General features: G+C 62.5%; 54 protein-coding genes and 1 riboswitch (2 of these 55 cut by a window edge). Of the genes, 13 read left to right on the forward strand and 41 right to left on the reverse strand.

What is annotated here, in order from left to right; genetic code table 11:
* On the forward strand, positions 1 to 44 hold the 3' portion of the coding sequence (hrpB, locus tag CFB17_RS03585) for an ATP-dependent helicase HrpB (protein ID WP_088560027.1). 2392 nt of this gene lie to the left of the window's left edge; the window shows 44 of its 2436 coding nt (coding positions 2393-2436); its start codon lies beyond the left edge, outside the window; it ends in the stop codon at positions 42 to 44.
* A gap of 20 nt (positions 45 to 64) precedes the next feature.
* Here the strand turns inward: hrpB and phoB are convergent, their stop codons facing one another.
* The 19 genes from phoB to rpoZ form a co-directional block, all read right to left on the reverse strand.
* Positions 65 to 772 (reverse strand): phosphate regulon transcriptional regulator PhoB, encoded by a 708-nt coding sequence (phoB, locus tag CFB17_RS03590; RefSeq protein WP_088560028.1) that lies wholly within the window; start codon positions 770 to 772, stop codon positions 65 to 67.
* A gap of 2 nt (positions 773 to 774) precedes the next feature.
* A complete protein-coding gene (gene phoU, locus CFB17_RS03595; RefSeq protein ID WP_088560029.1) occupies positions 775 to 1473 on the reverse strand; it encodes a phosphate signaling complex protein PhoU in 699 nt (232 codons plus the stop codon).
* A gap of 19 nt (positions 1474 to 1492) precedes the next feature.
* Positions 1493 to 2305 (reverse strand): phosphate ABC transporter ATP-binding protein PstB, encoded by an 813-nt coding sequence (gene pstB / locus CFB17_RS03600; RefSeq protein WP_088560030.1) that lies wholly within the window; start codon positions 2303 to 2305, stop codon positions 1493 to 1495.
* 5 nt (positions 2306 to 2310) lie between these two features.
* The gene (pstA, locus tag CFB17_RS03605) at positions 2311 to 3198 is read right to left on the reverse strand and encodes a phosphate ABC transporter permease PstA (RefSeq protein ID WP_088560031.1); all 888 of its coding nucleotides are present in this window, start codon (positions 3196 to 3198) and stop codon (positions 2311 to 2313) included.
* 2 nt (positions 3199 to 3200) lie between these two features.
* Positions 3201 to 4205 carry a phosphate ABC transporter permease subunit PstC gene (gene pstC / locus CFB17_RS03610; protein WP_088560237.1) on the reverse strand — a complete coding sequence of 335 codons (1005 nt, stop codon included), beginning with the start codon at positions 4203 to 4205 and terminating at the stop codon, positions 3201 to 3203.
* 93 nt (positions 4206 to 4298) lie between these two features.
* Positions 4299 to 5315, reverse strand: a complete 1017-nt coding sequence (gene pstS, locus CFB17_RS03615; RefSeq protein ID WP_088560032.1) for a phosphate ABC transporter substrate-binding protein PstS — start codon at positions 5313 to 5315, stop codon at positions 4299 to 4301.
* Positions 5316 to 5407: 92 nt separating this feature from the next.
* Positions 5408 to 6874 (reverse strand): ATP-binding protein, encoded by a 1467-nt coding sequence (locus CFB17_RS03620; RefSeq protein ID WP_088560033.1) that lies wholly within the window; start codon positions 6872 to 6874, stop codon positions 5408 to 5410.
* Positions 6875 to 6893: 19 nt separating this feature from the next.
* Positions 6894 to 8837, reverse strand: coding sequence for an acetoacetate--CoA ligase (locus CFB17_RS03625; RefSeq protein WP_243389713.1), 1944 nt, complete (start codon positions 8835 to 8837; stop codon positions 6894 to 6896).
* Positions 8838 to 8960: 123 nt separating this feature from the next.
* Positions 8961 to 9356, reverse strand: a complete 396-nt coding sequence (locus CFB17_RS03630) for a lysozyme inhibitor LprI family protein (RefSeq protein WP_088560035.1) — start codon at positions 9354 to 9356, stop codon at positions 8961 to 8963.
* An 11-nt stretch (positions 9357 to 9367) separates the two neighbouring features.
* The gene (parC, locus tag CFB17_RS03635) at positions 9368 to 11617 is read right to left on the reverse strand and encodes a DNA topoisomerase IV subunit A (RefSeq protein ID WP_088560036.1); all 2250 of its coding nucleotides are present in this window, start codon (positions 11615 to 11617) and stop codon (positions 9368 to 9370) included.
* Entirely contained in the window at positions 11614 to 12372 is a 759-nt protein-coding gene (recO, locus tag CFB17_RS03640) for a DNA repair protein RecO (protein ID WP_088560037.1), read from the reverse strand. The genes parC and recO overlap by 4 nt, the downstream gene beginning before the upstream one ends.
* Positions 12373 to 12384: 12 nt before the next feature.
* The gene (gene era / locus CFB17_RS03645) at positions 12385 to 13323 is read right to left on the reverse strand and encodes a GTPase Era (protein ID WP_088560038.1); all 939 of its coding nucleotides are present in this window, start codon (positions 13321 to 13323) and stop codon (positions 12385 to 12387) included.
* A complete protein-coding gene (rnc, locus tag CFB17_RS03650) occupies positions 13320 to 14045 on the reverse strand; it encodes a ribonuclease III (RefSeq protein WP_088560039.1) in 726 nt (241 codons plus the stop codon). The genes era and rnc overlap by 4 nt, the downstream gene beginning before the upstream one ends.
* Positions 14046 to 14129: 84 nt before the next feature.
* Positions 14130 to 14882 carry a signal peptidase I gene (gene lepB / locus CFB17_RS03655; RefSeq protein WP_088560040.1) on the reverse strand — a complete coding sequence of 251 codons (753 nt, stop codon included), beginning with the start codon at positions 14880 to 14882 and terminating at the stop codon, positions 14130 to 14132.
* Between the two features lie 260 nt (positions 14883 to 15142).
* The gene (acpS, locus tag CFB17_RS03660; protein WP_088560041.1) at positions 15143 to 15541 is read right to left on the reverse strand and encodes a holo-ACP synthase; all 399 of its coding nucleotides are present in this window, start codon (positions 15539 to 15541) and stop codon (positions 15143 to 15145) included.
* A gap of 18 nt (positions 15542 to 15559) precedes the next feature.
* Complete coding sequence (locus CFB17_RS03665) at positions 15560 to 17116, reverse strand: YifB family Mg chelatase-like AAA ATPase (protein WP_088560042.1); 1557 nt, start codon at positions 17114 to 17116, stop codon at positions 15560 to 15562.
* 75 nt (positions 17117 to 17191) lie between these two features.
* On the reverse strand, positions 17192 to 17764 hold the full coding sequence (locus CFB17_RS03670) for a DUF2062 domain-containing protein (protein ID WP_088560043.1): 573 nt from the start codon (positions 17762 to 17764) through the stop codon (positions 17192 to 17194).
* A gap of 63 nt (positions 17765 to 17827) precedes the next feature.
* Complete coding sequence (locus CFB17_RS03675) at positions 17828 to 19981, reverse strand: RelA/SpoT family protein (RefSeq protein WP_088560238.1); 2154 nt, start codon at positions 19979 to 19981, stop codon at positions 17828 to 17830.
* Between the two features lie 164 nt (positions 19982 to 20145).
* A complete protein-coding gene (rpoZ, locus tag CFB17_RS03680) occupies positions 20146 to 20505 on the reverse strand; it encodes a DNA-directed RNA polymerase subunit omega (protein WP_088560239.1) in 360 nt (119 codons plus the stop codon).
* A gap of 262 nt (positions 20506 to 20767) precedes the next feature.
* Here rpoZ and CFB17_RS03685 point away from each other — a divergent pair, with 262 nt between their 5' ends.
* Both CFB17_RS03685 and CFB17_RS03690 read left to right on the forward strand, forming a co-directional pair.
* Positions 20768 to 21400 carry a LabA-like NYN domain-containing protein gene (locus CFB17_RS03685; protein WP_322112120.1) on the forward strand — a complete coding sequence of 211 codons (633 nt, stop codon included), beginning with the start codon at positions 20768 to 20770 and terminating at the stop codon, positions 21398 to 21400.
* Between the two features lie 100 nt (positions 21401 to 21500).
* Positions 21501 to 22112 carry a uracil-DNA glycosylase gene (locus CFB17_RS03690; RefSeq protein WP_322112121.1) on the forward strand — a complete coding sequence of 204 codons (612 nt, stop codon included), beginning with the start codon at positions 21501 to 21503 and terminating at the stop codon, positions 22110 to 22112.
* Positions 22113 to 22114: 2 nt separating this feature from the next.
* Here the strand turns inward: CFB17_RS03690 and CFB17_RS03695 are convergent, their stop codons facing one another.
* From CFB17_RS03695 to CFB17_RS03720, 6 genes are all read right to left on the reverse strand, one after another.
* Complete coding sequence (locus CFB17_RS03695) at positions 22115 to 23083, reverse strand: alpha/beta fold hydrolase (RefSeq protein ID WP_165769405.1); 969 nt, start codon at positions 23081 to 23083, stop codon at positions 22115 to 22117.
* 438 nt (positions 23084 to 23521) lie between these two features.
* Positions 23522 to 24724 carry an O-succinylhomoserine sulfhydrylase gene (metZ, locus tag CFB17_RS03700; protein WP_207761923.1) on the reverse strand — a complete coding sequence of 401 codons (1203 nt, stop codon included), beginning with the start codon at positions 24722 to 24724 and terminating at the stop codon, positions 23522 to 23524.
* Between the two features lie 68 nt (positions 24725 to 24792).
* Positions 24793 to 24872: riboswitch (SAM riboswitch) on the reverse strand.
* A 28-nt stretch (positions 24873 to 24900) separates the two neighbouring features.
* Positions 24901 to 25944 carry a quinone-dependent dihydroorotate dehydrogenase gene (locus tag CFB17_RS03705; protein ID WP_088560046.1) on the reverse strand — a complete coding sequence of 348 codons (1044 nt, stop codon included), beginning with the start codon at positions 25942 to 25944 and terminating at the stop codon, positions 24901 to 24903.
* Between the two features lie 8 nt (positions 25945 to 25952).
* Positions 25953 to 26714, reverse strand: a complete 762-nt coding sequence (gene cysQ, locus CFB17_RS03710; protein WP_088560047.1) for a 3'(2'),5'-bisphosphate nucleotidase CysQ — start codon at positions 26712 to 26714, stop codon at positions 25953 to 25955.
* A 31-nt stretch (positions 26715 to 26745) separates the two neighbouring features.
* Positions 26746 to 27729, reverse strand: coding sequence for a threonine/serine dehydratase (locus tag CFB17_RS03715; RefSeq protein ID WP_088560048.1), 984 nt, complete (start codon positions 27727 to 27729; stop codon positions 26746 to 26748).
* Positions 27713 to 29398, reverse strand: a complete 1686-nt coding sequence (locus CFB17_RS03720; protein WP_165769406.1) for a lytic transglycosylase domain-containing protein — start codon at positions 29396 to 29398, stop codon at positions 27713 to 27715. The genes CFB17_RS03715 and CFB17_RS03720 overlap by 17 nt, the downstream gene beginning before the upstream one ends.
* Positions 29399 to 29633: 235 nt before the next feature.
* Here CFB17_RS03720 and dapA point away from each other — a divergent pair, with 235 nt between their 5' ends.
* From dapA to CFB17_RS03745, 5 genes are all read left to right on the forward strand, one after another.
* A complete protein-coding gene (dapA, locus tag CFB17_RS03725; protein WP_088560050.1) occupies positions 29634 to 30515 on the forward strand; it encodes a 4-hydroxy-tetrahydrodipicolinate synthase in 882 nt (293 codons plus the stop codon).
* 149 nt (positions 30516 to 30664) lie between these two features.
* Complete coding sequence (gene smpB, locus CFB17_RS03730; RefSeq protein WP_088560051.1) at positions 30665 to 31141, forward strand: SsrA-binding protein SmpB; 477 nt, start codon at positions 30665 to 30667, stop codon at positions 31139 to 31141.
* A 97-nt stretch (positions 31142 to 31238) separates the two neighbouring features.
* Positions 31239 to 32126 (forward strand): flagellar motor stator protein MotA, encoded by an 888-nt coding sequence (motA, locus tag CFB17_RS03735; protein WP_088560052.1) that lies wholly within the window; start codon positions 31239 to 31241, stop codon positions 32124 to 32126.
* A gap of 14 nt (positions 32127 to 32140) precedes the next feature.
* Positions 32141 to 33040: a flagellar motor protein MotB gene (locus CFB17_RS03740; RefSeq protein WP_088560053.1), complete on the forward strand. Its 900-nt coding sequence runs from the start codon at positions 32141 to 32143 to the stop codon at positions 33038 to 33040.
* Between the two features lie 798 nt (positions 33041 to 33838).
* Positions 33839 to 34273, forward strand: coding sequence for a helix-turn-helix domain-containing protein (locus CFB17_RS03745; RefSeq protein ID WP_088560054.1), 435 nt, complete (start codon positions 33839 to 33841; stop codon positions 34271 to 34273).
* A 591-nt stretch (positions 34274 to 34864) separates the two neighbouring features.
* On the opposite strand, the gene CFB17_RS03750 is transcribed toward CFB17_RS03745, so the two are convergent.
* The 3 genes from CFB17_RS03750 to CFB17_RS03760 all read right to left on the reverse strand — a co-directional run bounded on the left by CFB17_RS03750 (position 34865) and on the right by CFB17_RS03760 (position 37645).
* The gene (locus CFB17_RS03750) at positions 34865 to 35968 is read right to left on the reverse strand and encodes an FIST domain-containing protein (RefSeq protein WP_088560055.1); all 1104 of its coding nucleotides are present in this window, start codon (positions 35966 to 35968) and stop codon (positions 34865 to 34867) included.
* Between the two features lie 29 nt (positions 35969 to 35997).
* A complete protein-coding gene (locus CFB17_RS03755) occupies positions 35998 to 37104 on the reverse strand; it encodes a putative bifunctional lysylphosphatidylglycerol flippase/synthetase (protein ID WP_088560056.1) in 1107 nt (368 codons plus the stop codon).
* A gap of 145 nt (positions 37105 to 37249) precedes the next feature.
* Positions 37250 to 37645: a hypothetical protein gene (locus CFB17_RS03760; RefSeq protein WP_088560057.1), complete on the reverse strand. Its 396-nt coding sequence runs from the start codon at positions 37643 to 37645 to the stop codon at positions 37250 to 37252.
* On the opposite strand from CFB17_RS03760, the gene dacB reads away from it, so the two are divergent.
* On the forward strand, positions 37645 to 39195 hold the full coding sequence (gene dacB, locus CFB17_RS03765; protein ID WP_165769407.1) for a D-alanyl-D-alanine carboxypeptidase/D-alanyl-D-alanine endopeptidase: 1551 nt from the start codon (positions 37645 to 37647) through the stop codon (positions 39193 to 39195). The two genes, CFB17_RS03760 and dacB, sit on opposite strands and share 1 nt — an antisense overlap.
* A 9-nt stretch (positions 39196 to 39204) precedes the next feature.
* Here dacB and CFB17_RS03770 read toward each other — a convergent pair whose 3' ends face one another.
* The 5 genes from CFB17_RS03770 to CFB17_RS03790 form a co-directional block, all read right to left on the reverse strand.
* Entirely contained in the window at positions 39205 to 39618 is a 414-nt protein-coding gene (locus CFB17_RS03770) for a GFA family protein (protein ID WP_088560059.1), read from the reverse strand.
* Positions 39615 to 40388: an exodeoxyribonuclease III gene (locus CFB17_RS03775; RefSeq protein WP_088560060.1), complete on the reverse strand. Its 774-nt coding sequence runs from the start codon at positions 40386 to 40388 to the stop codon at positions 39615 to 39617. The genes CFB17_RS03770 and CFB17_RS03775 overlap by 4 nt, the downstream gene beginning before the upstream one ends.
* 63 nt (positions 40389 to 40451) lie before the next feature.
* A complete protein-coding gene (locus CFB17_RS03780; protein ID WP_088560061.1) occupies positions 40452 to 42431 on the reverse strand; it encodes an acetyl-CoA carboxylase biotin carboxylase subunit in 1980 nt (659 codons plus the stop codon).
* 7 nt (positions 42432 to 42438) lie between these two features.
* Complete coding sequence (locus CFB17_RS03785; protein ID WP_088560062.1) at positions 42439 to 43971, reverse strand: acyl-CoA carboxylase subunit beta; 1533 nt, start codon at positions 43969 to 43971, stop codon at positions 42439 to 42441.
* A 76-nt stretch (positions 43972 to 44047) separates the two neighbouring features.
* Positions 44048 to 44743: an ATP12 family chaperone protein gene (locus CFB17_RS03790; protein ID WP_088560063.1), complete on the reverse strand. Its 696-nt coding sequence runs from the start codon at positions 44741 to 44743 to the stop codon at positions 44048 to 44050.
* A gap of 131 nt (positions 44744 to 44874) precedes the next feature.
* Between CFB17_RS03790 and CFB17_RS03795 the strand changes: the two genes are divergently transcribed.
* Positions 44875 to 45489, forward strand: coding sequence for a glycoside hydrolase family 19 protein (locus CFB17_RS03795; protein WP_165769408.1), 615 nt, complete (start codon positions 44875 to 44877; stop codon positions 45487 to 45489).
* On the opposite strand, the gene CFB17_RS03800 is transcribed toward CFB17_RS03795, so the two are convergent.
* Positions 45486 to 46151, reverse strand: coding sequence for an HAD-IA family hydrolase (locus tag CFB17_RS03800; RefSeq protein WP_088560065.1), 666 nt, complete (start codon positions 46149 to 46151; stop codon positions 45486 to 45488). The two genes, CFB17_RS03795 and CFB17_RS03800, sit on opposite strands and share 4 nt — an antisense overlap.
* A 120-nt stretch (positions 46152 to 46271) precedes the next feature.
* Between CFB17_RS03800 and CFB17_RS03805 the strand changes: the two genes are divergently transcribed.
* On the forward strand, positions 46272 to 47387 hold the full coding sequence (locus tag CFB17_RS03805; protein ID WP_088560066.1) for an AI-2E family transporter: 1116 nt from the start codon (positions 46272 to 46274) through the stop codon (positions 47385 to 47387).
* A gap of 19 nt (positions 47388 to 47406) precedes the next feature.
* Here CFB17_RS03805 and CFB17_RS03810 read toward each other — a convergent pair whose 3' ends face one another.
* The 5 genes from CFB17_RS03810 to CFB17_RS03830 are packed head-to-tail and all read right to left on the reverse strand — an operon-like array spanning position 47407 to position 51665.
* On the reverse strand, positions 47407 to 48408 hold the full coding sequence (locus CFB17_RS03810) for an RluA family pseudouridine synthase (protein ID WP_088560067.1): 1002 nt from the start codon (positions 48406 to 48408) through the stop codon (positions 47407 to 47409).
* 6 nt (positions 48409 to 48414) lie between these two features.
* Entirely contained in the window at positions 48415 to 49260 is an 846-nt protein-coding gene (locus CFB17_RS03815; protein ID WP_165769409.1) for an inositol monophosphatase family protein, read from the reverse strand.
* A gap of 3 nt (positions 49261 to 49263) precedes the next feature.
* The gene (locus CFB17_RS03820; RefSeq protein ID WP_088560069.1) at positions 49264 to 50757 is read right to left on the reverse strand and encodes a UbiD family decarboxylase; all 1494 of its coding nucleotides are present in this window, start codon (positions 50755 to 50757) and stop codon (positions 49264 to 49266) included.
* Between the two features lie 3 nt (positions 50758 to 50760).
* Positions 50761 to 51090 (reverse strand): DMT family transporter, encoded by a 330-nt coding sequence (locus CFB17_RS03825; protein WP_088560070.1) that lies wholly within the window; start codon positions 51088 to 51090, stop codon positions 50761 to 50763.
* Positions 51091 to 51110: 20 nt separating this feature from the next.
* A complete protein-coding gene (locus tag CFB17_RS03830) occupies positions 51111 to 51665 on the reverse strand; it encodes a thioredoxin family protein (protein ID WP_088560071.1) in 555 nt (184 codons plus the stop codon).
* Between the two features lie 107 nt (positions 51666 to 51772).
* On the opposite strand from CFB17_RS03830, the gene CFB17_RS03835 reads away from it, so the two are divergent.
* The gene (locus CFB17_RS03835) at positions 51773 to 53083 is read left to right on the forward strand and encodes an MFS transporter (RefSeq protein WP_243389714.1); all 1311 of its coding nucleotides are present in this window, start codon (positions 51773 to 51775) and stop codon (positions 53081 to 53083) included.
* A gap of 226 nt (positions 53084 to 53309) precedes the next feature.
* Positions 53310 to 54308 carry a diacylglycerol/lipid kinase family protein gene (locus tag CFB17_RS03840; protein WP_088560073.1) on the forward strand — a complete coding sequence of 333 codons (999 nt, stop codon included), beginning with the start codon at positions 53310 to 53312 and terminating at the stop codon, positions 54306 to 54308.
* Here the strand turns inward: CFB17_RS03840 and sthA are convergent.
* Both sthA and guaB read right to left on the reverse strand, forming a co-directional pair.
* Positions 54305 to 55699, reverse strand: coding sequence for a Si-specific NAD(P)(+) transhydrogenase (sthA, locus tag CFB17_RS03845; RefSeq protein ID WP_088560242.1), 1395 nt, complete (start codon positions 55697 to 55699; stop codon positions 54305 to 54307). The two genes, CFB17_RS03840 and sthA, sit on opposite strands and share 4 nt — an antisense overlap.
* 109 nt (positions 55700 to 55808) lie before the next feature.
* Positions 55809 to 56990 carry the 3' portion of an IMP dehydrogenase gene (gene guaB, locus CFB17_RS03850; RefSeq protein WP_088560243.1) on the reverse strand. The gene runs 288 nt beyond the window's last position, so only the last 1182 of its 1470 coding nucleotides appear in the window; its start codon lies beyond the right edge, outside the window; it ends in the stop codon at positions 55809 to 55811.

Genomic DNA, 56990 nt, shown 5'->3' on the forward strand with positions numbered 1-56990 from the left:
ACGACTGGCCCGAGGACCCGCTGGCGTCCGTGCGGGACAGATGAGGCGAAGCGAGCAGGCCGTCCTAATGGGCCGATTCGGCGAATTTATGGTCGAGCGAATAACCCTCGGCGCGAACGGTGCGCAGAAGGTCGGCTTCGTCGTCGCCGTTCAGCGCTCGACGCAACCGGCGCACGGTCGCATCGACCGTGCGCAGCTCAATGTCGAGCTCACCGCCCCAGACCCTGTCCAACAGGGCCGAGCGGCTGAAGACGCGGCCAGGATTCTCGAGAAGATGCCGCAACAGCCGGAACTCGGTCGGCGAGAGATGGATCTCGCGATCGCGCCTGAACACGCGATGTGCCGTCAGGTCCATGCGCAGGTCATGGAATGACAGGATCTGGTCCGTGAAGGCCGGCCGCACGCGGCGCAGCACGGCACGGATGCGGGCGATGAGCTCGGCCGGCGAGAACGGCTTGGTGATATAGTCGTCAGCCCCGGTATCGAGGCCACGCAGCCTGTCAGGCTCCTCGCCGCGGGCCGTCAGCATGATGATCGGCATGCTCGCCGTCTCGCTGCGGCGGCGAAGCTGGCGACAGATCTCGATACCGGAAAGCTGGGGCAGCATCCAATCGAGCAGGACGAGGTCTGGTTCACGCTCGGCTATGAGGGTCAGAGCCTCCTCGCCGTCATAAGCCTGCATGGTCTCGAAGTCGGCCGCTCGCAGATTATAGGCCAGGAGCTTCTGCAATGCCGCTTCGTCCTCGACGATCAGGATCAAGGGCCTGCTCATCGTCAATCGCGCCTTGGCTGATTGATAGAGGAACCAAGCATCATGTAGTTGATCTTCTCAGCTATATTGGTCGCGTGGTCGCCGATGCGCTCGAGGTTCTTGGCGATGAAAAGAAGATCGATGCACTGGCTGATCCTGCGGGGATCCTCCAGCATGTAGGTGATGAGCTCGCGGAACAGGCTGGTATAGTTGCGGTCCAGTTCCTGATCGCGGTTCCAGACGTCCGTTGCCTTCTCGACATCGCGATCGACAAAGGCGTCCAGCACGTCCTTGACCATGCCAATGGCCTGCTCGCTGATGCGACGGACCTGGTTCATCGCCGCAAACTCGGGATGATCCGCAAGGCGCTGCGCCCGCTTGGCGATCGAGACGGCATAATCGCTGGTGCGCTCGAGATCGTTGCTGATCTTGAGCGCCATAGTGATGATCCGCAGATCTACCGCCATGGGCTGGCGCATCGCCAGGATGCGGATGACGTCCTGATCGATCTCCTCCTCGAAATGATCGACCTCCTTGTCGCGCTCAATGACCCGCGAGGCGCTGACGATATCGCGATTGACCAGCGCTTCGACGGCATCGGCCACCTGTCGCTCGGCAAAGCCGCCCATCTGGATGATCTTGGACGTCAGGCCGTTCATGTCGTCGTCGAATGACTGGACGATATGCTTGGCGCCCGAAGGATCAGCTGCCTGATTTACCATGAGAGCTCTCCCTCGAGCCTTAGCCGAAACGGCCAGTGATATAATCCTGGGTGCGTTTCTCGCGCGGATTGGTGAAAACCTGCTGTGTCGGCGAGAATTCGATCAACTGCCCCAGATACATGAAGGCGGTGTAGTCGGAGGTACGCGCCGCCTGCTGCATGTTATGGGTAACAATGGCGATCGTATAATCCTGCTTCAGCTCGTCGATGAGTTCCTCGATCTTGGCCGTCGAGATCGGGTCGAGTGCCGAGCATGGCTCATCGAGCAGGATGACCTCTGGCTTGACGGCAACGCTGCGCGCGATGCAAAGGCGCTGCTGCTGACCGCCCGAGAGCCCGAGACCGCTTTGATGCAGCTTGTCCTTGACCTCGTCCCACAAGGCGGCCCGACGCAACGCCGCCTCGATCCGGCCGTCGAGCTCCAACTTGGAAAGCTTCTCGTAGAGCCGGATGCCGAAGGCGACATTATCATAGATCGACATTGGGAAGGGCGTCGGCTTTTGAAACACCATGCCGATACGGGCCCGAAGGAGATTGAGGTCCTGGCCGGGGGCCAAGATATTCTCGCCGTCAAAGAGAACCTCACCCTCAGCCCGCAGCTTCGGGTAGAGGTCATAAATGCGGTTCAAGACACGCAGAAGGGTGGACTTGCCGCAGCCGGAGGGGCCGATGAAGGCCGTGACCTTGCCTGTCTGCAGCTTGAGGTTGATGTCCTTCAGCGCATGGAACTTATCATAGAAGAAATTCAGATTGCGGATGTCGATCTTGGCACTCAGGGCGGCGTCGACATTGCTTGGCTGGCCCGTGGCCAAAGATGCCAGTTCGGCGTTCATGAGTTCTAGTTCCCCTTGCTTGTCAGGGCTGCCAGGCCGCGAGCTGCGATGTTCAACGCCAGGATGGCGACGGTGATGAGCAGCGAGCCGCCCCAGGCAAGTCGCTGCCAGTCCTCATAGGGACTGAGCGCCATCTGGAAGATCGCTACCGGCAGATTGGCCATCGGCGCGTTCATGTCGCTGCTCCAGAACGAGAAGAAACCGCTTCCGCCGAATTGATTGTTCAGGGAGGTGAAGAGAAGCGGCGCCGTCTCGCCGCTGATCCGCGCGATGGCCAGGAGCACGCCTGTGATCATGCCGTTGCGCGCGGCCTTGTAGGCAATGAACGCCACCACCTTCCATCGCGGCGCGCCCAATGCCGCCGCGGCCTCGCGCAGGCCGGTCGGCACGAGATTGAGCATGTCCTCGGAGGTCCGCACGACGACCGGGATGACGAGAAAGGACAGAGCGAGCGATCCGGCCCAACCCGAGAAATGCCCGACCTGCAGGACGAAGATGACGTAGACAAAGAGGCCGATAATGATCGAGGGCGCGGAAAGGAGGATGTCGTTGATGAAGCGGATCACTGAGGCCAGGACCGACTTCTTGCCGTACTCGGCCAGGTAGGTACCAGCCATGATGCCGATTGGCGTACCGACAAGCGTAGCGATGAGCGTCATGGCAAGGCTGCCGATAATGGCATTGGCGAGCCCGCCGGCACTTCCCGGTGCGGGCGTATTCTGCGTGAAAATCGCAAGATCGATCGCCGAGAAGCCGTTCCAGAACAAGGTTCCAAGAATGGCAAAGAGCCAGAACAGGCCAAAGACGGCGGCACCCATGGCCAACAGCATCGCGACGAAGTTGGTGCTTCGGCGCCTGGCATAAAGGCTCTTCGAGAGGGAGGTCGCTGCCATGCTCAGCCTCCAGCCTTCTTGTCCATGCGCATCAGCATCAGCCTTGCGAGCACCAGGACGAAGAACGTGATCACGAAGAGGATCAGCCCCAAGCCGATCAGGGCGCTGGTATAGAGGTCGCCCACGGCCTCGGTGAACTCATTGGCAATCGAAGCCGAGATCGTCGTGCCGGGCGCCAGGATCGAGTTGCTGATCCGATGCGCGTTGCCAATGACGAAGGTGATGGCCATGGTTTCGCCAAGCGCGCGCCCAAGCCCAAGCATGACCCCGCCCGTCACGCCCACGCGAGAGTAGGGAAGCACGATCCTGCTCACCACCTCCCAGGTGGTAGCACCCAGCCCGTAGGCCGATTCCTTCAGCATTGGCGGCACCGTCTCGAAAACATCGCGCGTCACGGACGTGATGAAGGGCAGGATCATGATCGCCAGAATGATCCCGGCCGTAAGGATCCCGATACCGTAAGGAGGCCCCTTGAAGAGCGAGCCTATGAGGGGCAGCGGCCCTAGCCCCTTGATCAGGAAGGGCTGGATATAAAGCTGCATGAAGGGCGCGAAGACGAAGAGGCCCCATATGCCGTAGATGATACTGGGAATACCCGCCAGAAGCTCGATGGCGATGCCGATCGGCCGCTTCAAGCCGCGAGGGCAAAGCTCGGTGATGAAGATCGCAATGCCGAAGCTCACCGGTACGCCGATCAGAAGGGCGATGGCCGAGGTCACAAGCGTACCGTAGATCGGCGCCAGCGCACCGAACTGCTCGGTGACCGGGTTCCAGATCTCGGTCGTGATGAAGCCCAGACCGAATGTGGCGAAGGCAGGCCAGGCCCCATCGATCAAGGAAGCCATGATGCTGCCCAGAATGACCAGAACAAGGAGGGCAAAGCCGAGCGTCAAATAATAAAAGATCGAATCCTGCGCCTGCTGGCGCTTGGCAAAGGCGGGGGTGATGCCGCGTTCGGCGATTCCGCCCTTCGTTCCATCGCGATGGTTAAGGAAAGCTCGAGCCATGATGGTTCCGGATGAAATGGGGCGATCCATCGATACCGCATCCTTCGATCATGAAAGATGCGGTGCCAAGGCAGACCCTTGATCGTTCGACGGTCAGTTGACCTTGATCGAGCCCTGCCAGAGTTCCTCGACGGATTTCACGACGGCGGGCGGCATCGGCACGTAGTCCAGTCCATCGGCCAGCGCGCCACCCTTCTCAAAGGCCCAGCGGAAAAAACTGATCGCTGCCTTCGCCGCGGCTGGATCTTTGGGTTCTTTGGGCATCAGGATGAACGAAGCACCCGTGATGGGCCAGCTATCGGCCCCCGGCTGATTGGTGAGAATGAGATAGTAACCCGGGGCCGATTTCCAGTCCGCATTGGCTGCGGCAGCGGCAAAGGCCTTGGAATCGGGCTCTACGGCCTTGCCCGCGCTGTTCATCAACTTGGCGAACGTCATCTTGTTCTGCTTGACGTAGGCATATTCGACATAGCCGATGCTACCCTGCGTCTGACGCACCATGTTGGCTACGCCTTCATTACCCTTGGCGCCGATGCCGGCTGGCCACTGTACCGAGGCGTTGGCACCGACGTTCTTGGCGAACGCATCGTCGGTCTGGGAGAGGAAGGTTGTGAAGAGGAAATTGGTGCCCGAGCCATCGGAGCGATAAACGGGCGCGATCGCAATATCCGGCAGGTTCACGCCCTTGTTCAGAGCGGCGATCTGCGGATCGTTCCAACTCGTGATGTTACCCAGATAGATCTCGGCGATCGTATGACCGTCCAGCGTGATGCCGCCAGGCTGGATGCCCGGAAGATTCACGGCCGGCACGGCGCCGCCCATGATCTGCGGCCACTGCACGAGACCGTTTTTCTCGAGATCCTCGCTCTTCATCGGCGCGTCAGAGGCACCGAAGGTCACCGTTCGCGCGATGATCTGCTTGATGCCGCCCCCGGAACCGATCGACTGATAGTTCATGCCAACACCGGTCTCGGCCTTATACGCCTCGGCCCACTTCGCATAGACGGGATAGGGAAAGGTGGCACCGGCACCAGAAATATCGGTCGCCTGGGCCAAGCCGGCGCTGATGGTCAACAATGCACCAGCCAAGGCGCCGCTCAAGGTACGCATGAGCCATCTCCGTTCGATTGCGAGAGAACCGCGGCGGCCGCGGCTCGGGTTCGCCGTTCTTCTGTGCCGCCGTCGCGCTGTCTCTATGACGGTTATGTGATGGTTTCGTGATTGTACTCGGAGATTATCGCGGCCTTCGCCGGATCGCCGATATCGGCCAGCGGCAGGAAGATCGAAAAACAACTCCCCAGGCCAAGTCGGCTCTCGATACGGAGGTGACCCTGATGGCGACGGACGATGTGCTTGACGATCGCCAGACCGAGCCCGGTGCCGCCGATCTTGCGCGAACGTGCCTTGTCCACGCGGTAGAAGCGCTCCGTGAGCCGTCCCAGATGCTCTGGTGGGATGCCCTCGCCATGATCGGTGATGGCGATCTCCAGGCATGGCCGCCCCGTCAAGGGACCGACATCGCCCTCGGCTCGCGCCAGGTGGCGGAGCGTGACGTCGACCGGCCGGCCGGCACCGTATTTGAGCGCGTTGTCGACCAGATTGAAAACCATCTGGTGGAGCTGATCGTGATCCGCCCTGACGGGTGGCAGCGTTCGCTCGGCTGAAACTGGCGTCAGGCTCAGGTGCGAGTTCACCTCCCTGGCCGTCTTGCGCAGCCGGTCGATCACCTCCTCGACGACGGCTTGCGCATCGAGGCTCGCTTCCGGTTGCTGGTTGGCCGCGACTTCGATCTTCGAGAGGGACAATAGATCGTCGATGAGCCGCTGCATGCGTCGCGCCTCGTCGGCCATCATCTCAAGGAACATCTCCCGGGCCGCTGCGTCGTCCTTAGCCGGGCCTTGCAGCGTTTCGGTGATGCCAATTATCGAGGCTAGAGGCGTACGGATCTCGTGGCTGGCATTGGCGACGAAGTCCGATCGCATGCGCTCGATTAGAACATGCTCCGACTGTTCCCGCAGGGCAAGGAGGACGCCTGGCAGGCCATTGCGCAGCGAAATCGGCATGACGCGGGCTATGAACTGCTTGCCGCGATCCAAGGTCGGACTAAAGGCCACATTGTTGGCGCTGCCTGTTCCGATGGCCGCGTCGACTGCCGCCAGGACACCCGGATCGCGAATGGCCCGGGTGAGCGGAAGCCCGTTCAAGCGCACGCCGAAGGCGCGATCGGCCGCCGGATTGGCGAGATCGATCGCCCGATGGCGATCGACGACCAGGATCGGGTCCAAGATGCCGGCCACGATCGTGGCGAGGCTTCGCTCCTGACGTCTCAGCCGCCGGCCGCGATCGGCCAGAAGCTCTGCCATATCGGCGATCGAGCGCGCCACGAAGCGAAGGGGACCATGCAGATTGGGGGCGGCCGACGCACGCTCGCTCCCGTCATCCAGCAACGGTTCGCTTGTGACCAGGTCGTTCAGCCAGTCGAGGAGACGGCTGGCATCGCGCCCGCGCCTGCGTGCATGCACACAGGCAAGGACGATCAGAAGGACGACGCCCAGTCCGATCCCGACGGCCAGATGGGCAGCGCCCGTGACGAGAACGGCCAGGAGCGCCAGCAGGCCCGGCAGGGCGATAAGGATTGCCTCGAGGACGACGAGACGCCAGGAGCGCATGACCCGCCTCTCTCAGCAGTCAGTGCGCCAGTTCCGGACGGTCCTTGAAGAAGGCCAACACGTCCGGGTTGGCCAAAGCCTCCGTGTTCTTGACCGGGCGGCCATGGACGACGTCCCGCACCGCGATCTCGGTGATCTTGCCGCTCATCGTGCGCGGGATATCGTCGACCGCCAGGATGCGTGCCGGCACGTGGCGCGGCGTCGCGTTCTCCCTGATCCGGGCCTTGATCTTGGACTCGAGATCGCTCGTCAGCGCGGTTCCGTCCTTGAGCTTGACGAAGAGGATCACGCGCACGTCGCCCTCCCAATCCTGGCCGACGCAGATCGCCTCCTGCACCTCGTCGATGCCCTCGACCTGGCGGTAGATCTCGGCTGTCCCGATGCGAACGCCACCAGGGTTGAGCACGGCGTCGGAGCGCCCGAGGATGATGATCCCGTCATGCTGGGTGAGCTCGGCATAGTCGCCATGACACCAGATGCCCGGGAAGTTGGCGAAATAGCTGGCATGATAGCGGCTGCCGTCCGGGTCGTTCCAGAAGGCCACCGGCATGGAGGGAAAGGGCCGCGTGCAGACCAGTTCGCCCCGCTCGCCCCTGACGGCGCGACCCTCGGCATTCCAGACCTCGACGGCCATGCCAAGGCCGCGCATCTGCAGCTCGCCAGCGAAGACCGGTCCGGCGGGATTGCCCAGGGCGAAACAACCCAGGATATCGGTACCCCCGGAGATCGATGAGAGCTGGAGATCCCTCTTGACGTTGGCATAGACCCACTCGAAGGCCTCCGGCACCAGCGGCGACCCGGTCGACAGAACGGCCCGCAACCGGTCCAGCGCATGCCGATCCCTCGGCGCATAATCGGCCTTGCGCAGCGCGTCGATATATTTGGCGGAGGTGCCGAACACCGAGACTTCCTCTTCCTCGGCGATCCGCCAGAGCACAGAGGCGTCACGATGGAAAGGCGAACCGTCGAAGAGCACCAGGGTCGCCTGGCTGGCGAGCGCGCCCACCAGCCAGTTCCACATCATCCAGCCACAGGTCGTGAAATAAAACACACGCTCGCCCGGCCGGATATCGCTATGGAGCCGATGCTCGCGAATAAGATTCAAGAGAACACCGCCCTGGCCATGGACGATGGCCTTGGGCGTCCCCGTGGTGCCCGAGGAGTACATGATGACGAGTGGATGATCGAAGGGAAGCTCGGCAAAGCTCAGTGGGCCGGGGTCAGCCGAGAGATAATTCTCCCAACGGACGGCGCCAGGCAGTGAGGGCGGCATGGCCTCGCGATCGAGATAAGGCACCATGACGATCCGCACGAGCGCTGGCAGCTCTGCCGCCACCGCTTTGACCTTGGCGCCGATATCGATGCGCTTGCCGGCATAATGATAGCCATCGACTGTGATCAGGACCTTGGGCTCGATCTGTCCGAACCGGTCGAGCACACCGCGCACGCCGAAATCGGGCGAGCAGGACGACCAGATGGCGCCAAGCGACGACGTTGCCAGATGCGCGATGATCGTCTCCGGCAGATTGGGCAGATATCCTGCCACGCGATCGCCGACATCGACGCCATCGGCCTTCAAGGCGGCCGCCAATGCCGTCACCTGTGCCCGAAGCTGCGCCCAGGACAATTGGCGGCGCAAGCCGTTCTCGCCACGAAAGATCAGGGCTGGCGTGTCGTCATCGCGACGCAGGAGATTGCGGGCGAAGTTCAATCGCGCGCCAGTGAACCAGCGCGCATCGCGCATATGCGTACCTTCGACCAGGGCCTCCTCGTAAGGCGCTTCCGATTGGACCTCGCCCAGCCGCCAGATGTCCTGCCAGAAGGCGGAGGCGTTATGAACCGACCAATGCCAGAGATCGGTGATAGCGCTATCGCCGTTAAAGCCATGCGCCTGCGCAAAGGCCATGATCTGTGTCCCTTGCGCCCGCACGGCATCCGGTCGCCACAAGGGTTGATCGCTCATCATCGACGGCCTTTCGCGTGTCTGCCTCTTGAACCGGGTTGGTCATACCGCCCGATCGGTCGTTGCCTCGAGTTTATGGAGAGTCGCGGCCGCTGGAAACTCCGGCCGCGCGAGGGAAGGAATCTAGCGCAGCTTCTTTGTCAGCTCGACGACATCTTTGGTGTAGGCATCGATAAGGCGCCGACGACAGAGGCTCCCGGCATAAGGCGCGTCATCCTGACCGCTGGCGGCCTTCGCCTCGAGTTCGCACTCCGCGCCCGCAAACGCAGTCCAATGCGTCTGCATTTCCTGAAGGTCCGACGACATTTGCCGTCGCGTCGCCTTGATCGTCTGCTTGGCGATCTGCGCTTTCAAGGTCCTCAGCCGCGCGGCGAGTTCGACCTCGGCGTCCTTGGTGCTTCGCTCAATACAGGCCGCGGCATCGGAAGGCTTGGTCAGCAGATCCAGGCACGCTTCCGCCTGCGCCGGATCGGCGGAACCAAGGAGCGTCACCATCGCCAATACTACCAGATAACGCATGCGCCGGCGTCTTACTCGAATCGATGGTGGCGTGGGAAACCGCGCGGTGCCAGCCGGCCGCTGCCGGCCCGCTTGCCCATATAACCCTGCAGGTCGTTCACGCGTCGAGTCTGCCCAGGCGGACCGAAGGTAAGCCCCTCATCGGCCTGGAACGTCTTGATGTCGGCGAGTTCGCCATCCTTCATGCGCATGATCAAGACCCCCTTGCCTCGGGCCATGATCGGCAACTCCTCCAGCGGAAAGACGAGGAGTTTGTGGTTGGTGGCCGTTACCGCGACCATGTCGCCTCGCACCGGGACGGCGAAATCGAGCTTCAGGCCCTGGTCGAGATTGACGACCTGGCGACCGGTCTTGGTCTGGGCCAACAACTCCTTCTCGACCGCCTGGAAGCCCCGGCCGTCCTTGGTGGCCAGAATGAGACGCCCCTCCGGCTCGTGAATGCGCGCCGCGACGATCTCCACGCCGCGGGCAATGTCGACGAATAACGTCAAGGGTTCGCCCTGCCCGCGGCCGCCGGGCAGCCGGTCGACACCGATGGTGAAGACCTTGCCATCCGTGGTCAGCAGCAGGAGCTTGTCGCTCGTCTGGGAATGGAGCAGGAACCGCTCGCCGTCGCCCTCTTTGTACTTGACCTCGGCCGATGCCTCGAGATGCCCGCGCATGGCCCGGATCCAGCCCTTGGCCGAGAGCACCACGGTGACAGGGAAACGTTCGACGGGAAGGTCGATGATCTCGGCCGAGACCGTCGGTGCCGAGCCCAGCTCCGTGCGTCGACGGCCGAGCTCGCCGCTACCAAAGGCTTTCTTCGTTGCCAGGATCTGCTCGCGCAACCGGCCCCGCCTCAAGCCCTCGTCGGCCAGCAGCGCCTGCAGATCGGCCTGCTCGTCCCGGAGCTTCTTGGCCTCACCCTGGAGCTCCATCTCCTCGAGCCGGCGCAGATTGCGCAACCGGAGATTAAGGATCGCCTCGGCCTGCCGGTCGGTCAACTCGAAGGCGGCGATAAGTGCTGCCTTGGGCTCGTCTTCCTCGCGAATGATCTGAATAACGCGATCGAGATCGAGGAAAGCCTTGAGATAGCCTTCCAGTACCTCCAGCCGATCGGCGATCTTGCCCAGCCGGAATTCCGTTCGCCGGATGAGAACGACCATCCGGTGGTCGAGGAAGCTCTGCAAGATCTCGGCGATGCCCATGACGCGGGGCACGCCCTGCGCATCGAGCACGTTCATATTCAAGGATAGGCGCACCTCGAGCTCGGACGCCTTGAAGACTTGCTCCATCAAGGCATCGGCTGGGATGGTCCGTGCACGCGGGACAAGGATGAGCCGGACCGTATCCGCGGATTCGTCGCGCAGATCTTGAAGAAGCGGCAGCTTCTTGGCGGCAAACAACTCGGCCAGGCGCTCAAGCAGGCGGGATTTCTGCACGAGATAGGGGATCTCGGTAATGACCACCTGGTAGAGCCCGTGCGGCAGCTCCTCTCTTTCCCACTTGGCTCGCAGGCGAAGCGAACCACGCCCCGTCCGATAAGCGGCGGCGATCAGTTCCGGACTATCGATGAGAACGCCCCCTGTCGGCAGGTCCGGTCCCTTGATATGCGCCATCAACTCCTCAACCGAGGGCAGTTCCCCGGCTTTGCGCTTGAGCATCCAGGCCAACGCGTCCAGGAGCTCGCCCGCATTGTGCGGCGGGATGTTGGTGGCCATGCCGACGGCAATACCGGCGGCGCCATTCGCCAGAAGGTTGGGAAATGCCGCTGGCAATACAACGGGCTCGGTTTCGCTGCCGTCGTAGGTGTCGCGAAAATCGACGGCGTTCTCGTCGATTCCTTCAAGAAGCGCCATGGCAACGTCGGTCAGCCGCGCCTCGGTGTAGCGCATCGCCGCCGGGTTATCGCCGTCGATATTGCCGAAATTGCCCTGGCCATCCACGAGCGGGTAGCGTTGGGCAAAGCTCTGCGCGAGACGCACCATGGCATCATAGACGGCGGTGTCACCATGTGGATGGAACTTACCGATCACATCGCCGACGACACGCGCGCATTTTTTGTAACCAGAGGCTGGGTCCAGGCGCAACTCGCGCATCGCGTAGAGGAGCCGCCGCTGGACGGGCTTTAGCCCGTCGCGCACGTCCGGAAGCGAGCGGGAGGTGATCGTCGAGAGTGCGTAGGCAAGATAGCGCTCGGAAAGCGCGTCCTTGAGGTTGACGGGGCGGATGTCCCCGCCCTCGGGGCCCCCGCTACCGGCGTTGGCCGCTCGACTCATGCTCCATCTTCCCTTGCGTCATCGGTGGCATCCAGGCGCGCCTGCCATAGACTGACGAAACGGTCGCGCGCCAGGGGCAACGGCTTGTCGACCGGCCCCACGATATGCCGGTCGAGAAAGAAGCCTGCAAGCCGTAGACCGTCGGCGATGCCCTGCCGATCCGCCGGTACCGGCAGAACGAGAAAGCTCGGCAGGCGAAGGAGCCGATCGGCATAGGTGCCGGCAGCTGCCATCGTCACGGCCTTGCCGGTGCGCGGCGATACGAAGGCCAGGCCCTCGCTCTCGCCCGTGACGGCGCAGACATCGAGCTCCAGGCCAAAGCCGAGCTCGGCCAAAAGCAACAGCTCGAAACGCACATAAGCCTCGGGCCAGGCCGCGTCGCCGGTCAGCCGCTCGAGAAGCGTCAGCAAAGCCGCGAAGAGCCGAGGGTGTGGATCACGTTCCGGCAGCGCCTCATCGACCATGGCGCATGCCCCGGCCGCGGCCGCGAGCCGCAAGGGATCGTCCAGGAGGCCGGCCGCATACAGGCGTACCGGCTCCAAGGCGAAATGGCCCAGATGATCAACAATCCTGGCCTTCCAGACCGCCTCGAGACGATTGCCGGCCTGAAGCAGCGGTCCAAGCCGCCGGCCACCACCGCCCCTGACCAGACCCATATGGCGGCCATGCTCGAAGGTCATCAGGGCCAGGATCGCGTCATTCTCGCCGTGTCGACGACTGGAAAGAACGATACCCTCGTCGCGCCATTCGATCATCGATGGCGCGTGTCAGGAATTAAAATCGAGCCCCAGCTCGCGATAGCGCTCTGGATCCTCGGTCCAGCGCTCACGGACCTTGACGAAGAGAAAAAGGTGGACGCGGCACTCCAGGTTGCGCTCGATCTCCTTGCGCGCGGCTTCGCCGATGGCCTTGATCTGGCGCCCTCCCTTGCCGAGCACAATGGCTTTTTGACTATCGCGCTGGACATAGATCGTCTGGTCAATCCTGACCTCGCCCGTGTCAGTATTCTCGTTCCAGGCTTCGGTCTCGACGGTAATGCTGTAGGGCAATTCCTGGTTGAGTTTCAAAAAGATCTGCTCGCGTGTCAACTCGGCAGCCAGTGCCCTGCTCGACAAATCCGACAGCTGATCCTCGGGGAAGAGCCAGGGTTCTTCCGGCAACCTTCGACCGATATCGGCCAGCAGATCGGGAACACCATGGCCCTCCAGCGCCGAGACCAGGAAGGTCGCGACGAAGGGCACGCGCTCATTCGCGGCCTTGATCAGCGGCAGGAGCTTGGGCTGTTCGACGAGATCGATCTTGTTGATGGCAACGATGGCGGGCGTGCTTGCCTTGGCGATCCCATCCAGGACGCGCATGGTATCGCCGTCCAGTCCCTTGCGGGCGTCCACCACGGCCACGACCAGATCCGCCTCCGCCGCTCCGGCCCAAGCCGCCTGGACCATCGCCCGTTCCAGGCGACGGCTCTCATGCGGCTCGAAGATGCCGGGCGTATCGACGAAGACAAGTTGCGCGTCGCCAGCGATCGCAATGCCGATCACCCGGCGGCGCGTGGTCTGCACCTTGGGTGAGACGATCGAGACCTTGGTTCCAACCAAGCGATTGAGGAGACTCGACTTGCCGGCATTGGGAGCGCCCAGCAGTGCCACGAAGCCCGCCCGAGTTGAGGCTGGCGCGCCGGAAGCAGCCGTATCCGGGATGGTCATGCGTTCTTGGCCTTCTGGTTGGCGGCCTCGGTTAGATGATCGATCAACTTTTGTGCCGCAGCCTGCTCGGCACGCCGCTTCGAACTGCCCTCCGCCGTCGCGGGCCGCTCGCTGCCGACTTTAACGCGAATACGAAACAAAGGCGCGTGCGCCGGCCCCTGCGTCTCGAGGACAGTGTAGGAAGGAAGGTCCATGCCGCGTTCGAGCGCCCATTCCTGCAACGCCATCTTAGGATCGCGCGGTGGATCGGCCATGGCCGCCACGCGCTTCTCCCAATGGCTCAGGATGAAACGACGCGCCGCCTCGATGCCCCCGTCCGTATAGATCGCACCGATCAAAGCCTCGCAAAGATCCGCCTGCATCTTGTGGCTAAACTGCGCGCTGCCCGAAGTGAGCGAACCGTCGGTGACCAGCCAACGGCCGAGATTGAGTTCAGTGGCGATCTCGGCCAACGTCACCGTACTGACCAGCACCTGAGAGCGACTGGTCAAGGCCCCTTCGCTGGCCTTCGGGTATTGGCTAAGAAGGATCTCGGCGATGATCAGACCCAGGACGCGATCACCCAGGAATTCGAGCCGCTGATTATTGCCCGTCGCGGACTTGGACTGCCCCCTGCCCGCTCGGCGCTCCCGCCCGGCAGAGCTCGCATGCGTGAGCGCCGCCCGCAGCAGATCGCGGTCGCTGAAGCGATAGCCGATGATCGTTTCGATTTCTTGTGACAAGGGTCCGTTCGTCCGAAGCCCATCAGGGCAAAATCGCCGCCGATGGCCTACCGGGACATATGACGGCGCTGGAGTTAAAGCTCGCTAGCGAATAATCGAGAACAAACGATCATAGCGGATCGCGGTCGGCCAGGTCCAGGGCATGAACAGATCAGCCGTGCCATCCACCGAGAAAAACAGAATATCGGCACGACCGATAAGATTCTCGATAGGAACGTAACCGACCTCGTTGGTGCGCGAGTCCAAGGAATTGTCGCGATTGTCGCCCATGGCAAACACATGACCGGGCGGAACCTCGAAGACACCGGTATTGTCGAGCGGACCGTTCGGCGTGATATCGAGAATATAGTGCTGACGGCCGTTGGGCAGTGTCTCGATAAGCCGCTGGGCCGTGATCGTCCGCCCGTCGATCGATTCGTCGAACGTGCCGGCGGCCTGGAGTTCAACAGGCTTGCCGTTAATGTTGAGAACGCCGTTCAGCACCTGGATCTTGTCGCCGGGAAGTCCAACGATGCGCTTGATATAGTCCGTCTTGCCATCGGACGGCAGCTTGAAGACGGCAACGTCACCGCGCTCCGGCACCCGTCCGAACAGGCGTCCTTGGAAAAGCGGCAGACTGAGCGGCAGAGAGAAATGGCTATAGCCATAAGAAAATTTGGAAACGAACAGGTAGTCGCCCACGAGCAAAGTGGGCTTCATCGAACCTGAGGGGATATTGAAGGGCTCGTAGGCCACCGTGCGCACGGCGAGCGCGATGATGATAGCATAGACGAGAGTCTTGACGGTTTCGAGCACACCGCCGCGTTTACGGTCGGCGACGCTTAGGGATTTTTGCATACTGGTCGTACGTCCAACTACCACCGGGCCGGTAGGCGGTGCATCACCGCCGCGCGAAGAACCGGTTCCACATCGAGCATGACCTGTCACGACCAGAGGCCGACGGCAAGCCGGCGGCCCGCGCGTCATCGGGGCGATGCGGAGATTAGATCACGCGCGATCGGCAAACAAGCAACCCAACCGGCGAGATTCCCGACTGGCTACACCATCGCGAGGCCGTCGGGTGCCTTCCCTCAGGGACCGGAGAGAGGCATGACGACTCAAATCGGCAGTGCGCTGATGATGACGATGGCTTGTGCCAAGGGAGGCTCGTCCGTCAGCGTCAGCTCGATCGAGGCTCGCATGCCAGGCGGCGTCAGCGCTTCCAGGCGGGTCAGCGCGCCGCCGGTGAGGACCAGGGTAGGTTTGCCGCCGGGCAAGTTGACGACCCCGATGTCACGCCAGAAAACGCCACGCGCCAAGCCGGTGCCCAGTGCCTTGGCACCGGCCTCCTTGGCAGCGTAGCGCTTGGCGTAGGATTCCGCCCGCGTCGCCCGTGCATCGCTCTTGGCCCTCTCGATATCGGTGAAGCACCGTAGCGTGAAACGTTCGCCGAACCGTGCAAGCGTCTGCTCGATCCGCCTGATGTCGACAAGATCGGTGCCGATGCCAATGATCATTAAGCAAATCCGCTTTGTTTAAGGTCGACCCAACCCGGCTGAGCTGCGGCGAAAGCTGATGGCCTCGGCCAGATGCGCCTTACCAATATCTGGGGAGCCCGCAAGATCGGCAATCGTGCGGGCCACGCGCAAGATCCGATGATAGCCGCGTGCCGAAAGATGCAATGTATCCGAGGCACGACGCAAAAGGAGGCGACAGTGTTCGTCGAGCATGGCGATGTTATCCAAGACTTGCCCTTCGGCTTCGCTGTTGGTGCGAAGCCGGGCGGCCCCCAGTGCCTGGAAGCGGTCGGCCTGGACGAGACGGGCTTTGAGCACGCGTGCCGCGATTTCGGCCGAACCTTCGGCGGGCGGCGGCAGATCGAGATCCGCGGATCCGACCGCCCGGACATCGACGCTGATGTCGAACCGGTCGAGAAGCGGACCCGAAATCCGAGCCTTATATTCACCGCCGCAGCGGGGCGCTTTCCGGCAAGCTTGCAGCGGATCGTCGAGATGGCCGCAGCGACAAGGATTCATGGCCGCCACAAGCTGGAAACGTGCGGGATACGTCACGTGGAGGTTCGCCCGCGCCACCGTTACCGAGCCCCTTTCGACGGGCTGACGGAGCGATTCCAACACCTGCCGGCTGAATTCCGGCAGTTCGTCCAGGAAGAGAACACCCTTGTGCGCCAGGGAAACCTCCCCCGGCCGTGCATGCGCGCCGCCCCCCACCATAGCGGCCATCGAGGCCGCATGGTGGGGGGCTCGGAAGGGGCGGCGCTTGCTAAGCCGGCCATCCTTGAGCCGGCCGCCGACGCTGGCAATCATGCCGACCTCCAGCGCCTCGGCCGGATCGAGCGGTGGCAGGATTCCGGCGATCCTCGCCGCCAGCATCGACTTACCGGCACCGGGAGGACCGCACATGAGCAGATTGTGACCGCCGGCGGCAGCGATCTCGATCGCCCGCTTGGCCGATTCCTGTCCCTTGACGTCACGCATGTCGGCGATCTCGGCCTCACCCTCGCGGAGGCGGATCATTGGCGCCGCCAGTGGCTGCAAGCCCTTGATATGATTGACGAGAGCCGTCAGTGAAGGCACGGGCGTGACCGCGATGTCTTCAGCCAGCCATGCGGCCTCGCCAGCGGAGGCGGCCGGACAGATCAGGCCCATGTTTCGCTGCGAGGCTGCGATGGCGGCGGCCAGTACGCCAGCGACACCGCGCACGGTGCCGTCCAGGGCGAGTTCGCCCAAGACGAGGCGACCCTCAACTGCAGCTGGCGGCACGATCCCCATGGCGACGAAAAGACCGAGGGCAATCGGCAGATCGTAGAGGCTGCCTTCCTTGGCAAGATCAGCGGGTGCAAGATTGACGATGACCCGCCTGGGCGGCAGGGCCAGGCCCATGGCAGACAATGCCGCGCGTACCCGCTCCCGGCTTTCGGCCACCGCCTTATCGGGCAGCCCGACAACCGCGAAAGCCGGCAGTCCCGGGCAGACTTGGACCTGGACGTCGACCTCTTCAATGTCGATGCCGACAAAGGCCACGCTTTTGACTCGCGCGATCGCCAATGTCTCACTGCCCAACCTTGCCATTCGCCCTTCTCCATTGTCCCCGAGAAAGCCGGACCATGGAGAAACAAGGTAAACAATAGCTTACCGGCTCTCGGACTAGCGCGCCACGTTGGGCTCGGCCCGCATCCGGCTGGCATGTCGCGCCTGGATCCGCAGGGCGCGTGCCTGCCGCACGGATCGGATGGCGTAGAAGACGGCAAAGTAGAAGACGGCGCCGACGATCGCCGCCAGCGGCAAGGAACCCACCAGCATGGGCAGCAAGACCGTCTCCAGGCGTGCCCACAGCTGAGCGAACGAAAAAAAGTCGGTCGTTGGAAGATGACCTGCGGCACGGCCCATAATCCGCTCGCCGAGCTCATAGGTCGAGGCCCAGATCAACGGCAGCGTCCATGGATTGGCCGCGGCGGTACCGATGACGGCCGCGATGATGTTACCGCGCAGAAGATAGGTTACCGTCACGGCGATGCCGACGTGAAAACCCAAAAGCGGCGTCATCGACGTGGCAGCGCCGAGGGCGAAGCCAATGGCGATCTGGTAGGGCGAACCCGACAGACGCTGGATACGGCGCCAATAATAGATGCCCATGCGGCGAAAACCGCAACTCGGCCAAAGATAGCTCCGCAAGCGCTGGCGCTTGCTCAAGGGTCGGCGTCGGCCGAACAAGCTCATGGTCGGATCAAATCGTCGCTGTCGGCAGTCGTATGCCAGAATGGGGCGGTCGTCGGCTTCGCATCAGGAACTCGATCTCTCGACCGAGCAAACGCCCTCCGTGCCGCGCAAAGCCGCCATGATGCGCGAGACATGCTCGAGGCTGGTCACCTCAACGTCGAGCGCGATCTCGAGAAGTTCGCCCGAGCGTCGCCCAAAGCGGACATCGAGGATGTTGGCATCGAGCTTGCCGACTACGGTCGAAACCAGCCCCAGGGCGCCGGGCTTGTTCAGAAAGACCAGGGCCAGACGGGCCCGGGCACGGGTGGTTCGCGCGCCTTTGTCGTTCCAGCCGATATCGATCGCTCGCTCGACCAGCTCCTTATCCCTGCCAATGACGGCGCAATCCATACGGTGCACCGCGATGGAACGTCCGCTACGTACGATCCCAATGATCGCGTCGCCCGGAATTGGGTGGCAGCAGCCAGCATAGTGAAACGCCGTGCCAACAGGCAGGCCCAGGATCGGCGACTGCTTCTTGTCGACCGGTTGGTCCTCGGTCTTGCGCCGGATCGGCACGACCTTTTGATCGACGTCCGGCAAAGCCGGCCGTTTCAACTCGGGATAAACGGCATCCAGGACCAGCTTGGGCCCAACCGTGCCCTCACCGATCGAGGCCAGCAGGTCATCAACCGTCTTCTGCGTGAAATTCGCAAGCGCCCGCTCGAGCAGCTTGTCAGTAATCGCCACATGCTCGGACTTGGCCAGCTTTTGCATAATATCGCGGCCTTGCGCCACGAAGTCTGAGCGCTGACGTACGCGCAGATAACGCCGAATCCTGGCCCGCGCCTTGCCCGTGACGACAAAGCGCTCCCAGGCCGCGGTGGGTGCCGCATTCTTGCTTGTGACGATCTCGACCTGATCGCCGTTCTGCAGCCGATAGCGCAATTGCACCATGCGGCCATCAACTTTGGCGCCGACACAATGATCGCCTACCTGGCTGTGCACGGCATACGCGAAGTCGACCGGCGTCGCGCCGCGCGGGAGGGCGATGAGGTCTCCCTTGGGCGAAAAGCAGAAGACTTGGTCCTCGTACATTTCGAGTTTGGTATTCTCGAGAAACTCCTCGGGCCCGTTTGCGTGCTCGAGGATGTCGAGCAACTCGCGTATCCACCGATAGCGTCGCCCTTCGGTGATCGCAGCATTGTCCTTGTAGGCCCAATGCGCGGCCACACCCAGTTGCGCGAATTCGTGCATCTCAAGCGTGCGGATCTGCACCTCGATCTTACGCTTCTCGGGGCCGATGATCGTGGTGTGCAGCGAACGATAGCCGTTAGGCTTCGGCGTACTGATGAAATCCTTGAAGCGTCCGGGCAGCATCGCGTAGTGCCCGTGGATGATACCAAGCGCCGCGTAACAGTCAGCCACATCCGCAACCAGGACCCGAAAGGCCATGATGTCTGAGAGCTGCTCGAAGCTCATGTTCTTCCGTTCCATCTTGCGCCAGATGGAATAGGCGGCCTTTTCACGGCCGGAGACTTCGGCCGTTATATCGGCGGCCGCCAGCGTTTCAGTCAGTTCCACCGTGATACGCTGGACCAAGTCTACTTCGTCGCGACGCAATTGGCCCAGCCGGTGGCTGATACTGGCCTTCGCGTCCGGCCAGAGATGGCCAAACGCCAGATCCTCAAGCTCAGCCCTGACAGAATCCATGCCGATACGCTCGGCCAGGGGGGCATAGATCTCCATCGTCTCGATGGCGATCCGCCGGCGCTTCTCGTCTGTCTTGATGAAGTTGAGCGTTCGCATGTTGTGCAGCCGGTCTGCCAGCTTGACCAGCAGAACACGGATGTCATCCGACATGGCGAGAAGAAGCTTGCGAAAATTCTCCGCTTGAGCCGTCTGCGCCGATTGCAGTTCGAGCTTGTTGAGTTTTGTCACGCCATCGACAAGACGTGCGACCGTCGGGCCAAACAGCCTGTCGATCTCCTCGAGAGTCGCGCCCGTGTCTTCGACAGTGTCGTGAAGAAGCGCCGTGGCGATGGTGGCGCAATCGAGCCTGAAGCCGGTCAGGATTCCGGCCACCTCGACAGGATGATGAAAATAAGGGTCACCCGAGGCGCGCAACTGCGACCCATGCGCCTTCATCGCGAAGACATAGGCACGATTGAGCAGATCCTCGTCGGCCTCGGGATCATATGCGCGGACGCGCTCCACGAGTTCGTATTGCCGCATGATCGGCCGCCGCTTGACGACGGCCGGTGTCGACGCGGGCATCGCCGCCGGAAACGATGCCGAGCCCGGAGGAACGGCTGGCCTGTCCAAAGCCGCAGATGCAGCTTCGTCCGCCCTCACCGCCGCCTCATCAAGCGCCATTGAAGCCTCCGCCCAATCTCCTGAGCTCAGTCCTCGTCCGCCACCTCGTGCTCGCTGTAGCTGACGCCGCTCGGCATCGGCGCCACGATGCCTGCATCCTGCGGCGGGATGAGGGCTTCCAACTCCTGAGCAAGGTCCGAAGGCTCGTCGGTCTCGAGCTCGACGTGACGACGCAGACCATGCACCAGCTCATAGCGAAGGTGGTCGAAGTCGATCGTCTCGTCGGCGATCTCGCGCAACGCCACGACCGGGTTCTTGTCATTATCCCTGTCGACCGACAGTACCGAACCGGCTGCGATATCCCGCGCCCGCTGGGCTGCCAGCATGACCAGCTCGAACCTCGAGGGGACGCGTTCGATGCAATCCTCGACGGTGATGCGCGCCATGAACTCCAACCTCTGTGACAAAGCCTATAATCGGATCAAATTAGGCTAGGGAGTGGCAATTCGCAATCACCCAGCTAGGATTTAGCTTGGCAGCGTTACCTGCGGGCTACGCAACGCGTTTTTGACCGTCTCATTTGCATGTGGCGGAAGCAATATTCCCGAGCGCCCAAAACGAGACGGAAACCATTGCCACTCCTGCGTATGTCAGATAGATATGATCGATTGATTTGCGCTACTAAATATTCTTCCGGAGCATTATAGTATGGCAAGCGACGCTTTGCCTCTGGGGTTCAACCCGCAAGATCGTATCGCACTCTTTATTGATGGTGCAAATCTCTACCAAGCAGCACGCGCGCTGGCATTTGACATCGATTACAAGCGGCTGCTTGGTAATTTCACCCGGCAGGCCCGATTCGTTCGCGCCTACTATTACACTGCGCTTTTAGATGAGCAGGAATATTCACCCATAAGGCCGCTCGTCGACTGGCTCGACTATAACGGCTATTCCATGGTCACTAAACCCCTCAAGGAGTTCGCCCAGGCCGCAGGCCGGCGAAAGTTCAAGGGAAACATGGATGTCGAAATTGCCGTCGACGTCATGGAGCTGTCGGCTAATCTCGACCATGTCGTCCTGATTTCAGGTGACGGCGATTTTCGCCGGCTGGTCGAGGCGGTCCAACGACGCGGCGTGCGCGTGACGGTCATTAGCACGATAAGAACGCAGCCGCCGATGATTGCCGACGAGTTGCGCCGCCAGGCCGATCAGTTTCTGGATCTCGTCGAGCTTCAGCCCTTCATCGCCCGCCAATCGAGTGCGCACGGCACCGAAGATGATGTCGACGATGACGGGTATGACGAAGAATTCGACGACGAGTTCGACGACGAACAGAGCTAACGGCAATACAATAGAGCAACTTGAACGCTGCTCTTGCATCTGGACGAACATGTTGGCAGAGCGCAGCGCGCCGCCGCCGGATTGCCCTCGATGCCCGCGCTTGGTCGCATACCGACAAACACTGCGCGCATTGCATCATGATTGGTTCAACGCCCCGGTTCCCTCTTTTGGACCGAGCGACGCCAGGCTGCTCGTCGTCGGTCTTGCACCGGGTGCATCGGGCGCCAATCGTACTGGCCGACCTTTTACAGGGGACTATGCGGGCGTGGTCCTCTATCCGGCCTTAGCCTCCGCAGGGCTGGCCAATGAACGCTTCGATGCGAGGCTCGACGACGGGCTAGAACTGCAGGGGGCACGGATCACGAATGCGGTCCGCTGCGTCCCGCCCGCGAACAAGCCGACTCCCGAGGAGATCCGCAACTGTCGCGATTATCTGCGCGACGAGGTCAGCGCTCTTCCCGCCGACGGGGTGGTCCTGGCGCTCGGCCGCATCGCCCATGAATCAGTGCTAAAATGTCTGGGCCTAAAGCAGGCCCTCTATCCTTTTGTCCACGGCCAAGTACACCGCCCTCCGGGAGCTCCGCGTCTCATCGATACCTACCATACGTCACGCTACAACATGAACACAGGCCGGCTGACCCTGGCTATGGTCCAAGCCGTTGCGCGCACGATCCAGGTCGAGCTCACCAGGCAGGGTTCGGACGGACATTGAGTTCAAGCGCCGGCGGCTATGGCGGAAAGGGAAGCGATCGGCGTCGGCCGGTTCGCCTCCAGCGCATCGAGAATGACACGAATTTCCCGCCAGAGACGATCGCGTACCGGCGCGACCTCCCAGAGCAGATCGTGCCTGGCACCAGCAAGATCGACATGACGCGCGAGTAGTCGTGCTGCCATAAGAGCCGCAGCTTGGTTGGAGACGATGCGGTCCTGCTCGCCGGTAAGCACCGTCATTGGCAGTTTCAGGCCCTCACCGTACCCGGGCTGCCACGTCCAGGCGATCGAGCGAAAGGCAGCTCGCAACCAGCCATAGGTAACGCCGCCCACGCGATAGGCGTCATGATGAAGAAGAAGCTGGCGAAACGATTCGAAGAGTTCGGGATCCGAAGTCAGGGGATTGGACTCGAAACGCCGCCTTGCCGGATGGATCTCCTGTTGACCGGGCGCGTAGGCGCGGGCCAATCCAACGGCCGTGCCGAGGCCGGCGACGCCCCGAGCCAGCCAGCGAGGCAGGCCGATCCGGATATCGAACATCGGGGCGATGAAAATGGCGGCGGCGGCGCGCAGATCGCGCTCGACCAAGCCGCGCAAGACAAGATGGCCGCCCATGGAATGGCCGATGACGAGGTCTATCGTCTCCATGCCGCTTTGGCGCATCCAGCCGAGAACGCAATCGATATCGTCAAGATAGACGGCGAAATCGTCCACATGACCTTTCCGCGAATGCCGCTCGTCCCGCCATGAGCCGCCTTGTCCGCTCCAGTCCATGATCACGGCCGTATAGGACCAGCCGACCAGGATCTCGAGGCTCGATCTGTATTTCTCGATGAATTCGGCGCGTCCGTTCAAGATCAGGATCGTGCCAAGCGATGGACTGGCTGGGCGCGCTATGCCGATCCTGAGCAAGCCTGCTTTGCCCTCGAGCATCCTGACCTCGAGGCGTCGGCTATCAGTCAGGGAGTCCATGGTCTTCAGATCCGCCCTAAGGAACGCCACAGCGTTGGAATGATGCGCCGCTGACCAACCCCCGAAGCTTATGGCCCGGATGGCAAGCCACCGATCCAACGTCGACAATCGACGCGGCCCGATCGACATCGGACTTCCCGTCAGGCCTGCAGCTCGCAGCGAACGACAACTCGTGCGTCATGGGGTCTCCTGCCGTGGATTCCCCAAACGCCGCGAACGTCGGACGAATCAAAGATGACTGTTTCGGCGGCCGGCGTTGGCACGCATACCTTTCATGCATTCTCGGCCCCTCATATCACGGCGGCCCTGAGGCCGCCGTATGGCAGAAACGGCCCTCAGACCTATTCGACATACAGGGATATGGCACGTTCTATGACAAGGGAGCGGATAGGCGATCCACGTCTTTGCCGCCTCCGCGCGGCAAAGACGTGACGATGCTCAGGAACGCAGTGCCTGGTCGAGATCGGCCTTGAGATCTTCGACATCCTCCAGCCCCACGGAGAGACGAACCATTGACTCCGTTATACCAATTGCCAGCCGCTCGGCCTCGGCGATCTTCGAGTGCGTCGTTGTCATCGGGTGGGTGACCAGGCTGCGCACATCGCCCAGATTGTTGGAGATGGCGATGATTCGCAGCCGATTCATCACCTCGAACGTGCGCTCCTTGCTGCCCTTGACGTAGAAGCTCAGCATCGGTCCACTGGCCGTCATCTGGCGACGAGCCAGATCATGCTGGGGATGACTCTCCAAGCCGGGATAAAGGACGCCCGCGACCGCGGGATGCGCCTCAAGGAAGCGAGCAAGATCCGCCGCGTTGCGACAATGCCGCTCGATGCGGAGGTCGAGTGTTTCCAGTCCCTTGGCCAGGACCCAGGCATTAAACGGACTGAGCGAGGGACCGACATTCTTGCACCAGGTCGACAGCACGTCGTTCTTGAAGGTGTGGTCGCTCAAGATGACCCCGCCCAGACACCTGCCCTGCCCGTCAATATGCTTGGTCGCCGAGTAGACGACGACATCCGCGCCCAACCTCATGGGCTTTTGCAGGAGAGGTGTCGCAAAGACATTGTCAATCACGACCTTCGCACCGGCTGCATGCGCAAGCCGGCTCACGCCCTCGATGTCCACCATGGCCAGGGTCGGATTGCCGGGCGTCTCGAAGAAGGCAATCTTTGTAGGTTTCGCCAATGCCCTTGCCCAGGCATCGAGATCCGTCCCGTCGACGAGTTCAACCTCGATGCCAAAGCGCGGCAGCAACTCGGTGACGATCCAGTGGCAAGAGCCAAAGAGCAGATTGGAGGCCACAAGGCGATCGCCAGCGCGAAGTTGGGCCAAAAGCGCCGTGTGCACGGCCGCCATGCCGGTAGCGGTAGCTGTCGCGGCTTCAGCGCCTTCGAGGAGCGCCATCTTGCGCTCAAAGACCTCGACCGTCGGGTTGCTGACGCGGCTATACATGTAGCCGGGCTGCCGATCGGCGAAACGCGCCTCGGCGTCCTCGGCATGCTCATAGACGAACCCCGAGGTCAAAAAGAGCGCCTCGCTCGTCTCGCCAAAATTGGAGCGGATCCGGCCACCGTGGATCAAACGCGTGCTCTCGCCCACGCCGCCTGGCAGACCCGCCGTCGAATTATCCTCGCTCATGGCGCACATCCATCCTTCGCCCAAAACACAAAAAGCCTCGAAGCCGACAAAGGCCCGAGGCTTTCCATCCGGAACGATCCCCGGCCTTTTAGCGGATTCTTTATAGTGGTCCGCAAGCCGACCGGCTCAAATCACCACTTCACCTTCGAGGTCTTAGGCGCGTTACGCCGATAGGGTCAAGCATCAGCACCGATGGCTTCTGCCAGCCGCCCGATCGAACGTTCGTCCAGCAGCCGGTCCAGGTCCCTTACCAGACGGCGCACCAAGCCCGGCCCCTCGTAGACGAGGCCAGAGTAAAGCTGGACGGCAGTGGCACCCGCCAGGATCTTCGCCAGTACATCCTCCGCCTTGAAAATGCCGCCAATGCCGATCAACGGCAGACTCTTGCCAATCCCGCGGCGAACTTCGCGCAAGAGGGCTGTAGAAGGCTGCATCAAGGGCTTGCCGCTCAAGCCGCCGGTTTCGACTCGCGCGGGCGAGCTCAGGGTCGCCGGGCGGTCGATCGTAGTATTGCTGATCATCAACGCGTCGATGCCAAGGTCCCGGGCAAGCTCGGCTATGGCCAGCGCTTCGTCGATCGAGAGGTCGGGCGCTATCTTGAGGAACACCGGCAATCGACGGGCGAGGTCACGGGCGAGCTCGGCGCGTCGCTCGAGAACAGGTCGGAGGAGGTCGCGCAGGCGGTCCACCTGCTGAAGCGCGCGCAGACCCGGCGTATTGGGCGATGAAACATTCAAGGTGATATAGTCGGCTAACGAAGACAGGGCATTCATCCCTGTCAGATAGTCAGGCAGCGCCTCCCGGCTATCTTTGTTCATGCCGATATTGATGCCCAGTGGCACGGGTCTGCTGCCGAGCGCGCGCAGCCTTTTCCCGACGGTCGCGACGCCGTCATTGTTGAACCCCAAGCGGTTGATGATCGCCGCGTCTGTCTCCAGGCGAAAGAGACGTGGTCTCGGATTGCCCACCTGGGGTCTAGGCGTCACCGTACCAACCTCGACATAGGCAAAACCGAGGCCGGCAAATCCGCGCACCGCCGTCGCATTCTTGTCGAATCCGGCCGCAAGACCGATCGGATGGGGAAGATTCATGCCGGCCAGGGCCGTTTCCAGCCGCGGGGACGCGTTGGCCGGTCGGGATGGCAGCAGGTTCAGGAGCTTGAGGCCGACGCCATGCGCGCGCTCGGCATCAAGCGCAAAGAGGGCTCGATGCAGCACCATGCAGGCCGTCAGGCGCCGGCGGCAAGGAAGCTTGGATTGCGAAACCCAGCCTTGCCATAGAGTAGCGGGCCGCCGGCACGAGTTGAAACCCTGCCGCCCGCGGCGCGAAGCACGGCATGGCCAGCCGCCGTGTCCCATTCCATGGTTGGCGCGAAGCGCGGATAAACGTCCGCCTCGCCTTGCGCCACCAAACAGAATTTGAGCGAACTGCCTGCGGAGATCGTCTTCGTAATCCCTTCCTCGGCCAGAAAGGCGTCGGTATCAGCGTCCCGATGCGACCGGCTGGCCACTGCCACCGCGTCCATATCCGGTCGCGGTCGTACCTGAATGACGTGCACGCCCTGCTCGTCCCGACGCACGGCCCCCTGCCCCACGGCCCCCCACCAGACGATGCCCCTGGCCGGTGCGGCGACCACGCCCAGGATAGGCAGCCCCGCATGGACGAGACCGATATTGACCGTGAACTCGCCGTTCCTGGAGATAAACTCTTTCGTTCCGTCCAGCGGATCGACCAGCCAGAACGGCTCTTGGCCGACGTCGGGGATCTTGCCGGCCGATACCTCTTCCTCGGCGACTATGGCAAAATTCGGGGTCAGCGCACGCAATTCCTTAACGATGAGCGCCTCAGCGGCCTCGTCGGCCAGTGTGACGGGCGAGGCGTCCTCCTTGCGGGCTACGTCGAAGTCGCTCGCATAGATCTCAAGGACGATCGCGCTCGCACGGTCAATGAGGCTGACGAGCTTGGGCATCAGCAATGCGGGCGCGATCATCGAGTTCTCCAAATGACGAGATGGCCGGCCGTCAGTCGCCAGCGAGAATTGCGGCAAAGGTGCCAGGATCGACATTCCCGCCAGAGAGCACGACCGCGACGACGCGGCCTTTAGCATCAAATGCCCCTGACATTAAGGCCGCGAGCGCAATGGCGCCCCCCGGCTCGACCGTGACCTTCAAGGCGCTGAAGGCAAAGCGCATTGCCGAGCGCACCGCATCCTCGGAAGCGGTAAGACCACCTTTGAGAAGACGGCGATTGACCTGGAAGGTCAAAAGCCCAGGCTCCGGCGACATCAAGGCATCGCAGATCGAGACGCGGCCCGGCGGATTGGCCAGACGCTCTCCCGCCTGAAGGGATCGGGCCGTATCGTCGAACGCCTCCGGTTCGGCTGAGAAGACCTCAATGCCAGGCACTTGGCGGGTAAGAGCAGTCGACGTGCCGGCGATGAGCCCGCCGCCACCACAGCAGACGATCGCCGCGTCCGGCCGCAGGTCCCGTGCTGCCGCCTGTGCTACGATCTCAAGACCGATCGTGCCTTGGCCCGCCATGACCCGGGGATCGTCGTAGGGACGGATAAGCTCGGCTCCGGTTTCTTCCGAAACCCTGGCACCGATCGCCTCGCGGTTCTCCCCAAACCGATCATAAAGGATGACCTCTGCGCCAAGCGCACGCGTATTATCCAGTTTCAGCCGGGGCGCGTCGGCGGGCATGATGATCGTGGCCTTGCGGCCGAGGAGTCGCGCCGCTGCTGCCACGCCTTGGGCGTGGTTGCCCGAGGAAAAAGCAACCACGGCCCGGGCTTCGGTCTGCGCGATGGCGTTATAAGCACCGCGAAATTTGAAGGAGCCGGTGCGCTGGAGAGGCTCGGCCTTGACGAGGACCCGACCACCGGTCAGCTCATTCAGGACATCGTTTTCGATAAGCGGCGTACAGACAGCTACACCGCGCAGTCGGGTCGCGGCCGCCTCGACATCTTCATACGCGACCGGCAATGGCTCAGGATCGGTTATCATCATCGCTCGCTACTAAGGCTGGGACGGGCGCCTCGGTGCCTGGTACGGGCCGTCGTGCCCCCGATAACGGAACGAGGCGACCGCCGCCCTCGCGGAGCAAGATGCTATAGACTGTCTCCGCCTCGCTAACGCGCTGGACATAATTGCGGGTCTCGTTGAAGGGAATCGATTCGATCCAGTCGATCATCGTATGCGCGTCGCCTCCACGGGGATCGCCATAGCGATCGAGCCACTGCTGCACCCGCGCGGGACCGGCATTGTAGGCTGCAAAGGCAAGCGGGCCGGTCCCGCCGAAACGGTCCAGCTGCGTTGCCAGATATTGGCTGCCCAACTGAACATTATATTCCGGCTCGTCCGTCAGCGCAGCCCGATCGTAGGGCACGCCTAGGCCGACAGCCACAGTGCGCGCCGTGCTGGGCATTATCTGGATCAGACCCATGGCGCCCGCTGGGGAGACGACGCGACTGTCGAACTGGCTCTCCTGACGGGCAATACCCAACAGCGTTGCCGATCCGGGCAGGCCCGGCCCCGGACTTAACAGGCTTGCGACGTCGGGAACGGGGAAGCTCGAGAGCGGATCGCCGCCTTTTTGCACCGCCAGCTTTCCGACCACCACGATCAGATCCGGGCGGGCGCACCGCCTAGCCAAGTCGTAGACCATCTCCAGCATTTGCGGATCGCTCGCCAGATCGGCACCAAGCTTGCGAATGAACGGGGCAGCCTCCCGGTCGAGGCCGCTGGCGCAAAACAGGCTGGACAAGCCGGCAAGATCTTGCGCCTCGAACCGGCGCCTTCGATCGCGCCCCGGCTGGGATAAGTTTTTGGGCGTGATGGCAGGCTTCTCGCCAAGTTCGATTGCGGCCATCTGACCGTAGAAGGTCGTGGGGTTGGCTGCGGCGCGCGCATAGAATACGCGGGCATCGGCGCCGCGCCCCAGAGCAGAAGCGGCACGGCCACTCCAATAGGCGCCGCGAGCGACGCTGATGGGCGCGGTCACGGCGGCCGAAAGACGCTGGAAATGACCGAGAGCGGTGCCCGGGTCGTTCAGAAAGCGGAGTGCGATCCAGCCCGCCAGCCACTCCCCTTCGGCGAAGGCGACGCCTTCCGACTGCCCATGGCCTGCCGCAAGCGCATAGGCCCGACGATAGTCACCTTTGTCCAAAGCTTCGCGCGAGGCGCGCTGCCGCTGGTTCCAATCAGCTGAAGGGCTGGGCAGACGGCTCAAGGGAACCAGAATATTGGCCGCCTCGTCGGTACGGCCGACAGCGCTGAGCGCCTCCGCCATGCGCTCGCGCCCGTCGCGCGTACGCGGCGGGTGCGTGGCGAACCAGCGCAGGCGTCGCGCCGGATCGACATCCGGTCCCATCACGGCCTCGGCATTGGCCTCGAGCTTGGCACGATCAGGCCATTGCGGATGTTGATCGAGGAAGGTTTCATAGCTGGCGAAGTCGTTGAGCGCGCTGTCACGCAGAGACTGCCAGGCGACCCAGTCCCGGAGCAGCGGATTGGGAGCGGCCAGAGAGGCAGCCTGGGCATAGTTCCTCTGGCCCACGGCAGCCGCAATGGCCCGGACGGCTGCCGCGTTGCGGCCTAGTGCGAAACCTTCATCGCCCTGCGCAAGGGCGGGCGGGCTCGATTGCGCGAGGACCAGCGCGAGGAGAACACTCAATCGCAGGGCGTTCCACTTTCTCCAGCAGATCTTTTGCATCCGGCCCCTTTCCGCCTGCCACGAACGCTCTGGTTAACGGATCGACGCCCGCGGCGAAAGTCGCTTGCAGCGGCGTAACGCCTCTTCAGTGCCTTGCTGGCCTGTCATTCCCTCATTAAGTTCGCCGATCCCGACCATATTACGATCGGGAGCGCGGCCAAGGATCGTCGCGTCAGTCGTCAATCGAGAGGCCGGCATGTTCAAGGGGTCCATCGTAGCCCTCGTTACTCCCTTCAATAAGGATGGATCGGTCGACGCCGGAGCCTTCAAGGATCTGATCGAGTGGCATCTGCAGGAGGGTACGGACGGCTTCGTGCCCGTCGGCACCACGGGCGAAAGCCCGACGCTCAGCCACGAGGAGCATGGCCGCGTCATTGAGCTCTGCGTCGAGGCCACGGCCGGACGGGCACCCGTCATCGCGGGTGCGGGGTCGAATGCGACACGGGAGGCGATCAGCCTGACCCGGCACGCCAAAGACGTGGGCGCCGACGCCGCCTTGATCGTGACACCCTATTACAACAAGCCGTCTCAAGAAGGTCTCTACCGCCACTACAGCGCCATAGCCGAAGCCGTCGACCTGCCTATCCTGATCTACAATATTCCCGGCCGCAGTGTGATCGACATGTCGCCGCAGACCATGGGACGCTTGGCGAAGTTGCACGGTATCGTGGGCGTGAAAGATGCCAGTGCCGACATCGTCCGACCGCTATTGACGAGTGCGGCGTGCGGGCCGGATTTTTGCCAGCTTTCCGGCGAGGATGCCAATATCGTGGCGTTCCTGGCGCACGGTGGCCATGGCTGCATCTCGGTCACCGCCAACGTCGCCCCCGGCCTTTGCGCCGCCTTGCACGACGCCTGGGCCGCGGGACGACCGGAGGAAGCCTTGGCCATCCATCGGCGTCTCCTGCCACTGCACAGGAGTCTCTTTTGCGAACCCAGTCCATCGCCGGCCAAATATGCGCTATCGAAACTGGGCAAGCTTGGCCCGGGCGTGCGCCTGCCGCTCGTCGAGGCCAGCCTCGCTGCTCAAGGCGAAATCGATGCCGCCATGGCGGCGGCAGGCATCCTCGCGAGATAAGCCGGCCGGGGGTGTTGCATGACGACACGCGGCCCCTCGCCTCATCCAGCCCGCCGGGTGACATTGCCTTCGTGGACCCCGATCTAACATAAACTAGGAAAGAGCCGGCCCGGGATCGGGGCCATGCTCCAGGTCGAACGGACGAATAGATGGCCAAGGACAGCGCGCACCGGCAGATCGCGCAGAACCGCAAGGCGTTTCACGACTATTTCATCGAAGAACGGGTCGAGGCCGGCATCATCCTGATGGGCAGCGAGGTCAAGTCGATTCGCGAAGGCCGGGCCACCATCAGCGAGGCGCACGCCGCCGAGATGGAGGGCGAGCTCTGGCTCTTCAACGCCTACATCCCCGAATACGGCAAGGCCAACCGATTCAATCACGAGGTTCGCCGGCCGCGCAAACTCCTGGTGACGAAGCGCGAACGCGACCGGCTCGTGGGTGCTGTGCAACGCAAGGGCATGACGATCGTGCCGCTCAGCCTCTATTTCGGCAAACGCGGCTGGGCCAAGCTCGAAATCGGCCTCGCGAAGGGCAAACAGAGCCATGACAAGCGTGCAGCGCAAAAAGACCGCGACTGGTCACGCGACAAGCAGCGCATCATGCGGGGCAATGGCCGGGGCGAGTAGGCAGGCCGGCGGGGCGATCATCGCCGGGAGGTACTTACGAAATATTAACACCTGAGATCGTAGATAGGTCCCTGATGAGAGTACGGGACATTGAGACATGTTTTCGATCTTCGGCTTCCTGGTTGTGCCAGCGATGGTCTTCGGCTCGTTCTATCTGGCGGGCGGCCACTTCCAGATCCTGATCGAAGCCATGCCGTTGGAGTTGATGACGATTGGCGGAGCCTCCATTGGCATCTTCCTGATCGCCAATGACAAACATATCGTCTTGGGCGCGCTCAAGGATATCGGCCGCGTCTTCAAGGGCGCGCGCTGGGTACAAAGTGATTATCGCGACGTGCTGACCTTGATGTTCACCCTGATCAAGCTCATCCGCACCAAGGGTTTGCTCATCCTCGAGAGCCATCTTGAAAAGCCGGAGGACAGCGCGATCTTCCAGCGCTATCCGAAAATCCTGGGCGATCACTTCGCGCTCGACTTCATCACCGATACGCTGCGCATGATGGTCATGAGCATCGAGGATCCGTTCGAGGTCAGCGAATGCATGCAGCGACAAATTGAAAAGCACGAGGCCGAGCTTGAGACGCGGGGTGCCGCCCTGCAAAACCTGGCGGACAGCCTGCCGGCCCTTGGCATCGTGGCGGCAGTGCTGGGCGTCGTGAAGACGATGGCCTCGATCAACCAGCCGGTTGAGATACTGGGCGCGATGATCGGGGGCGCATTGGTCGGCACCTTTCTGGGGATCCTCCTTTCCTATGGCTTTGTCGGGCCGATGGCGGCGAAGATGCGGGCTACCTATCATGAAGACGGCCATTTCTACGCCGTCATCAAGGACTGCCTGATCGGTTCGCTACAGGGCCACCCGGCTCCTGTTGCCTGCGAACTGGCACGCGGCAACGTGCCGACGACGAGCCAGCCTTCGTTCAAGGAAATGGAGGAGATGTTCGAGGCCCTGCCTGCCGATCCCCTGGCGCCCAGCGCGATCTGATCCGGAGCCCTGCCATGGCCGCGCGCAACGATCGTCGCATCATCATCATCAAGCGAGGTGGCAGCCATGGCGGTCATCATGGCAGTTCGGCCTGGAAGATCGCCTATGCCGATTTCGTGACGGCCATGATGGCGTTCTTCCTCCTTCTCTGGCTGATCACCTCGGCCAACAAGGCAACGCTGCAAGGTCTCTCGGAATATTTCACCGATGCCGCTGTGAGCGGTCATCCGATGTCGAACAGCATCATGGACGATCAGAGCACCGACGGGCCGCCCAACATCATCAAGCGCTCGCCGCTGGGGCTGATCATCGAGCGTCCCATGCCGCCGCCCGATCGCCCGGAAAATCCCGATGCGAACGACTATATGGCGATCGCCGACTCGCGAGCCTCGCCGATGAGCGATGCCAACTTGCGGCAGGAATTGCAGGAGCGTGAGACGCTTGATTTTCAGCGGACGCAGGCAGCGATTCTCAAGAGCGTTGAGGAGGACCCGCAACTGGCTAGCTTCTCGGACAATCTTCTATTCTCACAAAGTCCCGAGGGGCTGGAAGTGCAGATCATCGATCGTGACAATGCGCCGATGTTCCCCCTGGGCAGCGACGTCATGTATCCACTTGCCGGCAAGCTCCTGGGTGTTGTCGCCAAGGCGATAACCAAGCTCCCCAATGCGATCTCCATTCGCGGCCACACGGATGACCGACCCTATGGTGCGGGCTCGGGCTATGATAATTGGCGTCTCTCGAGCGACCGTGCCAACGCCGCCCGCATCGCCATGGTGCAACAGGGGCTGTCACCAGAGCGGGTCGCCGATGTCATCGGCAAGGCAGCGGGCCAGCCGCTTGCCGACACCTTGCCCGACAATCCACGCAACCGCCGCCTCTCGATCATCCTCCTGCGTGAACAAAACAACTGATCATCACTTGCGCCGGCAAAGATCTGGTGCGGCTCGACGACGAAGCCGACCATGCTGACAGCTCCCAGGCTCGGACGTGCTTGGTGACGGGCGAGAAGACCCTGGCCGCGCACCAGCGCGCCCGACCAAGTTTGCGAGGGCCAGCGCGCAATAAGGGATGGGCTCGGACGGGTTGACGGTGATCGGCTGCTTCATCACGAGGATGCGACAGTAGCCGTCCTTGCCGGGCACGAACGTCTCATCGAGAGCGCCATGCTTCTCAACGAACCTTCAATGAAGCTCACACTACAGCATAGACCGTCTTCGCGAGCAGATCCGTTTCTCGGCGGAGGCCGTCAAGGCTAGTCAGCACACCTCGCCGCCAAGTCGCACTCTGCATGCGCACTCTGTCGGCCTGCAGCTACGCGCGAGGGACAGACCTCGCCAATCCTGGGTCCGGGCGTCGAAGGATTTCAAGACGGCACTCACGCCTGGATCTTGCGAATCGCGGACCCGCGAGGCGAAACCGTCGGTTCACCTCATTCGAGCTTGGGAAAAGGCGGCCATTTCGAGCCCGTTATCGCGATCGTTCAGAGGATTGGCCGTTTATGCAATACCTTGGGGTGCGATTCGGGGTGTTTCTCTGCCCGCTCATAGGTGGACGTCGCCTAACCGGAGGTACTATAGAGCGATCGAATGAATCGAGCGGCTTTCGACCAGCGATAAAGATTGACGCGAATTTTAGCTAAATGTAGCTCTGGGTCGTCATCAGAAAACGGGAACAGTCGCGCTGACCGCGACCACTCGGAGCAGACGAGAATGGATCAAGGCGTGGAAAGCACAGCGACTCGTACTCAGACCGGCCGCGGCCGCGCGATCGATGCAGACCATCTGGTGAGCCTGCGCATTCGCCAGCGCCGGATCATGCTGGGGTTGACGCAGCAGCACATGGCGGAACTGATCGGCGTGACCTATCAGCAGGCGCATAAGTACGAGACCGGCATCAACCGGATATCGGCCGGCCGGCTCTATCAGATCGCTCAAGCGCTGGGCGTCGAGGTGAATTACTTTTTCGAGGACCTGGACGCCTCCGGAGGCAAGCGCCAACCGCCCGAGATGATGCCGCAGCAGCGTATGCTTCTCGAGCTAGCGCGGAATTTCGCCAATATTCCGAGCCGCAAACACCAGGAAGCGCTTTGCAACATGGCCCGTGTCCTGGCCGACACCGTCGAAAAGAAGGATACAGCTCACTAGCCTGAGACGCATACGCCTCGGGGGGCGCCGCCAACCCCAGGCAGAAGACCGCGCTTGGTGGTGAGGCGCACGACTGGCGATGATAGCCCTCGGTGTCGCAGCGAGTGGGCCGCACGTGAACGACGGGACCGGCTTAACAGCGTCAGATACGCCTTTGTCTGGCTGCTGCCTTCGAGCAGCGCCTTACGGAGCGATCTGGCAAGACGCCCTTTGCGGCAATGCAGGCCGATCTCGTCAGCCGCCTCACTAGGCCGTCCTAGCTGCTCCACGCGAAACGGGACCGACGCTCCACCCGCTATCGGACGCCGTCATTTCCGGAACGGTCGTCTTCGACATCCAGTTTCGCGAACGCCTATGGCGGTTGGGGCAGTCTTGGCTCGCGGGACGAAGGAGCGTGATCCCGACAGGCCCGGCAGGCTCGCCTCATCGAATCAAATGGATCAAGCGAGCCGGTTCGAGCGGTGGCGTTTCGCGACCAGATAGCCTCCTGGTTCAAGGGACCTTGCGGCGTAGCGATTCCGATCGCTTGGCTCGATCACTACCATGCTGAGGAAGCATCGCCGTGTCCGCACGAACGGCGGACGCTCGGGCTCAGGCGATGATCAAGGCGACCGAGGTCAGGCTCTCAAGCTGAGTATCTACGATGGTCTGATCGACAACAACGCCAATCGACGGCGGCATGCCCAACATCTCCCGCATACTGCCGACTTCATCGAAACACGGCCCCAGGAGATACTGCTGGCGATCGCGAGGCACGTAATAGATGAGCGCCTGCGGGAAGCGATCACCTAGCCTGCGACGCGCCTGCGCTGCCGCGTCCTTTAGAGCCGCCTGAGCGGAGGCACCATCGCGGCGGAGCAGATAAACGTGATCCGTGGGCGGCAGATCGCGATCAAGGATCAAGCCCCCCGATCCCTCGTCGATGCCGACGACACGGGCAACGGTGCGCACACCCTCGCCCGTATTGCCCACTCCGATCGAGATCTGCTGGGCCACGAGCGATGGTCGATGCCTCAGAAGATCGCCAGCGCGTTCCAGAGCCACGGTCAACGCCGGGCTTCCATCAAGGCGCGTGAGTGTCCGATTGAGGCGCCCATCAAGACGGCAGGCGGCGCCAAGATTGACACCGGCGCGGACGACGATCGGCACGAGTGCTAAGTCTTCGGTGAAGCACACCCCGGTGATACCTCCCTCACTCAAGCAGCCGGCGACGGCAAGAGGCAGGATCGATCGATGCGTCGTGCCACCCATGGACCAAAAAGCGCAGTTTCGCGCTAGCTCCTCCAAACGGCCGCCCGCCTGCTCAAGATCTGCCGCTACGTGCAGGAGGGCCACGTGACCGGGCGGCCCAGCCGGATAAGCTTCGGCGTCGAAAAGGCGTGAGCTGCGCTCAGGCAGGCGACCCGCCAAGACCGCCAGCCCCTGACCCAAAGCTTCTCGCATGCCTTGGCGATGGACGGCGGCGGCAGCTGTGCCGACCCAGCGCTCGATGCCGGTACCTTGGCGCAGACCATTGAGGATCGCGTCCGCGTCACTGGCCAGCGCTTCGCTCAGGAAGACGAAGCCAATATTTCCGCCGGCTGGCAGGGGATCGAGTTGTGCCAGACAGGCCGCCAAGGCGCGAGACCAGTCCGAACCGGGGGCACTGGCGGCACGAAAGCTAGGAAATGCCGCTTCGCCGGCAGGCGAACTCATCGCATTCCTCGCTGCAACGTCGAGCCCATTCAGCCGAGCGAGGCGCGACGCTTGTCGCGGGCATGGCTGAGGCCACGACGCAGCTCAATGACGCCCAGCGTCAGCGAACCCACCACCAGTGGCAGCATGTAATAGATGGCGCGAAAGGCGATAAGGGCGCCGATCAGCGGCGCGGTCAATTCGGGTGAGGGTTGGATCATCAAGATGACGGCGGATTCGAAGACGCCCAGACTGCCGGGCACATGGCTGATGAGGCCGACCGTCAAGGCGGCGGCAAAAATGCCCAAAAGCTCGAAATAATCGATGTTGAAGCCCGCCGGCATCAGGACGTACAGCGCCGCCGCGACCGAGGCCAGATCGGCTATTCCTAGAAAAATCTGCAGGAGCGTGATCTTCGGCCCCGGCAATGCCAGGACCTGTCCCATGATCTTGACCGGCCGATCGAACCAGAACTCGAAGAGGATGAAGCCTAGTACGATCGCCAGAAGGACGACGCCGATGGCGCGCCAGACGGGCACCTCAATCGTAGTGGCGAGCGCCAGGGGCGCAGGCTCGATCACAAAGGCAATACCGATGAGCGTCGTGGCACCGAGGCCGAATGTCGTTGTAAAGAAAACCTGGATCTTGGCGACATCGATGATGTTGAAGCCATGCAAGCTGTAGAGTTTGTAGCGGATCGTGGCGCCAACGAAGATCGCAAAACCGACCGCGTGCGCCACGGCCTGGGTCACGAAAGAATAGATTGCAATCTGCTTCAAGGGCAGTTTGCGATGTACATAGCGTACGGCGTAGTACTCATAGCCGACCAGGGCGACGAAGCTGAGCGCGGTAAAAAAAAGCGCCAGGACGAACTGCATGAGGCTAATTCGGACAAGCTCGGTACCCAGCTGATCCAAACTGACATTCGATGCCCAGCGATGCAGAACCCAGAGGGAGATCAGGAAAAGTCCTAGACCGACTGCGATGGAAAGAAGCGACTTCAGACGCGAGTGCCCTTTCATCACCGCCATCACGGCACCGCCGCTGCCAACCGCCGGACGTGATGCCTGATCGTCCGACTTGGGCGTGCTCCTGGTCGGCCCATCGATCGCATCGTCATCTTCAACATCGACGTCGTCGTGTGGAGCGATCGCCATCAGTCTTCCCAGCTACCTCGCCCGCGCGAGCGTTATCATTCACCGTACCCGATCGCGTATATCCTGGTAGAGCTAAGCTCCTTATTCCATCGGTCGACCAGTCACGAACGTAAAACCGTGCGACGTCCACTCCGGCGGCATTAGCTCAAGAGCCAGGACGCTTCGGCCCGCTCATTGAGACGACGACCGGATTCTGGCTTTTCCTGACACTGAAATAGCGTGTGGCCTCCCCCTGGCAGACCAGTTCCTGCGATGGCTGAAGACGCTGTTCATAACTGTACTTGGCCCACATTTGCAGCGCCTGTGCCTGCGGTAGGCTGCTCAAGACGCGCTGCTCGTCCATCATAACGATATGCGGATTGGTGCAACCGGGCTCGCTCTCGGCGGCATTGGCGTTGTAGTAGGTTGTGAAGGCGGTGATGTAGCGCGGATCGTTCGCGATCCGGCCACCCTGAAAAATGCTGCACCCCGCCAGCGCCGCGAGCGCAAGGACGAAAGCGGCCGAGAGGAGACGATGCGCTGGGCGCGACGGAAGGCACATTGAGGGCGAATCTCAGTTTGGGTCTAAAGAACAGGCCAGACCCTACCCCTCCGGACAAGGCGCGGGCAAGCTGCTGGCGGCTCGACGTCCACCTGCTCGGCCTGATCCCTATTTACCTTATTGCCCTCCTGATCGCCGTCGGCTCTGCCGGCGTCGCCAACGCGGAGGATGCGAGGTCAATTTCGGCCGGCGCCGCGGCCCTGCAATCCGGGCAGATCGGCTTCGTCCTTCTCGACCCGCAAACCAATCAAGTGCTCGAAAGCCAGGCGAGCGGGCAATCTTTCATCCCAGCCTCCACGGTCAAGCTGCTGACCGCCTGGATGGCGCTCAAGGTGCTGGGGCCGGCGTACCGTTTCGAGACGCGGCTGACCACAAACGGGCCGATTGTCGACGGAACGCTCCATGGTGATCTCTGCATCGTCGGTACCGGCGATCCCAGGCTCGTGATGGACGACATCCGAGCTCTAGTCGCCAACCTTGGGTCGCTGGGCATCAAGCGGGTCGAGGGCAGGCTTCTGGTCGATGACGGCGCCCTGCCCTTGCTGCTGCGACTCGATCCTACCCAGCCCGCGCAATCCCCCACGAATGCCGGGGTAGGCGCGCTTTCGTCGGAATTCAACAGGGTGACGGTAGGCTGGGCACAGCGCGGCAAAGGGAAAGGCAAGACCGTCTCCACCTGGATCAGTCCGGAAGCCGACAATCTGCGTGCCACCGTCGTCAAGCCGGGCATCCTGCCAAGGGATGCGATCAACCCCATGGTCGATTCGCACGGCGGCACCACGTTCGAGTTGGCGGCGGATCGCTCGACTAGCGGGGCTCTAGCGTTTCCCGTGGCGGACCCGGGCCTGCAGACGGGTGCGCTTTTCAAAACAGCTTCGCGCGAGGCCGGCATCCAGATGCCCGAGCCAACACGCGGCACGCTCGTGGGCGGGCGCGTGCTCGTCGTGCACGACAGCCCGCCCTTGAGCGAACTCGTCACCGACATGCTCCATTACAGCAATAACCAGATGGCCGAACTTCTGGGCCTGGCAACGGCGCAACGACTGGCCGGCCAGCCTAGCTCCCTACAAGCCGCGGCTCAGGTGGTGAGTGAAGCCCTGGCCCGCGACGTCCCGGTGTTTGCCGGCAAAAGCGCCTTCCTGGCCAATCTTTCCGGACTTTCCGCCCGCTCGCGCCTCACGCCACTGCAACTGGCCTCGCTGCTGGAGATGGCGGCCAGACAGCCCGAGGGCAACGCATTCATGGCGATGCTGGCCGAGGGAGGTCTGAGCGGCACGTTGCGTGGTCGCCTCAAGGGCCCGGCCATGGCGGGACGCGTGCACGCCAAGACGGGAACCATGGCTTATGTCAGCGCACTTGCCGGCTATGCTCAGACCCAGAGCGGCCGAACCCTGGTCTTTGCCATCATGTGCCTTGATGCGGGCAAGCGAGCCGCCTACGACGCCGCCGCGGGCGATCGCAAGCCGCTGGATGGCCCGGCACTCCGCTGGATCGAGAACGCGAAGGCCGTTCAGGACAGCCTCGTCTCCCGGTGGATACAGGCTTATTGAGGCCATCTTCTAGCCGGCTGGTCCGTCTTCCTCGTGGCGCGGCAAGCGGTCCGCGATCTCGAACCAGGAAACGCTGCTGGCCGTCCAGCTATGATGCGACGGAGCGATCTCGCCCGGATCGTCCAGGGCAAGGATGTTGATCTCGACAATCCGGGGGGCCCGCTCATCCATATAGCCGATCGAGGCGCCGCATTGTTCGCAGAACCAGCGCCGTCCATGCGCCGAGGAGGCAAAGACGCGCGGGTGCTGCTTGCTTGTGAATCGGAAGCGTTGGACATCCCAGTCGCCCCAGACGGTGACGGGTGCACCAGTGGTGCGCTGGCAGATGCGGCAATGACAGTAGCCGACATTGCTCGCCTGACCACTGGCGACAAATCGGACGGCGCCGCACTGGCAACCGCCTCGATGAATAGCGCCGGTCATGGACGCAACTCCAACATGATGGGCGTGTGGTCCGAAGCCTTGGGCTCGAGCCTTGGCGCTTTGTCGATGCCACAGCTCACTAGTCGATCCAGCGCCTGCGGGGAAAGGAGGAGATGATCGATGCGGATCCCATCGTCTCGCTGCAACGCGCCTCTTTGGTAGTCCCAGAACGTATAGGCGCGCCTTGCCTCCGGATGGAGGGAGCGGAAGGCATCGTAGTAGCCGAGATGCAAAAGGGCGCGAAAGGCACGCCGGCTTTGCGGCTGAAAGAGAGCATCGTCCTGCCACTCAGCCGGGTTCTCGCAATCCACCGGTTCCGGGATGACATTGTAATCGCCGCCCAGAACGACCGGCCCCCCTGTCTTGAGCAAATCGGCTGCCCGAGTGTGCAGGCGCGTCATCCAGGCTAGCTTGTAGTCAAATTTGTGGGTCGCGATCGGATTGCCATTGGGCAGATAGATCGCCGCGACGCGCACGCCCTGGATGGTCGCTTCGAGATAGCGAGCCTGCGCATCCTCGCTATCGCCAGGCAGGCCTTCGAGGACGTCCTCGATCGAATGACGTGAGAGAATGGCCACGCCATTATAGCTCTTCTGGCCAAGCGCCCTTGCCTGGTAGCCCAGCGTCTCGAACGCCAGCGTGGGGAAGGCCTCGGTCTGGCATTTGATTTCCTGGAGCAAGACTATATCCGGGCCGACAGCCTCCAGCCACTGGGTCAGGTTGCCAAGACGTGCATTGATCGAATTGACGTTAAAAGTCGCTATCTTCATGCACACTCGCATAGACCGCCGGATGGAGCTTGCCCAGTGCCCCCGCCCGGACTGTTCCGGAAGTCAGGCGAAGGTGATGAGCACCTGGTCCGCGCTCACGACCTCCGCCGCCTGGACCAGCACCTCGCCAACCACCCCATCCTCCTCTGCTAGCAGCACGTTCTCCATCTTCATGGCCTCCAGAACGAGGATTTCCTCGCCGACCTTGATCTCCTGGCCGGCCTGGACACTGACCTTGATGATCAACCCCGGCATTGGCGATTTCAGCTGATGCGCCTTCTCGGCCCTTTCCTTAGCCGGCGTACGTGCCAGGAAATTCGCTGCGCGCAGGGTGCGGACAATGAGCGTCATCTCCGCCCCGGCATGCCTTAGGACATAGCCCTCACGGACCGGCCTTACCTGCAAGGCCAGCGTCGTGCCCTCCTTGAAGGTCGCGCGCGCCAACCGGAGACCAGGTCGCCAGTCGAGGACAAGGCTGATTTCGCTCTCATTGACGCGCATCGTGGCATGGCGACCATCGAGGCTAGCGGCATCGACGGAAAGACCCGCTCCGGCGCCCTCCACGACCCAGGCGGTCTCCACTCTTGGCGGCATGAAGGGCGCGGCCGGGACCGCCCGAGCCGCCTCGATGAGACGCATGGCGACAACGACCGCCGCCAACTTCTCCAACCGATCCGCAGGCAATTCGACACTGCCGAAGCGCTCGCCGAACTCCTCGGCGATGAAGCCCGTCGTCAGACGTCCAGCCGCGAAGCGAGGATGCGCCAGCAAGGCCGAGAGGAACGCCACGTTATGGCGGGGACCGTCGATGACGAACATGTCGAGAGCCTGCCGTAACAGGTCGATTGCCGATTGGCGGCTTGCCCCATGGCCAACAATCTTGGCGATCATGGGATCATAGAACATGGAAACCTCCCCGCCCTCGACGACGCCGCTGTCAATTCGCAGGCCTTCCAAGCCCGGCTCTTCGTAGCGGACAAGCCGGCCGATCGAGGGGAGGAAACCGCGGGCCGGCTCTTCCGCATAGATCCGGGCCTCGACGGCCCAACCCTGAGGAACGAGTTCCTGCTGCCGCAGCTTCAGCTTCTGGCCGGCAGCAATCTTTATCATCTCCTCGACCAGGTCGACGCCATAGACCATCTCGGTGACGGGATGCTCGACCTGCAGGCGGGTATTCATCTCGAGGAAATAGAAATTCCGATCGCCATCGACGATGAACTCGACTGTGCCCGCCGAATGGTAATCGACGGCGCGCGCAAGGCTGATCGCCTGGGCACCCATGGCAGCCCGGGTCGCCTCGTCGAGGAAAGGCGATGGTGCCTCCTCGATCACCTTTTGATGCCGCCGCTGGATCGAGCATTCGCGCTCGCCCAGATGGAGAATGGTGCCGTGCCGGTCACCCAGGACCTGGATCTCGATGTGGCGAGGGTCGGTGATGAATTTTTCGATGAAGACGCGATCGTCACCGAAGGAGGAACGGGCCTCCGAACGGGCGCGCTCCAGGCCATCGGCCAGCCCGGCCGCTTCCTTGACGACGCGCATGCCCTTGCCGCCGCCGCCAGCCGATGCCTTGACCATCAAGGGATAGCCGATTTCGCTGGCGATGCGCAGTGCTTCCTCGGCATCCTCGATCGGCTCCAGCGTGCCCTGGACGGTGCTCACGCCGGCGGCACGCGCCAGGCGCTTGCTTTCGATCTTGTCGCCCATGGCCTCGATGGCTGCCACTGGCGGGCCGATGAAGGTGATCCCTTCCGCCTCGAGCGCCTGGGCAAAGGCTGCGCGCTCGGAGAGAAATCCATAGCCCGGATGCACGGCATCGGCCCCTGTTTGCCGGCAGGCCTCGATGATGGCCTCGATGCGAAGATAGCTCTCGGCCGCAGGCGAGGTGCCGATCGCCACGCGCTCGCCCGCCATGCGGACGAAAAGTGCCTGGGCGTCCGCTTCGGAATAGACGGCGACCGTCGGGATACCCAACTGATCGCAGGTGCGGATGATGCGACAGGCGATCTCGCCGCGATTGGCGATCAGGATCTTCTTGAACATTCTTGCCTCAAAGCGGCACGTTGCCGTGCTTCTTCTTTGGATTTTCTAGCGTTTTGGTTCGCAGCCAGCGCAGCGACTGGGCGACGCGACGCCGCGTGCCATGAGGCATGATCACGTCGTCGACGAAGCCCCGCCTTGCTGCGACGAACGGGTTGGCGAAGCGTTTCTTGTAATCCTGCGTGCGGGCCTCGATCTTGGCCGTGTCATCGATGTCCGCGCGAAAGATGATCTCCACGGCCCCTTTGGCCCCCATCACCGCGATCTCCGCCGTCGGCCAGGCGAAATTCACATCGCCGCGCAGATGTTTGGACGACATGACGTCATAGGCCCCGCCATAGGCCTTGCGCGTGATGACCGTGACCTTGGGGACAGTCGCCTCCGCATAGGCATAGAGCAGTTTTGCGCCATGCTTGATGATGCCGCCATATTCCTGCGCCGTACCAGGGAGGAAGCCCGGCACGTCGACCAAGGTCAGGATCGGGATATTGAAGCAGTCGCAAAAGCGCACGAAGCGCGCTGCCTTGCGCGAACTATCAATGTCGAGACAGCCCGCCAGCACCATGGGCTGGTTGGCGACGACGCCGACGGTAGTGCCATCGATGCGGCCCAGGCCTATCACGATGTTACGGGCAAAATCGGGCTGGAGCTCGAAGAAGTCGCTCTCGTCTACGATCTTCTCGATCAGCTCCATCATGTCATAGGGCTTGTTCGGATTGAGCGGCACCAGGGTGTCGAGCGAGGGATCGTCGCGCTCGACCGGATCGAGACAAGACCTGGATGGCGGCGGCTCACGATTCGAAGACGGCAGAAAGTCGATGAAGCGTCGCGCCTGATCCAGCGCCTGCGCATCATTGTCGAAGGCGACATCGGCGACGCCGGAGCGGGCCGCGTGGGTGAAGGCGCCGCCCAGTTCCTCGGCCGTCACCACCTCGTTCGTCACGGTTCGGACAACCTCGGGCCCGGTGACGAACATGTAGGAGCTGTCCTTAACCATGAAGATGAAATCGGTCATGGCCGGCGAATAGACCGCACCGCCCGCGCACGGTCCCATGATCAAGGAAAGCTGCGGTACGACGCCTGAGGCCATGACGTTGCGCAGGAAGACATCCGCATAGCCGGCCAGGCTGGCTACGCCCTCCTGGATGCGGGCGCCGCCGGAATCGTTGAGGCCGATGACGGGTGCCCCCACGGCGACCGCGCGATCCATGACCTTACAGATCTTTTCCGCATGTGCCTCGGAAAGAGCGCCGCCAAAGACGGTGAAGTCCTGCGCAAAGACGAAGACGAGCCGGCCGTTGATGGTGCCTTGGCCGGTCACGACGCCATCGCCCGGGATCTTCTGGTCGGGCATGCCGAAATCGATGCAGCGATGCTCGACGAACATGTCGGTCTCTTCGAAGGAGCCGGGATCGAGCAAGAGTTCCAGCCTCTCCCGCGCCGTCAGCTTGCCGCGACTATGCTGGGCCGTGACCCGCTTCTCGCCGCCGCCGGAACGAGCTCCTTGCCGCATCGTCTCGAGCTGCGCGATGATATCCTGCAAGGCTGTTTTCTCCTCGCCCGATGGCTCCCTGATAGCATGCGCGTAGCATGCCCCCGGACCATCGTCGACCGGACGGTCAGCCGAGAGCGGCGAGGAAAGCCGAGACCGCTTCGAGATCGCGTCGCAGCCGAGCGTGACGTTGGAGCAGATCGGCTTCCTCGCCCCAACGCTCCATCTCGTAGAGCTCGTCCAGAACCGCCGCCTCGAATCCCTCGGCCGGCGTCAGCGCGCCTCGCTGCAGGGCCAGTCCCAGGATGATCGATCCCATAAGGGACGTTGCCGCATGGAGTGCTGTGAGCCGCCAGTCGTCCAGAGCCTTAACGGCGCGCTTGAGCCCACACAGCGCCCCCTCGTCCTGTTGGATCGCCGCGATACCGGTCGTCGTGACGAGACGTGAATCCAGATGCAGATGCGCCCAGTCCAGCCATTTTTGCCAGGCCTCGGCCTGGCGCGCCGCGAGATCTTGAGGATGCGCGGCGCGGTAGCAGAGCAGGTCGGTCTCTCCATAGCCCAAAATTTCCGCCTCCGCGTCGGTACGACGCGTCGGCATGAGATCCAGCACCGTCGTCGCCAGACGGGTGAGTGGCATGGAATCGGGCACGATCTCCTTAGCCTGCGCCGCCCATTCCTCTGCAACGAGGTCGGCCAGCGCCCTGGTCGGCAGGATCAGCACCCGACGCACGGGCGTGCGCAGGGGCCGGCCATCCAGGAGGATCGCGAAGCCATCCTCCGCCGCGCTGGCCTGAACATCCTTATAGAACCGCTTCGCCATGGACTTCCGCTCAACTGCAGGCCGACCGAGCGCTACACGCTTGCTCGCGCCGCTGCAACGGCTGGCTTCAAAGGATTGTTTTCCTGGTAAATAGGCATATAGTCTTATTTAGACACCAGCCGAGATTAATGATGCTCAATGACCATGTCGTGCGAAGCCTCTATCCGAAGGCCCCGGCCAGCCATGCGGAAGGCTTTGCCGAACGGGCCGCCCGGGCGTTTGCCGTCCATGGCTTGAGCGGCAGCGCCATCCTCTATTTCCTCGCGACGATCGGCCATGAGACGCAAGGCCTGACGCGCTTTGAGGAAAATCTGAACTACCGCGCGAGCCGTTTACTGCAGGTTTGGCCGGCGCGCTTTCGCAGTCTCGAGGTCGCCGCAAAATTCGAGGGCGCACCGGTCAAGCTAGCCAATCTCGTCTATGCGGCAAGGATGGGCAATGGTGACGAGGCCTCGGGCGACGGCTACCGCTATCGCGGTCGCGGCTACATTCAACTGACGGGCCGGTCCAGCTATCTGGCGATCGGGAAGGAGGTCGGGCTGGATCTGGTGGGTCAGCCGGACCTCGTCGCCGCGCCCGAGCATGCACTGGACATCGCGACCGCTTATTGGCGCTCGCAAGGCCTCCTTGCGATCTCGAGCTTCGAGGGGGTGTGTCGGCGGATCAATGGTGGTGCGATCGGCCTCGATGACCGCCGAAATTGGCTAAAGCGCGTCACCGCCATCCTCGCCAGCGAGGGAGACTAGGTCGCCGCCATGTGCAGGCCGAGCGCTGGCGTCAATTCTTGCCAATTGCTCAGGATCGAGACGGCCCCAGCCTGGAGCAGGTCTGAACGGTCATGATTTCCCCAATCGACGCCGATGGGCCGCACGCCTGCGGCCTTGGCCATCTCCATGTCATAGCTGGTATCACCGATCATCGCCGTCTGTTCAGGCGCAACTCCAGTCTCGGCCATGGCCTCGATAAGCATCGATGGGTGCGGTTTCGAGGGATGACCGTCGGCAGCCTGCAACGTTGTGAAGAAACCGCCTAGATCGTGTGTCGTCAGCATGCTGTGGACGCCGCGCATCGATTTGCCGGTAGCGACACCCATGATCAGTCCCCGCCTGGAAAGATCCTCCAGCATCGCACGCGAGCCGGGGAACAGCGGTTCCTGGAGAGTGGGATCATTGCGTCGTATCTGGAAGGCTGCGCGATAGCCTTCGGCGATCCTCGCGGCCAGAACCGGATCGCTGCGCCCGAGAAGAACCTCCATCGCCTTGACGAGCGACAGGCCAATGATGCGGCGGATGGCCTGGGCGGGCGGCGGCTCCAGCCCTTCGGCCGCAAAGCCGCTGCGTGTGCAGGCAACGATCGTCGCCTGACTGTCGACGAGCGTACCGTCCAGATCGAAAATAATGAGTCGCATGTGCGCCATGTGCCACTAGGGCCGGCATCAAGGCAAGAGCGGGGGCCCCGCTATAGTCTTCAATGTTGCGAAGCGCGTGCGGCGATGCAACTTGAAGCCACCATTACTGTTTGAGCCGGTATGAGCACGCAAGAACCTGAATATCTTCCCCCCAAGGTCACCGATCGTCTGCCCGCCCGGCCCTCTGCCGGGCATGTGGAGGTCGATCAGCACAGGGGACCGATCGCGGCGGTGTGGCTGGCACTGGGCGTCGTCGGGTTCGTACTCCTCCTTTATCTGCTGGAGCATGTCGTGCTCCTGGGATTTGCTGCCATTCTCCTGTCGGTCTTCCTGGGGGGCATGTCGCGACGCCTCGCCAAGGCAACCGGGCTCAATCGTCGGGTGGCGCTTGCGGTCGTTACGATCGGCCTCCTCGTCGTTGTCCTGGGTTTCGTGGCGCTGGTTGCACCGGCCATCGCCGAGCAGAGCGTGGAACTCTGGCACCAATTGCCGGCAGCCTGGGAGTCGCTGACCCAGTGGCTCAGGCATTATAGCTGGATGCAACAATATACCCGCGACCTGCCGAGCCGCCTTGAGAGCATTGGCAACGAGATGTTCAGCACGGCCTCATCGGGCCTGCTCGGTGCCGCCTCCTCGACGGTCAACGCCGTGACCGAAACCGCCATCGTCATTGTCCTTGCGATCTACATGGCAGCGGAACCGCAGCCCTACATCTCGGGCTTCGTGCAACTTTTTCCCAAGCACCGGCGGACGCGCACGTACCAGATCATGCGTGCCATGGCCAAGAATCTCTGGCGCTGGCTGCTAGGCCAGTTTGCCTCGATGGCGATCATCGGCGCCACGACGGGCGTGGGCTTGTGGATTTTGGGAATCCCCCTGGCCCTGACGCTGGGCCTCCTGGCCGGGCTTTTCACCTTCATCCCGACATTAGGTCCGCTTTTGGCCCTGTTGCCTGCTCTGGCCATCGCCTCCCTGCAGGGTTTCTCGACCGTCATCACGGTACTGGTGCTCTATCTCGGCATTCAGGCCGTCGAGAGCAATCTCGTCACGCCGATGATCCAGCGACGCGCCGTCGAACTGCCCCCTGCTCTGATCCTGGTGGCGCAAATCGTAGCCGGCGTTTTCTTCGGCCTGTTCGGATTAGCGCTGGCGACACCGCTTACGGCCGCCATTATCGTCCTGGTCCGCAAGGCCTATATCGAGGACGTCCTCGACGACAAACGCAAGCTGCGCTAGGCATCAAAGTAGCCTGCGGCTAGCGTCCCTCTGTCGGCCACTCGGCGAGCGTCGCCCCGGGCAATTCCGGCTCACCCAGGCCCAGCCAATTCAGTGCTTGGCGAAAATCGAGGGGTGGCGGAGCCTCGATCAGGAGGCGACCTTTGGTCGGATGCGGCAACTCGAGTTCGCGCGCATGCAGCATCAACCCTTTTGGCGCTCCATCAGGATGGGCCACCTTGCCGCCGTATTTGCCGTCACCCAGGATGGGCGTGCCGATCGCGTTCATATGCGCACGCAGTTGATGCGTCCGGCCGGTATGCGGCTGTAGCGCAACCCAGGCACCCACTTTGCCGGCCCGAGCCAGGATCTTAAACGAAGTGCGGGCAAACTGGCCGCCTTCCTCTGGATCGACCTCCATGCGCTCGCGCCCGGACGGCCCGGCCTTGGCGAGCGGCAGATCGATGCGGCCTTCATTGCGGGTGGGCGCACCAACGAGCACGGCCCAATAGAGCTTACGAACGCGATGCTGCTGAAAGGCGAAGACGAGTTCGCGCGCCGCAGAACCGCTGCGCGCCAGGACGAGGATCCCGCTCGTGTCGCGATCCAGCCGATGCACCAGGCGTGGTCGCTGGCCATCGCGCCCGACAAAAGCATCAAGCATGCCATCGACATGCCGGTACGTCTTGCTGCCACCCTGGACGGCTAGGCCCGCCGGCTTGTCGATGGCGATCAGATGCTCGTCTTCGTACAGCACCAGCGAGCGAATGAATTTGGCATCAGCGGTAGACACCGTACGCGGTGCCTTGACCGCCGGTCCCGCTGCCTCGCCGTCCGCGACGGGCAATGGCGGAATGCGCACCACCTGGCCCGGCTGCAACCGGGCAGCAGCATCGAGCCGCCGGCCGTCCAGACGAAACTGGCCGGTGCGCAGGAGGCGCTGCATCTGGCCGAACGCCAGATGTGGAAAATGCTTCTTGCACCAGCGGTCGAAGCGCCAATCTGCCTCGTCCGCGGCGATGGTCATCTGCGCGACGCTCATGCTCTTCTATCGGTGGCCGCGAAGATGCCCATAGGCCTTGGCGGTGGTATCGAGGACGGCTTGATGGAGGGCTGGGCCGCCAGCTATCAAGCCCTCGTGCCACGGCTCGGCCCGGTTGAGCAAGATCGGCTGGCCGTCGGGCGTACTGATCAAGCCCCCAGCCTCCTCCAAAACGAGGACCGCCGCTGCAATATCCCAATCGTGCGTTCGCCGCCAAGTGAGATAGCCGTCATAGCGGCCGGCGGCGACGAGGCAGAGCTTGTAGGCGAGCGAGCCGATCGTCGTCAGGTTGGCACCGGGCATGTAGTCGGCAAAGTGCCGGCTCTTATTCTCGCTCGAGCTGACGACGATGTTGGCGCCTTCCAACGACTGTCGCCACGTCGCATGGAGCGGCCGGCCATTGAGCTTGGCACCCTGCCCGGCCGTGGCCTCGAAGAAATCGCCATTGGCAGGGTTGAAGACGAATCCCAGAACCGGATGTCCGTCGACCAGGAGGCCGACACTAATCGTGAATTCCGGCAGGCCGGCGGCAAAGGAGCGCGTGCCGTCGATCGGGTCGACGACCCAGACCCGGCGACGATCCAGCCTCTTATGATCGTCTGGCGTCTCTTCGGAAAGCCAGCCATCACCGTTGGCCTCGTCAACCAGCGCCTCATGCAGGAACCGGTCGATTGCGATGTCGGCATCGGTCACGATCTGCCCCGGGCTCTTCTCCCAGTGATCGAAACGCTGGCGGAAATAGGTCATGGCGATCCGCCCGGCATCCTGCACGGCTAGCCGGGCTTTGTCTTTGACCCGATTGATCTCGACCCCGTCTTTCGACCTGTCACGTCCCTCGTCGATAATGGTCACCATCTATTTCCAGATCGGCTTGCCTTGTCCTGGCAGGCCATAATCTTCCCATCGTTTTGTTACCAATTCGATAACGTCGTCCGCCATCTTCAGCTTCTTTCCCCACTCACGGTGGGTTTCGCCCGGCCATTTGTCGGTGGCATCGATGCCGAGCTTCCCGCCAAGGCCGGATTCCGGCGAAGCGAAATCGAGATAGTCGATCGGCGTATTCTCGATCACCGTCAGATCGCGACCAGGATCGACACGGGTGCTGATCGCCCAGATGACGTCCTGCCAGTCGCGCGCGTTGATATCATCGTCCACCACAATGACGAATTTGGTGTAGATGAACTGTCTTAAAAAGGACCACACACCCATCATTATACGCTTTGCATGGCCGGGATACGCTTTACGCATGGAGACCACGGCCACGCGATAGGAACAGCCCTCCGGCGGCAGCCAGAAATCGACGATCTCGGGAAATTGCTGGCGAAAGAGCGGCAGGAATACATCGTTCAGCGCTTCGCCCAGGATTGAGGGCTCGTCCGGAGGGCGACCTGTGAATGTCGTAAGGTAGATGGGCTTACGGCGCATCGTCATGGCTGTGATCGTGAAGACCGGGAAACTCTCGACGGAGTTGTAGTAGCCCGTATGGTCGCCATAAGGGCCCTCGTCGCCATATTCGTCGAGGCTGACATAGCCCTCCAGGACGATCTCCGCCTGGGCCGGCACCTTGAGAGGCTGGCTGACGCAATCGACGAGTTCGACCTTGCGGCCGCGCAGGAGGCCAGCGAACTGATATTCAGACATCGTATCCGGTACCGGCGTCACGGCGGCCAGGATCGTGCCTGGATCGGCACCGATGACAGCCGCGGCAGGCAGCGGCTCATGCTTCGTCTGCTTCCATCGCGCATGATGCTGGGCGCCGCCGCGCTGCTTCAGCCAGCGCATCAAGGTTCGGTCGCGCCCGAGCACCTGCATGCGATAGATGCCAAGATTGAAGCGATCCTCAGCCCCTGTGCCCGGCCCTTTGGTGACCACCAACGGCCATGTGATCAGGGGTGCGGGCTCGCCTGGCCAACAGCTTTGGATCGGCAGGCGGCCGAGATCGATCTCCTCACCGCGCAGGATCACCTCCTGGCAGGGTGCCCGCGAGACGGTCTTAGGCTTCATGGCCAAGGCCAGTTTGGCAATCGGCAGCATCTCCCAGGCTTCGCGCAGGCTTTCCGGCGGCTGCGGCTGCTTCAGGAAGGCCAGGAGTTCGCCCAGTTCACGCAGTTGATGCGGCTCGCGATCCATGCCCCAGGCCACCCGCTCGACGGTGCCGAAAAGATTCGTCATCACCGGCGTGTCGAAGCCTTGGACGTTCTCAAAGATCACCGCCGGCCCCTGCTCAGCCAGAAGGCGGGTGTGGATCTCGGTGATTTCGAGCATCGGCGAGACCGGCGCTGTCACGCGAACGAGCCGCCCCCTCTTTTCAAGGAGATCGATGAAGTCGCGGAGCGATTCGAAGGGCATGAATTAATGGATGACCGTCTTAGAGAACAGGTTGACCACGATGACACCTGCAACGATGAGCGCCAATCCAAGAAGAGCCGGCACGTCCGGATGCTGGTCGAAGAAGAGATAGCCGATGAGAGTGATGAACACGATGCCCACGCCTGACCAGATCGCATAGGCGATGCCCATGGGCATGCCGCGCAGAACGAGTGCGAGGAAGATAAAGGCCACAGCATAGCCGAGGACGACGCCGATCAAAGGCTGCCAATGCCTGAAGCCCTGCGTGGCATTGAGAGCGCTGGTACCGACGATCTCGCCGCAGATCGCCAGGAAAAGATAGAGATAGGTCATGCGCCCTCGGCGTCACAGCGTCAGGCCGCATTCTTCCACTTGATGCTGCAGCCGATGGAAGGGGTCTGCTCCCTCGGCCCCTCTCCAGTCAACGCGACCTCGCGCATGGCCAGTACGAGTTCCCGCTTAGCACCGGGTTTACCGGCCTTCCCGGAGGCGTCGAGACGCCCACGATACTGTAATTCCAAACGGGCATTGTAGCCGAAGAAGTCGGGCGTGCAGATGGCGCCGTAATGCCGTGCTACCTCCTGGCTCTCATCGTGCAGATAAGCAAACGGGAATTCCTTCCGGCGCGCCAACTCCGCCATCTGCTCGAAGCCATCCTCGGGATGGCTTGCTGCGTCGTTGGAGCAGATGGCGATCGTCGTAACGCCGATGCCGGCCAGATCGCGCGCGTCCTGGATCAGGCTGTCCAGGATCGCCTGCACATAGGGGCAGTGGTTACAGATGAAGGCGATCACCGTACCCTTCGGGCCCTTGAGGTCGTCGAGACCGTGGATCAGACCGTCCGTTCCCTTGAGATGGAAGTCCGGGGCCTTCAGGCCAAAATCGCAGACAGGGGGTATCGCAGCCATTGATCGCTCCTTTGCCAATCAGGGGTTAGGACATGGTACCGGCCTCGGCTTGCCCCTTTTCGCCGAGTTGGCCTAAAGCCGCTTTTGCCGATCTTGAGGAGAAGTATGTGCAGTCCGTCCCCCCGTCCATCGGCAGCACCGTCGCAGGCCCGGCGAATAAGGGCCTGATCGCGTGGATCGTCTATGACTGGGCCATCTCCCCTTTCTATTCCGTGATCGTTACTTTCGTCTTCGCCTCCTATTTCACCCAGGCGGTGGCCCCCGACGACGTGACCGGTACGGCTGTCTGGGGCTGGGCCACGACCGCGGCTGCCGTGATCATCGCCATCTTGAGCCCCATCTTCGGTGCGATTGCCGACGTCAGTGGCAGACGAAAGCCGTGGCTTGGCGTCTTTACCGTCATCTGCGCCCTGGCGGCCGCGTCCCTCTGGTGGATCAAGGCGGACCCGGCCTTCGTCGTGCCGGCACTCCTTCTCGTCATGACCGGCAATATCGCGGGCGAGATCGGTCAATCCTTCTACAACGCCATGCTGCCCGATCTCGCCCCACGCAATCGCATCGGCAGATGGTCGGGCTGGGGTTGGGGTATGGGTTATCTCTCGGGCATCGTCGTCCTTCTCCTCATCCTCTGGCTTTTCATCCTGGCCGATCCTCCAGCGCTGGGTCTGAGCAAAGCCAGTCATGAGAATATCCGCATTGCGGGCCCGATCGTCTGCCTCTGGCTCCTGCTTTTCTCCCTGCCGCTTTTTCTGCACACGCCCGATACGCCGAGCCGCGGCATCTCCTTTGCCGATGCCACAAGGCAGGGATGCCACGGCCTGACCCGCTCGCTGCGAGAGATCTGGCAGGAGAAGAACATCGTCCTCTTCCTGATCTCGCGGCTGATCTACAATGACGGATTGAACACGCTCTTCGCGTTCGGTGGCATCTATGCCGCCGGCACGTTCGGCATGAAGACTTCGGAGATCATCCTCTTCGGCGTGGCGCTCAACCTCGCAGCCGGCATCGGCGCCTTCGGCTTTGCCTGGATCGATGACCGCATCGGCTCGAAACGGACGATCCTCATCGCCGTCGCCGGCTTGTCGGCAGCCGGTATCGCCGCCCTCCTGGTCACCGAGAAGAACCTCTTTTGGGCAACCGCGCTAGCGCTTGGCATCTTCATTGGTCCGGCTCAGTCGGCCAGCCGCACGCTGATGGCGAGGCTGAGCCCGCCCGAGAAGATGACCGAAATGTTCGGTATCTACGCGCTGACGGGTAAGGTGACAGCTTTCATCGGACCCTTTCTCTTCGGCACCGCCACCTGGCTCTTCTCGACCCAGCGGGCCGGCATGGCGACGATCCTCGTCATGTTTCTCATCGGCGGCCTCATGTTGACCCGCGTCAGGGAGCCGCCTCGCGACATCAAGCCACGGCCCTAGCCCCGAGCAGCCAAGGCCGGTGGTTGCAACATGCCCGGCCAGGGCCGGAGGCCTTCCGCCTATCAAGCACTGGCCGCGTGCCCGCCTCACCGTCGGTCTCAGCGGCCAGACGGAATCGCTGGTCTCGCCTGCCCGGTCACCTCAAGCCGTCGCGTTTCGCGTCCGGCATGCGACTTTGCGAGGTTGTCACTTCCTGAACGCACGGCACCTTGAAGGATCGTTGCCGTTGGCATCGCCATCGGCCGACATCGAACAGGGGAGCGACGAACAGTTGATGGCCAAGGATCCTTCAAACAGGCGTCTTCGCCTGGTCATCAATGGCGAAGGTGGCGCGGCGCAGGCAAAGGGTGGCGCGGATCGACTTAAAGCGGAGCTCGAACGGCTCTCGCGAGAGGCGGCTCTCGACTGCACGGTCGTGATGACCGACGGTCCTTCGATGCCCGGGACGCTTAAGGAAGCGCTCACGGCTGCGCGAGCCGGAACGCTTGATGCGGTCGTCGTCGGCGGTGGCGATGGCACGATCGCGGCGGCTGCCGGCATCTTCGCCGACACGGGTGTGCCTCTGGGTGCGCTTCCCTTAGGCACGGTCAATCACTTCGCCAAGGATGTCGGCATGCCGACATCGCTCGATGACGCCTTGAGAGCTCTTGCAATGGCCGAGATCGCGAAGGTCGATCTGGGCGAGGTCAATGGACGGGTCTTCACCAACAACGCCGTCCTGGGAGTCCATCCCTTCATGGTGGCAGAGCGTGATAAGCGACAACGCAGCCACGGCTGGAGCAAGTGGCCGGCGATGGGCTGGGCTTTCCTCAAGCTGCTGAAACATCTGCCCAGCCGGCGGCTGACCCTTCATGTGGACGGAACAAGCCGGAACCTACGGACTCCACTAGTCTTCGTGGGCGTCAATGACTACCGGATCGAATCCATGGATCTGCGCCGTTCGGAGGGCATGGCGAACGGCAATCTTTGGCTGCTCATCGCACGCCACGACCGGCCGTCAGCATTTGTCGGCTTCGCGCTCCGCGCCCTGCTCACAGGCTTCGACTGGGAAGGTGATTTCGAGGTAGTGCGGGCGCGCGAGCTCAAGGTCGAATGCCGCAGGCACCATCTGCCCGTCACCTATAATGGCGAACTCGAACGTCTTGAGATGCCGCTGGAATTCAAGTTACGCCCGCTGGCGCTCACGATCCTGAAACCGCTGCCCGCGCCTGCTGGCGAGCGCTAACGCGTCATACGGTTCCAGGCATCCAGGGCAGCGATCTTATAAGCCTCGGCCAGGGTTGGATAGTTGAAGGTGTTCTGCACGAAATAATCGACCGTGCCCTTCAGGTTGATCACAGCTTGGCCGATATGGATGAGCTCCGTCGCCCCCTCGCCGACGATGTGCACGCCCAGGACACGGCGATCCTCGAGCGAGACGATCATTTTCATCATGCCCGAGGTCAGTCCCATGATATGGCCGCGCGACGTTTCGCGCAGTCGGGCGACCCCGCATTCATAGGCAATCCCCTGCTTGATCACGTCCTGCTCCGAGAGGCCCACCGTCGAGATTTCGGGCACAGCATAAATGCCGTAGGGGAAGTGCTCGGCGTCGGGCGTCGCGGTCGGATGGCCGAAGGCATGGAGCGCAGCGATCCGCCCCTGCTCCAGCGCCGTCGAGGCCAGGGAAGGAAAGCCGATCACGTCCCCTGCCGCGTAGATCCCCGGCACCGAGGTCTCGAAGCTGGCCCGATCGACGGTGACCCGCCCGCGCGCATCCGTATCGAGGCCTATGGCCTCGAGATTGAGCGTGTCGGTGGCGCCCACCCGGCCGGCAGTATAGAGGATCATCTCGGTCGAGATAGCCCGGCCATTGACCATGCGCACGAGGCAATGATCATCAGCCCGCTCGATGGTCTGCACCGGTACGCCCATTCGTAGTGCGACGCCGCGATCGCGCAGATCGTAGATGAAATCGTCGACGATCTCGCGGTCGACGAAATCGAGCATCGTCGTCCTGGGCTCGATCAGCGTGACCGGTACGTCGAGAGCACTGAAGATGGTCGCGTACTCGACGCCAATGACACCCGCACCAACCACAGCCAGTGAACGCGGCAGGGTGGCGATTTCGAGAATCTCGTCGCTGTCGATGATTCGCTTGCCGTCAAATGGCACATTGGTCGGCCTGTAGGGCCGCGTGCCGACCGCCAGGAGATATTTGCCAGCCGTGAGCTCGTGTCGCTCACCCGCTTCCATCTCGACTTCGATCCGCTGCGGATCGAGGAAGCGCGCCGTCGCCCGCAGGCTCTCGACCCGGTTGCGGGCAAATTGCTGCTCGAGCACCTCGACCTCGTGATTGAGCGTGATCAGCAAGCGATCACGCAGATCCCGGGCCGCGATGTCCTTCTTCACCCGATAGGATCGGCCATAAAAGCCGCGCTCGCGCCACCCGGACAGATTAAGGACGGTCTCGCGCAGCGTCTTGCTCGGGATGGTGCCGGTATGGACGGAGACGCCACCCACCCTACGACCTTTATCGACGACCAGAACCGACTTGCCGAGCTTGGCTGCCTGCACCGCCGCGCGCCTGCCCGCCGGACCGCTACCGATCACGATGAAATCGTAATGTGCCTGCACCAATAGCGGCTCCTGCGTTGATTTTGGCCTAGGCCGGCGCTCAAGCGTATGGCGTAATGAGTACGCCCCGCATGTAAGGGTTCAGTGTCTTGCGACACGCGACGATGGATTAACCGCCAGGGCTGTAATTCGGCGCCTCGCGGGTGATCGTCACGTCATGGACGTGGCTCTCGCGGATGCCTGCGGCGGTGATCCGCACGAATCTGCAGCGCCGCTGCATCTCCGGGATACGCGGATTGCCGGTATAGCCCATGGCGGCGCGTAGGCCGCCGGTCAGCTGATGTACGATGGCGGCGACGGAACCGCGATAGGGAACCATGCCCTCGATGCCCTCGGGCACGAGCTTGAGCGTGTTCGTGATCTCCTGCTGAAAATAGCGATCCGCCGAGCCGCGCGCCATGGCGCCGATCGAGCCCATGCCGCGATAGGATTTGTAGGAACGACCCTGATAGAGGAAGACCTCGCCCGGCGCCTCGTCGGTGCCGGCCAGCATCGAACCAAGCATCGCGCAATCAGCACCGGCGGCGATGGCCTTGGCAAGGTCGCCCGAGCTGCGGATGCCACCATCGGCGATGACCGGCACGTCGCGACCACGACATCTGGCGGCAACGCTCATCACCGCAGTCAATTGTGGAACACCCACGCCGGCGACGATCCGCGTCGTGCAGATCGAGCCCGGCCCGATACCGACCTTGATGGCATCGGCGCCAGCCTCAATCAGCGCCTCGGCAGCGGCGCCCGTGGCGACGTTGCCCGCGATGATCTGCGTGCCGTTGGAGAGCCTTCGGACCTCGGCCACCTGATCGATGACGCCCCGGCTGTGCCCATGCGCCGTATCAACGACAATGACGTCGACGCCGGCCTCGACAAGGGCGCGCGCCCGCTCCTGGCCGTCCTTGCCGGTGCCGGTGGCGGCTCCGACGCGAAGCCGGCCGGCCGCATCCTTGCAGGCATTGGGATTGGTCTGTGCCTTGGTGATATCCTTGACCGTAATCAGGCCGATCAGACGATAATGCGCATCGACGACCAAGAGCTTCTCGATGCGATGGCGATGAAGGAGCGACATGGCCTCCTCGCGCTCCACACCCTCGCGGACGGTAACCAGGTTATCCTTGGTCATGAGCTCGTGGACCGGCCGGTCGCTACGCGGGGCGAAGCGCACGTCGCGATTGGTAAGGATGCCGACCAGGCGGCCGCCATCCTCGACCACCGGCAGGCCGGAGATCTTGTTGCGCTCCATGAGGTCGAGGGCGGCCGAGAGCTCCGTCATCGGGCCGATGGTGAGCGGGTT

Source organism: Arboricoccus pini, assembly GCF_900187945.1.
In the GTDB taxonomy this organism is placed as follows: Bacteria; Pseudomonadota; Alphaproteobacteria; order Geminicoccales; family Geminicoccaceae; genus Arboricoccus; species Arboricoccus pini.

What these genes read in the sequence shown, in the direction of transcription:
- CFB17_RS03665 (WP_088560042.1), bottom strand. Translation starts at nt 17,116, where the DNA reads ATGGCAAGGTTGGGCAGTGAGACATTGGCGATCGCGCGAGTCAAAAGC.
- CFB17_RS03745 (WP_088560054.1), top strand. Translation starts at nt 33,839, where the DNA reads ATGGATCAAGGCGTGGAAAGCACAGCGACTCGTACTCAGACCGGCCGC.
- CFB17_RS03805 (WP_088560066.1), top strand. Translation starts at nt 46,272, where the DNA reads ATGAGCACGCAAGAACCTGAATATCTTCCCCCCAAGGTCACCGATCGT.
- CFB17_RS03670 (WP_088560043.1), bottom strand. Translation starts at nt 17,764, where the DNA reads ATGAGCTTGTTCGGCCGACGCCGACCCTTGAGCAAGCGCCAGCGCTTG.
- era (WP_088560038.1), bottom strand. Translation starts at nt 13,323, where the DNA reads ATGACCATCCCGGATACGGCTGCTTCCGGCGCGCCAGCCTCAACTCGG.
- CFB17_RS03790 (WP_088560063.1), bottom strand. Translation starts at nt 44,743, where the DNA reads ATGGCGAAGCGGTTCTATAAGGATGTTCAGGCCAGCGCGGCGGAGGAT.
- pstB (WP_088560030.1), bottom strand. Translation starts at nt 2,305, where the DNA reads ATGAACGCCGAACTGGCATCTTTGGCCACGGGCCAGCCAAGCAATGTC.
- CFB17_RS03800 (WP_088560065.1), bottom strand. Translation starts at nt 46,151, where the DNA reads ATGCGACTCATTATTTTCGATCTGGACGGTACGCTCGTCGACAGTCAG.
- dapA (WP_088560050.1), top strand. Translation starts at nt 29,634, where the DNA reads ATGTTCAAGGGGTCCATCGTAGCCCTCGTTACTCCCTTCAATAAGGAT.
- CFB17_RS03630 (WP_088560035.1), bottom strand. Translation starts at nt 9,356, where the DNA reads ATGCGTTATCTGGTAGTATTGGCGATGGTGACGCTCCTTGGTTCCGCC.
- pstS (WP_088560032.1), bottom strand. Translation starts at nt 5,315, where the DNA reads ATGCGTACCTTGAGCGGCGCCTTGGCTGGTGCATTGTTGACCATCAGC.
- pstA (WP_088560031.1), bottom strand. Translation starts at nt 3,198, where the DNA reads ATGGCAGCGACCTCCCTCTCGAAGAGCCTTTATGCCAGGCGCCGAAGC.
- pstC (WP_088560237.1), bottom strand. Translation starts at nt 4,205, where the DNA reads ATGGCTCGAGCTTTCCTTAACCATCGCGATGGAACGAAGGGCGGAATC.
- metZ (WP_207761923.1), bottom strand. Translation starts at nt 24,724, where the DNA reads ATGAGCGAGGATAATTCGACGGCGGGTCTGCCAGGCGGCGTGGGCGAG.
- CFB17_RS03685 (WP_322112120.1), top strand. Translation starts at nt 20,768, where the DNA reads ATGGCAAGCGACGCTTTGCCTCTGGGGTTCAACCCGCAAGATCGTATC.
- rpoZ (WP_088560239.1), bottom strand. Translation starts at nt 20,505, where the DNA reads ATGGCGCGCATCACCGTCGAGGATTGCATCGAACGCGTCCCCTCGAGG.
- CFB17_RS03695 (WP_165769405.1), bottom strand. Translation starts at nt 23,083, where the DNA reads ATGGACTCCCTGACTGATAGCCGACGCCTCGAGGTCAGGATGCTCGAG.
- CFB17_RS03795 (WP_165769408.1), top strand. Translation starts at nt 44,875, where the DNA reads ATGCTCAATGACCATGTCGTGCGAAGCCTCTATCCGAAGGCCCCGGCC.
- CFB17_RS03620 (WP_088560033.1), bottom strand. Translation starts at nt 6,874, where the DNA reads ATGCGCTCCTGGCGTCTCGTCGTCCTCGAGGCAATCCTTATCGCCCTG.
- parC (WP_088560036.1), bottom strand. Translation starts at nt 11,617, where the DNA reads ATGAGTCGAGCGGCCAACGCCGGTAGCGGGGGCCCCGAGGGCGGGGAC.
- CFB17_RS03810 (WP_088560067.1), bottom strand. Translation starts at nt 48,408, where the DNA reads ATGAGCGTCGCGCAGATGACCATCGCCGCGGACGAGGCAGATTGGCGC.
- CFB17_RS03705 (WP_088560046.1), bottom strand. Translation starts at nt 25,944, where the DNA reads ATGGTGCTGCATCGAGCCCTCTTTGCGCTTGATGCCGAGCGCGCGCAT.
- CFB17_RS03750 (WP_088560055.1), bottom strand. Translation starts at nt 35,968, where the DNA reads ATGAGTTCGCCTGCCGGCGAAGCGGCATTTCCTAGCTTTCGTGCCGCC.
- CFB17_RS03820 (WP_088560069.1), bottom strand. Translation starts at nt 50,757, where the DNA reads ATGCCCTTCGAATCGCTCCGCGACTTCATCGATCTCCTTGAAAAGAGG.
- cysQ (WP_088560047.1), bottom strand. Translation starts at nt 26,714, where the DNA reads ATGATCGCGCCCGCATTGCTGATGCCCAAGCTCGTCAGCCTCATTGAC.
- CFB17_RS03780 (WP_088560061.1), bottom strand. Translation starts at nt 42,431, where the DNA reads ATGTTCAAGAAGATCCTGATCGCCAATCGCGGCGAGATCGCCTGTCGC.
- motA (WP_088560052.1), top strand. Translation starts at nt 31,239, where the DNA reads ATGTTTTCGATCTTCGGCTTCCTGGTTGTGCCAGCGATGGTCTTCGGC.
- recO (WP_088560037.1), bottom strand. Translation starts at nt 12,372, where the DNA reads ATGATCGAATGGCGCGACGAGGGTATCGTTCTTTCCAGTCGTCGACAC.
- CFB17_RS03830 (WP_088560071.1), bottom strand. Translation starts at nt 51,665, where the DNA reads ATGGCTGCGATACCCCCTGTCTGCGATTTTGGCCTGAAGGCCCCGGAC.
- phoB (WP_088560028.1), bottom strand. Translation starts at nt 772, where the DNA reads ATGAGCAGGCCCTTGATCCTGATCGTCGAGGACGAAGCGGCATTGCAG.
- CFB17_RS03825 (WP_088560070.1), bottom strand. Translation starts at nt 51,090, where the DNA reads ATGACCTATCTCTATCTTTTCCTGGCGATCTGCGGCGAGATCGTCGGT.
- smpB (WP_088560051.1), top strand. Translation starts at nt 30,665, where the DNA reads ATGGCCAAGGACAGCGCGCACCGGCAGATCGCGCAGAACCGCAAGGCG.
- CFB17_RS03770 (WP_088560059.1), bottom strand. Translation starts at nt 39,618, where the DNA reads ATGACCGGCGCTATTCATCGAGGCGGTTGCCAGTGCGGCGCCGTCCGA.
- lepB (WP_088560040.1), bottom strand. Translation starts at nt 14,882, where the DNA reads ATGCAAAAATCCCTAAGCGTCGCCGACCGTAAACGCGGCGGTGTGCTC.
- CFB17_RS03625 (WP_243389713.1), bottom strand. Translation starts at nt 8,837, where the DNA reads ATGAGCGATCAACCCTTGTGGCGACCGGATGCCGTGCGGGCGCAAGGG.
- acpS (WP_088560041.1), bottom strand. Translation starts at nt 15,541, where the DNA reads ATGATCATTGGCATCGGCACCGATCTTGTCGACATCAGGCGGATCGAG.
- CFB17_RS03755 (WP_088560056.1), bottom strand. Translation starts at nt 37,104, where the DNA reads ATGGCGATCGCTCCACACGACGACGTCGATGTTGAAGATGACGATGCG.
- CFB17_RS03715 (WP_088560048.1), bottom strand. Translation starts at nt 27,729, where the DNA reads ATGATAACCGATCCTGAGCCATTGCCGGTCGCGTATGAAGATGTCGAG.
- CFB17_RS03775 (WP_088560060.1), bottom strand. Translation starts at nt 40,388, where the DNA reads ATGAAGATAGCGACTTTTAACGTCAATTCGATCAATGCACGTCTTGGC.
- CFB17_RS03760 (WP_088560057.1), bottom strand. Translation starts at nt 37,645, where the DNA reads ATGTGCCTTCCGTCGCGCCCAGCGCATCGTCTCCTCTCGGCCGCTTTC.
- phoU (WP_088560029.1), bottom strand. Translation starts at nt 1,473, where the DNA reads ATGGTAAATCAGGCAGCTGATCCTTCGGGCGCCAAGCATATCGTCCAG.
- CFB17_RS03740 (WP_088560053.1), top strand. Translation starts at nt 32,141, where the DNA reads ATGGCCGCGCGCAACGATCGTCGCATCATCATCATCAAGCGAGGTGGC.